Origin of the sequence: Rhizobium sp. Root491, from assembly GCF_001427205.1 — a bacterium.
In the GTDB taxonomy this organism is placed as follows: Bacteria; Pseudomonadota; Alphaproteobacteria; order Rhizobiales; family Rhizobiaceae; genus Agrobacterium; species Agrobacterium tumefaciens.
Genome location: NZ_LMFF01000002.1, coordinates 56,599 through 113,316, shown reverse-complemented (window position 1 = coordinate 113,316; position 56,718 = coordinate 56,599). Strand labels below are relative to the sequence as shown.

Below are 56,718 nucleotides of genomic sequence, written 5' to 3'. Positions count from 1 at the left end.
AAGCACATTCCCGGCTGAAGTGCCGTGGCATTTCCTGCAACGATATAGGGTTCTTCGTGAATATCCAGCCCAAGCCCATGGCCGGTGCGATGCGGTAGACCCGGAACCTGATAATCCGGCCCAAAACCGGCCGCCTTCAGGCTGTCGCGCGCGGCCTTGTCCACGTCCGAGCAGGCAGCACCGACCCGGGCCGCGTCAAAGGCAGCAGCCTGCGCGTCCCGCTCGGCGTTCCAGAGAAAACGCTGCCGTTCCGTCGGCTGGCCGAACACATAGGTGCGGGTGATATCCGAACGATAGCCATGAAGGATGCCGCCGAGATCGACCAGCACCATGTCGCCGTCAACAAGCGTCTGCGCATAGGGCACGCCATGCGGATAAGCCGTCGCCTCGCCGAACTGAACCGCCACGAAAAGCGGCTTCATGCCAAGCGCAACATGTGCGGCGTTAACGAAGTCAGCCACTTCCGTGGTGGATATGCCGGGACGCAGCCCCTCGAACACGGCCTTCTGCACGCCGTAGCTCGCATCCATCGCCGCCTGGATGATGGCAATCTCGGCTGCGGATTTGACCTGCCGCTGTGCGACAATCATCGGCTGGGCGGAAATGATGCGGCCTTCCAGACGCTGCATCAGGGCCGATGCGAAAACGAAAGGAGTGGCAGGATCGATCGCGACAAGGTGGCCGGGACAGCCGAGCGCTTCGATGCGCTTTGCCATCAGGTCAAAAGGACTTTCATCCTCTTCCCAGACGGCAACTTCGCCCTCGATACGGATCATCGTCCGTAGTTTCGGCTCCTCAAATGCCGGACTGACATAGACCGGCTTGCCTTCTGCCGGCACCAGGGCGCCGTGAATGCGCTCCGAAAGACCAAGCGACAGGCCAGTATAATAGGTCAGCGACGATGATGCATCGAGCCAGACCGCCTTGATATTTTGCTGGATTAGCTGCGCTTGCAGGCCGCGCAACCGCAACCCGAGCTCGTCTTCAGCGATCGATGAAACCGCGATCGGCTGAAACCGCTTCAGCGCCTCTTGAAAGTCTGCCATTCTCTCCCCGCCGCTTTCAGGCGCACAGACACAAGCGTGTCGGCAACTCCCAAGCGTTCTTTTGCCAATGCTTAAACACAGGCCGGGGCCTAAGCAATGGGCCAGGACGATGCACCGCCACAAAACTGTGCATATTCATCTAGACATAACGAAATCGTGATCGACACGCGCCCGATTTCGACAATCATCGCCTTGACGGGAAAATCAGAAATCCCCCGAAAACTTAAGGGGAAAAGCGGGGTATCGGTCATCCGGGCGCAGACGGCGCGCAGAAACCTCACCGCAAGATGCATTGGAAAAAGAAGCCCAGAAAAGGAAAAAGCCTGCCGCGGGAGGAGGTGCGGCAGGCTTCAAACTTGATCGGTGATTGGGAGGAGGAGTACCACCGATCCGCATCGAGCGACACTGGGAGGAGGAGTGCGTCGCTTCGATGTTTTGAATATAGCGGTATCCGCGATTTTTAACAGAGCAAGTCTCGCAATGCAGCATTGCATTTTTGCATAGCTCGAAAATTCCTGCTTTGTTTTTTAGCACTCCCGCAGAAGACGTTGGAAATCAACTTTCCCGATGCACTTGAAAACCGGCAAAGGACTGGTTGACCGGCATGAGTTCGAGGCTGTTGATGTTGATATGTTTGGGCTGCGAGGCGACCCAATGGATCGTATTGGCGATATCCTCGGCCGTGATCGGATTGACGCCCTTGTAAAGATTGTCCGAGGCATCCTGATTGCCGCCGGTGCGAACAAGCGTGAATTCCGTTTCGCACATGCCCGGTTCGATCGAGGTGACGCGCACGCCCTTGCCATGCAGGTCGGAGCGCAGACCTAGCGAGAATTGCCGCAGGAAGGCTTTCGTTCCGGCATAGACATTGCCGCCCGCATAGGGCCAGTGCGCAGCTACCGAGGAAAGGTTGATGACAATGCCCTTGCGGTCGATCAACGTGGGCAAAAGATGGTGGGTGATGTTCAAAAGACCGGTGATGTTGGTGTTCACCATGGTCTGCCAGTCTTTCAGCGGCACCTGCGGTGCAGGTGCGGTGCCGAGCGCAAGCCCCGCATTGTTGACGAGAATATCGATGTCCCGGAAACCTTCCGGCAAAGCCGCAAGTGCCTTTTTAGTGGCATCTTCGTCGGTAACATCGAAGGCAGCGCCGTGAAAGGCGGAGCCGAGTTCTTGCGCCAGGGCCTCCAGCCGTTCCGCCCGCCGACCTGTGCCAATGACCTTCCAGCCTTCCTTGACGAAGCGCCGCGCCGTGGCCTGTCCGAAGCCGGACGTGGCGCCGGTGATGAGGATGGTACCGCTCATGATGATGTCTCCAGTAAATTCGTTCTGTCGGGATCAGTCTGTGTCAGTAATTTTTCAGCGGCGGCCGCCAGACAGCGCTTATACGCCTCGAGATCCGTATAAAGGGCCTCTGCCGTCGCGTTGCCAACGATGACGACGCCGCCACGCCGCAAAATTCCGCCGTGCAGCATGAGATTGTCGACCATGTCGAAATTCTCGATCGACAAACCGTCCGGGCCGCGATAGCGCCCTGTTTCATCGATTGCGGCAACACCGTTATATTGCGCCTTGATGCGGGTGAAGTGATTGGCCGCGACATTGGTGTAGGCGAAAACCGGCTTGCCCAGCGCGCACATGAACCCCAGTTCGTAGCTCGTTCCCGTATCGGCGGCGATGCCGCGAAACGGCGTGAGATTGGCGATGACCGCATCCGCTTCCAGCATCATCCGCTCGTCTATGGCATTGATGTTGCAGCCGTGGCCGATTTTCGTGTCCGCGGGCGGAATTTCCAAATCGCCCGGCGAAAGCGGCGTAAACCCGGCCTCGCGTGCAAGCGAGGCCTTGAGGTCGAGCATTTCACGGGCATTCGGGAGGAAGACCTCCGGCCCGGCGAGATAGATTTTCTTTGTCATAGGAAATTTCATACAATTTGGAGAAACAGGATTTCCGCAAACCTAACCCGGAGACTTTCGCAAACGCAAGTACCAAGGGGACATGCGCCAAGGCGCGTCGGAGCGACCTACAAAACGGTATCGTCAAACCTGTCTTTCCGTTATAGCCGGAGCAACGAACTGGACATTCCCGGAGCAAGACAATGGCAGCAACCATCCGTTATCACGAAGGCGATATTTCCGCCGCAGATGCCGCACGCTACCTTGGCGCCATCGCAATCGATACGGAAACACTGGGGCTGGTGCCACGCCGCGACCGTCTCTGTGTCGTTCAGCTTTCTCCTGGAGACGGTACGGCGGATGTCATCCGCATCGCCGCCGGCCAGAAGGAGGCTCCAAACCTCACCCATATGCTTGCAGACCCTGCCCGGCAGAAGATTTTTCACTATGGCCGTTTCGATATCGCCGTTCTGTTCCACACGTTCGGTGTGACGACGACGCCGGTTTTCTGCACCAAGATCGCCTCCCGCCTGACCCGCACCTATACCGACCGGCACGGGCTGAAGGACAATCTGAAGGAAATGCTTGAGGTCGACATCTCCAAGGCGCAGCAATCGTCCGACTGGGCAGCAGAAAAACTGTCACCCGCACAGCTCGAATATGCTGCATCCGATGTGCTGCATTTGCATGCGCTGCGCGACAAGCTGACACACCGCCTCGTGCGTGATGGTCGCCTCGATCATGCCGATGCCTGTTTCGCGTTTCTGCCGACCCGTGCCAAGCTCGATCTTCTGGGCTGGGACGAAACGGATATCTTCGCCCATAGCTGAGCGGTTTCACGCTTCGTTTAAGGACTGATTTACCGAAACTGCCTATTCTCGGCCGCAACTTTGGGTGGCCGGGGACTTCCAGATGATTACACCGTTGCAGCAGACGGCAAGCATTGCAGTCAGCGACCTCATGCGGTCGATGGTGGAAACCATTGAGGAACGCCATCGCGAAGAGCAGGAAAAAGCGAACGGTACCAAAAAAGACGAGACGATAAAGACCCAGCCGCAGCCGGACCAAAGCCATCGCGTTGCCAATGAAAAGATAAGCGCCTATCTGTTCGGCGCCATGAAGCCTGATGGCGATGCCTTCGCCTCGCTTGTCTCCCGTTTCTCGTCTGCGCTTGGCATCACCCAGGAAAACAATGAATCGAACGCCGCTTTCGCACAAAGGCTTCAGGACGCGCTGACCCTGACCGACGGCTTTGAAAAAACCGATGCGGCAGGAAAAGCCACGACGATTTCGCTGAAATCCTTCGGCGTTTCGGAAGCGCAGGTCGTGGAAGTCCTGAATAACGGCGTAACTGCCAAGACCGCGCCCATGGCAGCACTTGCCGCACGCATTGCCCAAAATGCCGGCCTGAGCGGCAAGGAAGAAGATTTCGGCGTGCAGATGTCGAAAGCAATCATGGCAGTGCGCGCCACCGCACCCAAAAATGTCAATGATCTCGAAGAATCGACTGGCCTCAAGGAACTTGGTATTTCCGCGCAGCAGATGATCGCCGCAATCGCAAACCCATTTGGCGATGCGGCACGCGCCGTGAAGAATGCGCTGAACGATCAGGCGCAGGGCACCCAATTCATGACACGGGAAACCATGAAGGTCATCCAGCGCCTGGAAGACGTTGCCGATCCGAAAACCAAGGAAGAATTGCAGGCCGAACGCGGCAAAAACCGCATGGGCGAAATCAACGATGCCGAAGTTGCGGCGGAGCGGGAAGAGGATATCCAGACCCGAGACGCACAGGGCAAGCTGGAGGATGTGCAAAAACTTCAGGACGTCGTGAAGGAACACATAGACGCTGCCGCCGAAGAAAAAGCGCAAGGCACTGACGGGCAAGGCCCGGTCGATATTTCATCGGAAATCGCCCTTATCTCCGTGCTCGCGGCAACGCCATCAAGCGAAACGGCCCAGGCTGAAAATGACAACGAACCCGCAGAGACAGACGCCGCAACCAAGACGGAAGCCGATCAGAAAGACGACGCCGAAAAACTGCTTGATGTTCAGGCAGTCGTCGATAACGCCCGCAGCGCCATTTTGCCGATCTCGATAGACGACAATGGAATTTATGCACTGCTGAAGAAGAAGGCGGCATGATCTCGCCGCTACCGATAGTCACTTGAGCGAAACATGATGTGAGTTCAAACATGTCTCAAATTTCCGGCATATCCGGCAGCGCCGGCCTCGATGCCGAACCAAATGCGGCGCAAGCGCTGCTCTCCATCGCCGCTCCGCCGCTGGCGCCGAATGACGACAATTTCGTTGCCGCAAGCGAGGAAGACAACCTCATCGCCCCCGTGGAAAATCGCCCCGAGAGAGGTTTTCCCAAGGCAAGCTGGCTCGACGCGATGCCACCGGAAGCCTTTGAGGCAGCGGATAGCGAACCGGACCATATTTCATCGGTCAATTCCGACGATAACGGGCTTTACCGCATGTTCATCAGCGTCTCTCCCTGATTGCCATATCGACACGATTTTTATGGTTAGCGAATTCTTAATATCTACGGCCCAGACTCAGGGTTGATGATTCTGTGTGCATCGCGAAGAGCTGGCATTCCTGCCAGCGACGCACACGGCGCTCCCGCATGAGCGGGCGAGATGACACCTGTACATCACCGGCGCGGCAATCTTTCAACATAGGCCAAATGCGGATCAGAGAGCCAGGGACTGGCCCTTTCGCAGCCAGCGGCGGTAATCGATAGGAACGGAGCGCAGCATGTTACCGCCTGTACCGAAAATTCCGGCAGCCGATGCCGCCTATGGAGCCGCAGCCTCGCAGACGCAGCGCGGGGAGCCGAAGGAGGCCGTGCAGCCGCAGGCAAGCAATCTTGCTCCCGACAATGGCAGCAGTCTTTTCGCCAAAGCCGCAGTCACCTCTCTCGCCAGCGAATATCAGCTTTCCCGCAGCACCGCCGTTCTGGCGGAGGCGCTTGGCAAGCTGATGAACCTCCCAAGGCGCGACGGCGAAGCCATTCAAACCTATGTGATGCGTCTGACGGATGCGCTGCGCGCCCTGCCCGCACCGCAGCGCCTGGCGCTGGAACAACAGGTCAGCAAAGTCCTGCAGGGGTTGAGCCTTTCGATGCTCGCAGAAATCCTGAAACAGCCAACCGGGCCGGATGCCGCAAGGCTTGCGCTGCTGATCGAACTTTCCCGCTACAAGGGAACGGATCTTGCGGCGAAGGCGGTGGTGTCCTCTTATCAGCAGAACAATTCGGCCAATCCGGTGACCGCGCAGCCAGTGCAAGCGAGACAGCAGAACGGCCCGAGCCAGAGTGCTGACGGCCGCCCAAACCCGGCAACGACCACCACAACAACAGCACAACCGGCAACCGCCGCCGCGCCCGGCCGGCTGTTGCCTATGCTCATCGGCCCGCTTGCCCAAAGCGCCGCCGCAATAAAAGCCATGGTTGCGGCGCAGGCAGCGCCGCAAGGCCCGCAGGCCAATCTTCCCGCCCCACCTGCCGACATGTCCGACTCTCCGCACGATTCGGCAAAACCGGAAGGGAAAGCCGCCGAAAGCACCGTACGCTCGCCTCAGCCGCAAACGGGCAGCACAACAAAAGAAGCTTCGACAGATGCCCGCCCGGCAAATCCGCCACGGGCTGAGAACGCCGAGATGCGCCCTGCACTTCAGCATCGGGACACGATGAAGCTGGAGCCGAGGGAAATCCGCACTACCTTGAACCCGCCATCCGGCCAGTCCACGGCTGGCGCCAAGGATATGGAAAACTTGCTCCTTGCTGCAGTGGCCGGCAAACTTCCCGCCAAGGCCACCACCGCTGCCCAGCTTTCCGCCACGCCACCGGGCGCCGTACCGCAACCACTCGAAGAGCAGCCTGCCGAAAAAACTGCCCTCGCAGCGCCCATCCACCCGACCGGGGAGGAAACGGAGACGATTACCAACCGGCCAGAAGCCCAGCCCATGCCCCGCGCCGCTCTCGACCCGGAAGCAAGAATGGCGATGCTGGAACAAACGGCCTCGCAATCGCTGATCGCTGCAGCTCTGGCAAAAGACGGCACGCCGTTACCGCTCGTCGCATACCCACCGGCGGAAGAGGACCACGAATCGGAAACGCCGCATCGCGGGCGTGGTCCATTTTCCGAGGATGAAGCGAATGGCGAGGCGGAGGGCGAAAATCCCGACGGTCAAGACGAGATGGAAGAGCGGGTGGCCGCCAATGACGAGATTGGGGATGGGGAAAATCCGCGGACAGCGGCTTTCGACGACAGTGCGGAAAATTATTACCTCAAGATGAGTGGCATGCACTGAATTCCGCGCCGCCCATTGGCCTGTGCCACGAACACTGTAGCCAACAAAAAACCCGCCGGAAAATTCCGGCGGGTTCTTTATATCAAACGATCTCTAGCGATTATTCGCTGCGGTTCTTCAGAGCCGCACCGAGGATGTCGCCGAGCGAAGCGCCAGAGTCGGACGAACCGAACTGTGCGACGGCTTCCTTCTCTTCAGCGATTTCCAGAGCCTTGATCGAAAGCATGACCTTGCGGTCCTTCTTCGAGAAGTTGACGACGCGAGCGTCGAAAACCTGGCCAACTGCGAAACGCTCCGGACGCTGATCGTCACGATCGCGTGCGAGGTCGTTGCGGCGGATGAAGGAGGTGATGTCCTCGTGGTTGACGAGCTTCACTTCCACGCCACCGTCGTTAACGGCGATGACTTCGCACGAAACGACTGCGTTCTTGCGCAGGTCGCCGGACGTTGCGGCTTCACCGACAGCATCCTTGCCGAGCTGCTTGATGCCGAGCGAGATGCGTTCCTTCTCGACGTCAACATCGAGAACGACGGCCTTGACCACGTCACCCTTGTTGAACTCTTCGATGACCTGTTCGCCCGGACGGTTCCAGTCGAGATCCGACAGGTGAACCATGCCGTCGACATCGCCTTCGAGGCCGATGAACAGGCCGAATTCGGTCTTGTTCTTGACTTCGCCTTCGACTTCAGTGCCGGCCGGATGGCTGAAGGCAAATGCCTGCCACGGGTTTTCCAGCGTCTGCTTGAGGCCGAGCGAGATACGGCGCTTGGACGGATCGACTTCGAGAACGACAACGTCAACTTCCTGGCTCGTGGACAGGATCTTGCCGGGATGTACGTTCTTCTTGGTCCAGGACATTTCGGAAATGTGGATCAGGCCTTCGATGCCCGGCTCCAGCTCTACGAATGCACCGTAGTCGGTGATGTTCGTGACCGTACCGGAGATCTTCTTGCCAACCGGGTACTTGGCGGAGATGCCATCCCACGGATCGGACTCGAGCTGCTTCATGCCGAGCGAGATACGGTGGGTTTCCTGGTTGATGCGGATGATCTGAACCTTGACCTGCTGGCCAATGTTGAGGATTTCCGAAGGATGGTTGACGCGGCGCCATGCCATGTCGGTAACGTGCAGCAGGCCGTCGATGCCGCCGAGGTCAACGAACGCACCGTAATCGGTGATGTTCTTGACGACGCCGTCAACAACCTGGCCTTCTTCGAGGTTCTGAACGATTTCAGAACGCTGCTCGGCGCGGGACTCTTCGAGAACCGTGCGGCGCGAGACAACGATGTTGCCGCGACGCTTGTCCATCTTGAGGATTTCGAAGGGCTGCGGGTTGTGCATCAGCGGGGTAACGTCGCGGATCGGACGGATGTCGACCTGCGAACGCGGAAGGAAGGCAACGGCGCCGTCCAGATCGACGGTGAAACCACCCTTGACCTGGTTGAAGATAACGCCTTCGACGCGCTCGCCAGCTTCGAACTTGGCTTCGAGCTTGACCCAGCTTTCTTCGCGGCGAGCCTTCTCGCGCGACAGAACGGCTTCGCCGAGTGCGTTTTCGATGCGCTCGACGTAAACTTCGACTTCGTCGCCGACCTTCAGCGTGCCGTCCTTGGACTTCGCGCCGAATTCCTTCAACGGTACGCGGCCTTCAACCTTGAGGCCAACGTCGACGATGGCAACGTCCTTCTCGATTGCCGTCACGATACCCTTGGCAACATAGCCTTCGGCAAGATCGTTAGAGGCAAAGGATTCTTCGAGAAGCGCTGCGAAATCTTCGCGCGTGGGGGTAGATACTGACATGAAATCTCCTGATTGCATCCGCGCGAGAGCGAATACAAAAGCGCCGGTGGGCTAGCGTTGTTGATACCCGAACCCATGCCCGCCTTTTCAAAAGGCTTCCCGGCGCAAGGACATGTCTTCAGGCAATTCCGGACTAAACGCGGACCGATTCAAGCGGTTCCGCGAAAAACCTGTTTCTTCAGGGCGGCGTCGATAATCATCCGCGCGGCCTGAAACGCCGCCTCTATACTCATTTCCGACGTATCTAGCAAGTGCGCGTCTTCAGCCGGTTTCAACGGGCTGTCGGCTCGGCCCATGTCGCGCTCGTCGCGTTTCTTCACCTCGGCGAAAATGGCGTCGTAGTCTGCAACGCTGCCGTTGGCGACAATTTCATCATAACGCCTGCGCGCCCGCACGTCCGGCGAAGCGGTGACGTAGAGTTTCACCGGCGCATCAGGGCACACCACCGTGCCGATGTCGCGGCCATCCAGAACCGTGCCCGGTTCCTTTGCCGCAAACCGCTGCTGCGCTGTCACGAGCGCGCGCCTCACCGGCGTCATCACCGCAATCCTGGACGCCGCCTCGCCGATATCGTGCCTTGAAAGCACCGCGCGGTCGAGGCCGGCAAGGTCGAGTTGCAGCGCCACCTTTTCAGCGACTTTCTCGTCATCGAGCGACAGGCCGGCGTCAAGAAGTGCCTTGGCCGTGGCTCTGTAGGTCAGCCCGGTGTCGAGATGATGGAAACCATAGGTCTCCGCAATCTTGCGTGACAAGGTCCCTTTGCCCGCCGCAGCTGGCCCATCTATGGCAATCGTAAAGGTCATGAAGCTTTCTGCCTGTGCGTCCATCATTAATACAGTAGAGTGCGTCGGCCTCCAATCTTTATGAGCAGCCTGACATACAAGTCGCATCATGGGAGGGCGGCCTCCAAAGTTTGTCTTTGACACGAAAGACCGCAACGATTAAGGGGACCGGCTAGAAATTTTACCGTCTATGCCGGTTTTACGGCGTACACACCGAAACTCATTCGACAATTTGAGGCTTAGACAGTGGCAAAAGCGGACCTTGGTACCAAGCGCACAGACCCCGATACCGGCAAGAAGTTCTACGATCTGAACCGCGACCCGGTCGTTTCTCCCTATAGCGGCAAGTCCTGGCCGCTCTCTTTCTTTGAAGAAAGCACCGCTCAGGCAAAGCTCGAGCAGGCTGAAGAAGAAGAAGTCGCGGAAGTCGATGCCGAAAACACGGAAGTCGAACTCGTATCGCTGGAAGACGCCGACGGCGACAACAGCGGCGACGATATCCCGGACCTGGGCGACGATGACGACGACGTGGAAATCGGCGACGACGACGACACCTTCCTTGAAGCCGACGAAGACGACGATGACGACGACATGTCCGGCATCATCGGCGTACCGGGCGACGACGAAGAAGCTTGATCTTATTGGATAAACCAGCCCGGCGACAAAAAAATGAAGCCGGGCTGTTTTTTGTGCTTGCACTCTTCGATTAGCCGAAGTAGTAAGCCGCCACCGAACGGAACAACAGCCGCTTCGGTTCCCGGAACCGGACGAAATGCCGGAACCCTTATGGGGCTATAGCTCAGCTGGGAGAGCGCTTGCATGGCATGCAAGAGGTCAGCGGTTCGATCCCGCTTAGCTCCACCAAACCTTCTAAAATACAAATTTCTATCGTCCAGCACGGGCGTTCGTGCGGCATTGTCTGTTCTTCGCGTTGACTATTGCAAGAGCGCCCGCACATCCTGCCCGTTGATCCGACATTCCACCGACGGAACGCCGCCGCCTTCTTCCAGCACCCGGCATTCCAGATATTTGCCGCGCAGGCGGTTCTCCAGCGCCTTGAAGGCGTTCAGGCCGCAGGCATAACGGCGGCCGTCAGGTCCGGCGCAAACCCGGTTGCGGTCGATGTCTTCCACGCCGGCGAGGCGGAACTCCTGTCCTTTGAAGGTGAAGCGATTGTTGGACGCAACGCGCAGGCGCTGATCCGCATATATTTTCAGGGGGTATGGATCGGGCGGGGTCGGAATACGCTCATAATTCTGATGGCGGGGATCGACCCTGACCGGAGAGGTCGTCCACAGCGTTTCCGTGTTTGCGGAGAGGCCAGTCGCTGGATATGCCGCCTCGCCATTCATGAGCGAGGCGATGCGGATGCCGGCTATACCAAGCCCCGTGACCAGCACGATCTGAAACAGCAAAATGAAAACCTGCCGAACCATGTCACCGCACATCAAAACAATCGACAAGAAATAGATCGGCGTTTTTCAAGACAGACCGAACGCGATAAATATTACATCAATAAAATCTTGCGCGAGGTGATGTCTCGCACCGTGCCCATCGCCATGATTGGAATGCGGTCACCATCAAGGATAACCCTGCCCGTTGTCCGCAGCCAGCGAAAATCGCCGGATTTGAGTTCGATGCGGTATTGCTGATCATAGAACACGCCGTTCGTCAGCGAGTTGTAAACCGCCTTGGCCACGCGCGCGCGCGAGCCGCTTTCGATCTGATCTATGAAATCCTCCACGGGAATGCCGCGGGCGGCTTTCTCTTCGGAAAATTCGCGCAGGCGAGCCGCCACAGCATCCAGATAAACCAGATTCTGTCCCACGTTCCAGGTGTAATAACCCACAAGTGTTTCTTCGAGATATATATCCTCTAACATCGGCCTTCTACATTATGGATGCTTTTGACGCGGGTCTTAACATAAAGGACGATACGCGACTAACCACAAGCACTTATTCTTTTGTCTGATCGCTACGTAAAGTTTTACATGCGCGGCGGCATCCGCGTTTCCCCGCCCGCTTGTTGGCGAACAGGCATTCCTGTGCCAAAGAAGGTCGATACCGACGCCATCTACCAGAGGAGCCGCCGTGACCATAGGGCTTGCCCACGCCGAACTCATCGCCGTCGTCACCGCCATCACCACGGACGAGCCGCGGGTAATGACCGTGCGGGCGGGCGCGGCACTTCCATCAGGGCCGTTTGAATTCGGACACAGGACGCTTCAGAGCGGGTTGAGAGAGTGGATACACGAACAGACACATCATCCCGTCGGCTATCTCGAACAACTCTACACCTTCGCCGACCGGGACCGCAACAATGACATTCTTGGCGGAAGAACCATATCGATCGGTTATCTCGGGCTGGTTCGCGAACAGGAGCCGCCCGGCAATGGCCGCCCTATCTGGCATGGCTGGTACGAGTATTTTCCTTGGGAAGACCATCGGCAGGGCCGGCCGGCGGTTCTGGACACAATCATCGAGAAGCTGCGCTGCTGGGCGGATTCCGACCCTGCCTGCAAAGGCCAGCGCCATTTACGCGCCGACTTCACCTTCGGCCTTGATGGCGGCGGCTGGAACGAGGAACTGACACTTCAGCGCTACGAATTGCTCTATGAGGCCGGACTGGTCGAAGAAGCCCAGAGTGAGCCTCGGATCAATTTCGGCAGACCGATGTTTGCCGATCACCGTCGCATTCTTGCCACCGGCATCGCGCGCCTCCGGGCTAAGATTAAATACCGGCCTGTAGTTTTCGAACTGATGGCCGACGCTTTCACCCTGCTGCAATTGCAGCGCGCGGTGGAGGCGCTCGCCGGTCTGACGCTGCACAAGCAGAACTTCCGCCGGCTGATAGAACAGCAACAGCTGGTGGAAGAAACTGGCGACATGGCGACCGAAACCGGCGGACGCCCTGCAAAGCTCTTCCGATTCCGCCAGACCGTTGTGGATGAACGCGCCCTTTCCGGAACCAAACTGCCACTCTCCCGCAATTGACATATGCTCACAATGAGTATATCTGTTTGCCGTAGATATACTCAAATAGAGTATAAATGGGAGAGTGCCGTGAACGAACAGATATCTGCCGCAAGCCTTTACGACCGCGTCAGCCGCGTCATTCCCAAGGCGGAATGGATGGGTTTTCAGGATGATGTGGAGGCGATCCTCGATCTGAAGCGCAGGCGCAACGCCGTCATCCTCGCCCATAATTACCAGACGCCGGAAATCTTCCACGGCGTTGCCGATATCGTTGGCGACAGCCTCGCCCTTGCGCGCAAGGCAATGGAAGTAGAAGCGGATGTGATCGTTCTCGCCGGCGTGCATTTCATGGCCGAGACGGCAAAGCTGCTAAATCCGGGAAAAACCGTGCTTATTCCGGATATGGCCGCCGGCTGCTCGCTCGCCGATTCCATCACGCCCGAAGACATCGCACTTCTACGCAAGGCCTATCCCGGCGTTCCTGTCGTCACTTACGTGAACACGTCGGCGGCGGTGAAGGCGGCTTCCGACATATGCTGCACCTCCGGCAATGCCCGCCAGGTGGTGGAATCGCTCGGCGTGCCGCGCGTGCTGATGCTGCCGGACGAATATCTGGCGAAGAATGTAGCGCGGGAGACCAATGTCGAACTCATCGCATGGCGCGGCCATTGCGAGGTGCATGAGCTTTTCACCGTCGACGACATCAGGGAATTGCGCGAAAGCCATCCCGGCATCACCGTTCTCGCGCATCCCGAATGTCCGCCCGATGTCGTTGAGGCCGCAGATTTTTCCGGCTCGACCGCTGTCATGTCGGACTACGTCGGCCGGGAAAGACCGGCCCGCGTGGTGCTTTTGACGGAATGCTCGATGAGCGACAATGTCGCCGTGCATCATCCCGATGTTGAATTCATCCGCCCCTGCAACCTCTGCCCGCACATGAAGCGCATCACGCTCGGCAATATCCGCACAGCGCTTGAAGAAAACCGCCACGAGGTGACAATCGATCCGGCTGTTGCGGTCGCCGCCCGCCGCGCGGTGGAAAGGATGCTGGCGGTATGAGTGAGGCTCTGTCGCAATATGCAGGCAGGACGGTCATCGTCGGCAGCGGTATTGCCGGCCTGATGGCAGCATTGACGCTCGCACCGCAACCGGTCCTGCTTCTGACCCGCGGCGCGCTCGGTGGCGAAACGTCCAGCGCCTGGGCGCAGGGCGGCATTGCTGCAAGCCTTGGCGCTGACGACAGCACTGCACTGCATCTTGCCGATACGCTCGCCGCAGGCGACGGCCTCTGTGACGCGGCTATGGCAGCAGATATCGTCTCCACCGCCCCCGCAGTCATCGATGCCCTGGAACTAGCCGGAGTTCGTTTCGACCGCGATGCACAAGGCAGGCTCGTTTTCGGGCTGGAAGCCGCCCATGGCCGCCGGCGCATCCTGCATGCCGAAGGTGATGGCTCGGGCGCGGCCATTGTGAGGGCTCTTGCAGCCGCCGTTCTCAACACGCCGTCCATCGCAGTCCTGGAAGGTGCGGAGGTGCGCCGGCTGCTGACAGAAGGCGGGGCCATAGCCGGTCTCATCTGCGCCGGGCAAAAGGGCAGCTTTGTTCTGCCGGCCACAAACGTCATTCTTGCGACCGGTGGCCTCGGCGGGCTGTATGAGGCCACCACCAATCCCACCGGCAATTTCGGACAGGGGATCATGCTCGCCGCGCGCGCCGGAGCCATCCTCACTGATATGGAATTCGTCCAGTTCCACCCAACGGCGCTTTCCTCTCCCCGGCGGCCGCTGGCTCTGGTCAGCGAGGCGGTGAGGGGCGAAGGTGCCGTTCTTCTCAATGAAAGCGGCGAGCGTTTCATGGCGACCGTTCCGGGTGCAGAACTTGCCTCCCGCGATATTGTCGCCCGCGCCATCGACCGGGAAATCCTGCGCGGCGGCAAAGTCTTTCTCGATGCCCGCAAGGCGATCGGCAGCGGTTTTTCGGCGCGTTTCCCGTCAATCGACCTGCTATGCCGCGAGGCTGGTATAGACCCCGCCCGCGAACTCGTGCCCGTCCGTCCCGCCGTGCACTACCACATGGGCGGCGTCGCCACGGATGGTAATGGCCGTAGTTCCGTGCCGGGCCTATGGGTTGCGGGCGAAACCGCCTGCACCGGTCTTCACGGGGCCAATCGGCTGGCCAGCAACTCCCTGCTGGAGGCGGCTGCCATGGGCATGCGTGCGGCAAAAGATATTGCCGCCCGACCGGCATCAAAACGGGTGACAGCTGTCACGCCATTCGCAACGCCTGTTCTTTCGGCAGCAGACCCGTCTATCGTCAGGCCCATCGTCTCCCGCCATCTCGGCATCGCCAGGCATGAAGCGGGGTTGATCAGCGCGATCAGCGAACTTCTCCCACTGGCCGAACAGAACGGCCCGGCATCCGATCCCGCCATCGTCGGGCTCGCAATCGCCGTCTTCGCCGCCTTGCGAAGAGAATCGCGCGGGGCCCATTTCCGTAACGATTTCCCGGAAAAGGACGCGACCGCCACAAGGCGCAGGCTTTGCCTGTCCGATGTCATCGCCATTGCCCATGACCTCTCATCGTCCAATCTTTTTTCTTCCAGCATTGCGCGGAGCGCCTGACATGACCCTCACCCCTCTGCCACGCATTATCGTGGAGCCGCTTGTCCGCAACGCCCTTCTGGAAGACCTGGGTCTGGCGGGCGACATCACGTCCGCCGCAGTCATCCCCGCTGATCATCGCTCAGTCGTCGTCATGGCGGCGCGTGAACCGGGTGTCATCGCAGGTCTTGATGCCGCAGAACTGGCTTTCCAGTTGGTGGACCCGACAATCGTGATGAGGCGGCAGGTGCAGGATGGCGCGGCGGTCGCTCCGGGCGATATTATCGCGACGATCGAGGGTCCCTCGCGCGGTCTTTTGACGGCGGAGCGCACCGCCCTTAATTTTCTCGGCCATCTCTCAGGCATCGCGTCCGTCACCGCTACAATTGCTGCCGCCATCTCCGGCACCAGAGCCTCGGTTGCCTGCACCCGCAAAACGACGCCGGGCCTCAGGGCGCTGGAAAAATATGCCGTGCGCGCCGGCGGCGGCATGAACCACCGTTTTGCCCTTTATGATGCTGTTCTCATCAAGGACAACCACATCGCCGTAGCCGGCGGCGTGCGTGACGCTATCCGCAGCGCCAAGGCGGGTGTCGGACATCTGGTCAAGATCGAGGTCGAGGTCGATACGCTCTTGCAATTGCGCGAAGCGATGGAGGAAGGGGTCGATGCGGTTCTACTCGACAACATGCCGCCGGAACAGCTGCGCGAGGCGGTGCAGATCGTCGCCGGACGCGCCATAACCGAGGCCTCCGGACGCATCACCCCTCAAACCGCAGCAGCCATTGCAACAACCGGCATCGATCTCATCTCCGTCGGCTGGCTGACCCACAGCGCGCCGGTTCTGGATATCGGGCTGGACTTTCAAAGCCAAAGCTGACGAAAGCAAGGAGACCGGAACAAAATCCTCGATTGACCGTTAATTCCCTGCCTGGGGTCAAGAGGCGGGGGGATCAGTGCGCGCAAAAGCCTGTCCATATGCCTGCGGACCTCTCTCACAAAGGAAAGGCCTGTTATGGAAGACGCACAAATCGGCTGGATTGCAGCAATCATCATCGGCGGCGTAGCCGGTTGGCTTGCCGAACAGTTCATGAAAAGCAACATGGGTCTTTTCATGAACATAATTCTCGGCATCGTTGGCGCCATCGTCGCCAATTTCCTGCTTGGGCTTGTGGGCATTTCGCTCGGAGGCTGGATTGGATACCTTATCGCCGGTTTCATCGGCGCATGCATTCTCATTGCCATCGGGCGCGCATTTCGCCGATAGAGGGAGGACACAATGAGCTTTTTCGACAAGATCAAGAACGCGATTTTTGGCAAGGCAGAGGCTGCACCGCAGACTTCGGCGCCAGCTGGCGCGCCCACGACAGGCGCAAGCCCGGCCGCTCCGGCTCAGCCAGCAGCACCAGCACCGACAGCCGCTGCTCCGGCATCCACCGGCAGCGTCGATGTCGCCTCCATTCTGGACGCGGCGGTCAAGCAGAACGGGCAGAAACTCGACTGGAAACATTCGATCGTCGATCTTCTGAAAGCGCTCGATCTGGACAGCAGCCTAACCGCTCGCAAGGAACTGGCAAGCGAACTCGGCTATACCGGTGATACCTCGGACTCAGCCACAATGAACATCTGGTTGCACAAGGCTGTCATCAAGAAGCTGTCTGAAAACGGCGGCAAGGTTCCGGCAGAACTTCTGCATTGAACCAGTGACCGGGAGAACCGCGATGGACGACTATTCAAACTTGCGAGAGCAGATCGGCCAGGACCTCGACACCCTGCACAGGACAGAGAATCCGAAATCGATTTTCGAGATTGCCGACGACTATCTTCTGGGAAACCCAAATCTGAAGAGAGCGCTGGTCGAAGACATCATCAAGGAAGAAGCGGACAAGCGCGGCATCGCGATCCACTGAAACCGCGCGTGTCAATCGCGGCGATTTCTACAAGAAGGGCGGCATCCAGATAGGACGCCGCCCTTTTTTGCCCCGTGCCCCGAAGCGTTATTTTTCCGGCTTGGCCCCGGCCTTTCTGGCGTTTTCTTCCATCAGCTCATACCACATGGCGTTCATGACGGCGAAAATAGCGGCGAGAGGCAGGCCGAGCAGCCAGGCGAAATACCACATGTTCGATCTCCTTGTATTTGTTCGATATTAATAAGCGTGGCCGCTGTCTTCACGGATCGCCTTTTCATCCACCTTGCCCCACAGCACGCGATAGACCCATGAGGTGTAAGCGACGATGATGGGGATGAAAATGAGGGCGACGACCAGCATGATGAACAGCGTCATATGGCTCGACGATGCGTCCCAGACCGTCAGGCTCGATTTCGGATCGATCGAAGAGGGCAGGATGAAGGGAAACATCGTCAGACCGACCGTCGAGATGATGCCGAATATGGCAAGCGAACTGGAAAGCAGCGCCAGCACCTCACGCCCGCCCCTTAACAACAGGAAGGCGACGAGCGGGAAGGCAAGACCGAGCGCCGGTGCCAGCATCATCCATGGATGGGCCGCGTAATTCGCAAACCAGACGCCGCTTGCAACCTCGACCGTCTTTGACAACGGATTGGACGGACCGTCGGTCACGACTTCCGAGGTGAAGCGATACCCGTCGATACCGAGCCACAACAATACGCCACCAAGCGCAAAGAGAACTGTGGTGGCAAGTGCTGCAATGCTGCCGAAACTGCGGGCACGCGCAGCGACCGGCCCTTCGGTCTTCAGCACCAGCCAGGCCGCACCATGCATCACCAGCATGCAAACGGAAACGAGGCCGCAAAGGATTGCGTAAGGGTTGAGAAGCTCGAACAAAGTCGTGCCGTCGTAAAAAATCCTGAGGTCATCGTTGAAGCGGAAGGGTACGCCCTGCAGCACATTGCCGATCGCCACACCGAAAATCAGGGCGGGAACAAAGCCACCGACAAACAGCGCCCAATCCCAGGTATTGCGCCATGTCGTACTCTCGCGCTTGGAGCGGTATTTGAACCCCACCGGCCGCAGGATCAGCGCAAATAGTGTGGCGAACATCGCCAGGTAAAAACCTGAAAACGACACCGCATAAAGCGGCGGCCACGCGGCGAAGATGGCGCCGCCACCAAGGATGAGCCAGACCTGATTGCCTTCCCATACCGGGCCGATGGAATTGATGACGACACGCCGCTCGAGATCCGTTTTCGCGACGAAAGGCAGCAGCGCGCCCGTGCCAAGATCGAAACCGCCGGTCACGGCAAAACCGATCAGCACCACGCCAAGCAGCAGCCACCAGATGACGCGGAGGACTTCGTAGTCGATGAGTTGATGCAATATCATGATCGTTTACTCCGCAGCGACGAGTTTTTCAGGAACGAGCGGCGCTTCCGGCTCGTGATCCGGATCCGGCCCCTTGCGGATCGCCTTCAGCATCAGCCCCATTTCGACGATGAACAGCACCGTATAGATGGCGATGAAGCAGAGAAGCGTAATCAGAACCGTTGAAGCGCTGAGGCTGGAGACGGCGGCGGCCGTCGGCAGCACGCCTTCGATGATCCATGGCTGACGGCCGAATTCCGCGACCACCCAGCCCATTTCCGCAGCAATCCACGGCAGCGGAATGGCGAAGACGGCCACCTTCAGCAAGAACGGATAGTGATCCAGCCGGCGGCGGGCGGAGAGATAAAAGAAGGTTGCCGTCAACAGGATGAAGAATATGCCGAGACCGACCATGATGCGGAACGCCCAGAACAGCGTCGGCACATGCGGGATGGTATCGGCGGCGGCCTTGGCAATCTGCTCCTCCGTCGCCTGGCGCGGATCGTCGACATAACGTTTCAGCAACAGGGCGTAACCAAGCTCGTGGCCGAGCTCCGCAAAGGTGCCACGCACCTCTTCGGGCAGTTCCGCGCCCTTGCCGGTGGCACGTATCTGCATCAGCGCATCATAGGCCTTGATGCCATCGCGGATGCGGGTCTTTGCGAGTTCCACCAGATCGTTGATACCGGGGATTTCCGTGTCCAGCGAGCGCGTGCCGATAAGGCCCATCACCCACGGAATTTTCACGGCGAAATGCGTCTCCCGGGCTTCCTGATCAGGAAAACCGATGGCAGTAAAGGGGGCGGGTGCTGGTTCCGTTTCCCACATGGCTTCGATCGAGGCGAGCTTCATCTTCTGGTGTTCGGTCGAAAGATAACCGCTTTCATCACCCAGCACGACGACCGACAGTGCAGCAGCCAGGCCGAAAGAAGCTGCAACCGTCATAGACCGCTTGGCGAGATCGACATGGCGGCCTTTCAGCACGTACCAGGCGGAAACGCCGAGCACGAAGATGGAGGCAGTGACATAACCCGCAGAAACCGTGTGCACGAACTTCGCCTGGGCGACCGGGTTCATCAGCACCGCGAAGAAATCCGTCACCTCCATGCGCATGGTCTGGGGGTTGAAAGCCGATCCCGTCGGGTTCTGCATCCAGCCATTGGCGATCAATATCCACAACGCCGAGAAGTTCGAGCCGATCGCCACGCACCATGTTGCGATGAGATGGCCGAGCTTGGACAGCTTGTCCCAGCCGAAAAAGAACAGACCGACAAAGGTGGCTTCCAGAAAGAAAGCCATCATCCCTTCGATCGCCAGCGGCGCACCGAAGATATCGCCGACATAGTGGCTGTAATAACTCCAGTTCATGCCGAACTGGAATTCCATGACGATGCCGGTGGAAACACCAAGCACGAAGTTGATGCCGAACAATGTACCCCAGAATTTCGTCATCTGCCGCCAGATGGTGCGGCCGGTCATGACATAGACCGTTTCCATGATGGCGATCACCACGGACAGTCCGATCGTCAGGGGAACGAATAGAAAGTGATATAAAGCGGTAACAGCGAATTGCAGGCGCGATAGCGCCACGATGTCGAGTTCCATGTTTTTACCCCACCTTTCAGGAAAGGCCGGCCTTCTGTTACGAAACGGCGCCGGCCCTGAAAAAATCACTCAGTCCGGACGCAATGTTTGCAGCATTACGTCGTATTCCGGGGTGCCGCTTTGACATTGATCAAGTTGGCGCCCCTCTCTCAGCACGATGATGCGATCGGCAAATTCCGCCTCACGGCGATTGTGGGTTATCATCACGACAGTCTTGCCTTCCGCCCTCGCAAACAGCCGGCCGAGCACGTCACGGGCGGTTTCGCCGTCCAGCCCTTCCGTCACCTCGTCGAGAAGCCAGAGTGGTTTGTCGCGTAGAAGGAAACGGGCAAGGGCGAGCCGTCGTGACTGACCGCCGGATAGACCCTGCCCCGCCTCGCCAAGTCTCGTATCCAGCCCTGCGGCGAGGGTTTTGACATGCTCGCCAAGGCCTGCCGATTGAAGGGCATCCCACAGTTCACGCTCGGTCGCGGCAGGTTTTGCCAGCCTCAGATTATCAGCGATGCTGTCTCGAAAAAGCTGACTTCTCTGCGTCATGAGCGAGCAAGGCAAAGCGCTGACCCTGCCCGCCGCCGGTTGCACTTCACCAGCCAGAAGCTGGATGAGGCTGGTCTTGCCCGCACCGCTCGGCCCGATAATCGCAATCGTCTCTCCGGCGGCGATTGCAAGGTTGATATTCGTCAGGACAGGATTTTCGTTCCCATCCCGCTCCAGCCGCACACCATCCAGCTCAGCCACCAGGCCCATGGCAGGCACGCGCGGACAGTTGGCGGCTGCTTCAGCGGAAAGACGCGGCGCAATGCGTCTTGCCGAAAAAAGCGTGCGCCCGAGTTCCATTGCTCCACGGCGCAGCGCCGTGAAGGGCTCCAGCGCGGCGAAACAGACAAGCAGGCCGAGGGCGGCAGTCGGCGCGGTCACAACGTCCTGCTCCGCAAGCCAGGCCATGCCGAGGAGAGCCGCACTCAAAAGAACCGCCGCTGAGATGCCGAATGAAAAACCGGCATTGGTTTCGATCCGGTTCAAGCGGTCATCGCAGGCGAGCAGATAATTGTCGGCCCGTTCAATCGCCGCAACCTGCGCGGAGAGACGGGCAGTCGTGAGCAATTCCACCTGTCCGTTGACCAAGTCCGCCGTGCGGGCACGAAGCGCTTCAAGCCCGATTGCCCGGCGACGCGCAAATTTTTCCGCCGTCAACGCCGAGCGCACTGAAATGCCAAGACCCGCCGCAATGAGGAAGAGGGCCGCCAGAACGCCCGCAAGCGGATTGAGGAGGGCAAGACCGATGCCTGTTGCGATTGCGGCGAGGATTGCGACGGCGGCGGGTACCAGCACGCGCAGATAAAGCGAATCCAGCGCATCGATATCCGCAGTCAGCCGGTTCAGCAGGCGGGCGGGCCTCGCCTCCAGATGTTTCGCCGCCTGCGGTGCGGCAAAGCCACGAAACAGCTTTTCGCGAAGCGCTGCAAGCACGGACAGCGTCGCCTCATGGGTGGTCATGCGTTCGCCATAACGGGCAGCGGTGCGTGACAACGCCAGCAGACGGATGGCCGCCGATGGCGCAAAGACGTCGAAAGCATAGGCCGTCGCGGGGACCAGACCGGCAATCGCGGTCGCAGTAATGAACCAGCCGGAAACGCCGAGAAGGCCTATACCCGCCAGCACCGTGGTTGCTGCCAGAACCGCGCCAACGAGCAGCATGCCGCGACGCGCCGACCAGAACAGGGAAATAACAGGTTTCAATATCGCAAAACGCGCGATCATGACTGCCCCCTCGAATGGATCGTCGTCATATCCACGACCCTGTCCATGCGCGCGGCGAGCACAGGATCATGGGTTGCGACGATCAATGTCCTGCCTTTTGCGAGTTGCAGCAGGTTTTCGGTGACGAGCGCAGCCGTCTCCCGGTCAAGATGCGCTGTCGGTTCATCGACCAGCACAAGCTGCGTCGCCGGATCGGCGAAAGCACGCGCAATGGCGAGGCGCACCGCCTCCCCGCCCGAAATACCGTAGCCGCCGTCTCCTATAGGCAGATGCCGGCGTGCTTTCGACAATGCATCCAGCCCGGTGCAGCGCAGCGTCTCATCAACCATACCTTCGCTGACACCGGCGCGGCCAAAGCGAATGTTCGCCTTCAGGGAACCGGCAAAAAAGAACGGCTTCTGGCTGACCCAGCCGATTGTCTTGCGCAGTCCATCGGCAGTCGCATGACCAAGCGTTACGCCCCCGATCCCTATTGTACCGCCGTCAGCCTCGGCCAAGCCGGCAATCAAGGAGAGTACAGTGGATTTACCACAACCGGAAGGCCCAAGAATCGCAACTGTCTCGCCTGACTGGACCGTAAGATTTAGATTCCGAATGGCAGGCGGAGCATTCGGATAGGCGAAGGAGAGATTAGCCAACTCCACCAGACCGGGCGTCGGAAAAGGGGCCATTGCGACCTCCTTACCCTCACCCACGATGGCTTTGCCAGCCCGCGTCAATGTGTCGAGCGCGCCCAGCGCCGCCTCGCCGGCTGCGCGGTCGTGCCAGACGGCGGACAACTCCCGCAGCGGTTCGAAAAAGGCAGGCGCCAGAAGCAGGATGAACAGCCCCTCGGCAAGTGTCAGCTTCTCGCCCCACGCGCCGAAATCGAGAAAACCGAGCAGATGGAAACCGATATAAACGGCTGTCATGGCAACGCCGAGGGCAGCGAAAAGCTCCAGCACCGCCGAGGACAGAAAGGCGATCCGCAGGACAGCCATCGTCCGCTTCTTGAGGTTCTCTGCGTCCGTCCGCAGGCGTCCAGCGGTCAGATCAACGGCTTCCAGTGCGCGGATCGTTTCCAGGCCACGCAGGCGATCGAGCAGGAAAGCATTCATGTTGCCGGTCTCGGCCAGCTGCTTTTCACTGGCAGCCTTCGCCTGCCAGCCGATCAGCGCCATGAAAAGCGGGATAGTGGGCATGGAAAGCAACAGAACAAGCGCCGCAATCCAGGTAAATGGCAGGATTGCCAGCACGAAAACCAAGGGGACAATGGTAGCTTTCATCCGCGCAGGCTGGAACCTGGAAAGATAAGGTACCAGCGCTTCGGCTGCCTCTGCGATAACGCTTGCCGCCTCGCCGGAGGCCGTACGCGCCAGATCAAGCGGCGACACCTCCGCAACGGCATGAAGCGCTTGCAGCCGCCGCCGCGAAAGGGCGGCACGCGCGGCGCGAAACGACAGTCTCGCAGCAACTTTTTCCAGCCATGCCTTGAGGAGACCGAGAATGAGAACAGCCACGGCCGCCGGCAGGATCGCCGTCATCGGCGCACCGTCGGCAATATTTCCGACCGAAAATGCAAGCAAACCCGCCTGGGGCAACCAGAGCAGAGCCGGCAGGACATGCAGCAGGGCGACCGATCTTCCTACCGCGGGTGCCTTCGCGAGTTCCGCCGTACCGACACCCTTGTCATTGGCGGATTTACCGAAGAAGCGCCGCCGTGCCTTGTCGGGAGAGACCGCCGCTGGAACTGGACAGTCTGCATCATCGCCATTGGCGGATTGCCGGATTTCTGCGGACATGCTCACGGACGATCTCCTCACCTGTCCTTCTTGGCACGGGGTCTGGCAAGAGAGACGATCTTGTCCTTGGCCTCCAGAAGCTTCGTGACCTTCGAGCCGAGTGCCAGAAGCGAAGCCAACCGCTCCGTCTCCAGCTTCTTCACATCGTCATACCAGCCGGTGAGCTGCTCGATCAGCGTTTTCATCTCATCGATGCGCTTCTGCGCATGCCGCTCCTCTTCGTTTTCCGGCTTCTCCATCAGGATTTCACGAAGCACGCTGAGTGTCGGGTCGATCTCGCGCTTCTTGCGCTCTTCGGCAAGGGTGCGCAGAATTTGCCACACATCCTCCGGCGTCGTGAAAAAATCGCGCCGGTCGCCGGGGAAATGCTTGAGAATTGCAAGGTTCCACGCCTGAAGCTCCTTCAGGCTCATCGACACATTGGAACGGGAAATGCCGAGCGACTCGACAATGTCGTCCGCGCAGAGCGGCTTCGGCGAGATGTAAAGCAAAGCATAGACCTGGCCGACCGTGCGGTTGATGCCCCAGCGGCTGCCCATCTCGCCGAAATGCAGCACGAAGGACTGAACGAGCGGAGAAAGATTGGTGGGCATTTCTTTGCTTCCTGTATTTTCAGTAATTTCTGAAATTTCGATAAAGCAAAAAATGGCAATCGGCAAATCACCTTTTTGACCTGCGTCAAAATGTGCAAATCAGAAGAGGCAGCGACTGCCGGGGATCAGGGCTGCGCCCTCTGGTACACTTTCCCGGCCCGCGATGCACGAAATGATATCGATAACATCAAAGACGTCTTGTTGTAGATGGAAGCGCGCGCATGAAAAATCGGCGGCGGATTAATCCACCGCCGATCAAGACGTCGACAAACCGGCGTGCGCAACAGGCGCTTACGAAAAAGCGATCTGCACCTTCATGGCGCGGCTGCGGTCGGAGGCAAATTCGAAGGCCGAGATGGCGTCATCGAGGTCCACCGTCTGGGTGATGAACGGCTTGACGTCGATCAGGCCTTTGCGCATCAGTTCGACGCCCGTCGCGAATTCCTCGTGGAACCGGAAAGAGCCGCGCAGATCGAGTTCCTTGGCAGTAATCGCCATCATCGGCAGGCTCATATCGCCACCAAGGCCAAGCTGGACGATGATGCCGCGCGGACGCAACGCCGTAATCCCGCCCGCCAGTGCAACGGCGGCACCGGAGCATTCATAGAGAACGTCGAAGGTTCCCTTGTTCGCGCCGTACGCCGCCAGCGCATCAGGCTCATCCTTGCTGTTTATGACGCGGTCCGCGCCCGCTTCCCGCGCCTTGGCAAGCGTGAAGTCCGAAAGATCGGTCGCGACGATTTCAGCGGCACCGGCACGGCGGGCAGACAGGATGGAGAGAATGCCGATGGGGCCGCAGCCGGTGACGAGCACGCGTTTTCCGAGCAAATCGCCGGCGCGGCGGGTGGCATGCAGCGTTACCGCCAGCGGTTCCGCCATAGCTGCCTCACCGGCACTCAAACCGTCGGCCGGAACGCATTGCAGGGCATCCGCGATGAGAACCTCGCGGAAAGCGCCCTGAATATGCGGAAACGGCATGGCGCTGCCATAAAAGCGCATGTTGAGGCACTGATTGTGCAGGCCTTCCTGGCAAAAGCGGCAGGTCCTGCACGGACGGGACGGCGAAACCGCGACCAGACCGCCAACCTTCAGCCCTTCGACGCCCTCGCCCAGCTCCTCAACAATGGCGGAGACCTCATGTCCCAGCACCATTGGTTCGCGAAGCCGTACCGCGCCGAAACCACCGTGATTGTAATAGTGAAGATCGCTGCCGCAAATCCCGCCCCGAGCCAGACGAAGACGCACTTCTCCTGCCCCCGGCGCCTCCTCCGGCCTCTCCTCGATGCGTACATCCTTTGCCCCGTGGGCGACAATCGCTCTCATAAATATCTCCCGTTCGATATCGCGCCTTAAACGGCGCAACAAAATAATCCCTATCCCAATCATTGCCGCCGCCCTGCAGCCTCCCCGCGCGCATGTTGCGTACCGGAAACAGGCGTTTAAGCCTTGACATCCACGTCTGAAAGGGATGAATGTTATCGATAACATAAACCGGCATGAAAGCAATGTCGAGAGACTGGAGGAAACAGTGGGCCTTAATTTGTTCGATCTTTCCGGCCGCCGCGCCCTGATCACCGGCTCGTCGCAGGGCATCGGCTTTGCGCTGGCGCAGGGCCTGGTGGAGGCGGGAGCCGAAGTGGTGCTGAACGGCCGCGACGAGGCAAAGCTGAAAGCAGCCGCCGCAGGCATCAAGGGTGCCAAGACGCTCGCCTTCGATGCCACCGATCATGATGCGGTGCGCAAGGCCATCGACGGTTTCGAGGCGGAAGTCGGCCCCATCGATATTCTGGTCAACAATGCCGGCATGCAGCACCGCACACCGCTGGAGGATTTTCCGGCCGACGCCTTCGAGCGCCTGTTACAGACAAACATCGCCTCGGTGTTCCACGCAGGGCAAGCCGTCGCGCGTCATATGATCAGCCGTGGACGTGGCAAGATCATCAACATCGCCAGCGTCCAGACCGCTCTTGCCCGCCCCGGTATCGCGCCGTACACCGCCACCAAGGGCGCCGTCGGCAATCTGACGAAGGGCATGGCGACGGACTGGGCCAAATATGGCCTGCAGTGCAACGCCATTGCGCCGGGCTATTTCGACACGCCGCTCAACGCGGCGCTGGTGGCCGACGAGACGTTTTCAGCATGGCTTGAAAAACGCACGCCCGCCGGCCGCTGGGGCAAAGTCGAAGAGCTTGTCGGCGCCTGCATTTTCCTGTCGTCCGATGCCTCGTCTTTCGTGAACGGACATATTCTTTACGTCGACGGCGGCATTACCGCCTCGCTTTGAAGAAGCCGTAACCACGACGCTTTGGGAGGAGACCGTGAGCACCATGACCGAGAAGAACAAAATCGCCCTCATTGGCGCTGGCGCGATGGGCGGCGCGATCGGTACGCGGCTGATCGAGACCGGCAATCACCTGACGGTTTTCGATCTGGACGCGGAAAAGGTGGCGGCTTTGACCAGCCTTGGTGCGCATAGCGCCGAGACGGCGGCGCAAGCGGCTTCGGTCTCCGATGTCGTGATCCTCAGCCTCAATTCGCCGAAAATCGTCCGCGCCGCCGTTTTCGGCAAAGATGGCGTGGCGGCGGGGGCCAGGCCCGGCACGCTGATCATCGACATGTCCTCCATCGATCCGGAAGCGACAAAAGAACTGGCGGCGGATGCGGCTGAAAAAGGGCTGCGCTGGGTGGACAGCCCGCTTTCCGGCGGCGCGCCGAAGGCACTCGTCGGGCAACTGACCCTGATGGCCGGCGGCACGGAAAAGGATGTGGCCGATGCCCATCGCGTGCTGCGGCACGTGGCCAGCAACTACACCCATATGGGTCCAAGCGGCGCAGGCCAGACGACGAAGCTCATCAATCAGGTTCTTTGCGGGCTGAACTTCCTTGCCGTAGCGGAAGCAACGCAGCTTGCGCTGGATGCCGGCGTCGATGCCGCCAAAATTCCGCAGGCGCTGAAAGGCGGCCGCGCCGACAGCGCAATTCTTCAGGAATATATGCCACGTTACGTGGCGAAGGATTACCGCCGGACTGGCCGCATCGACAATATGGTCAAGGACCTGAACGGCGCGCAGGATCTGGCTCGACGCACCAACACGGCCATGCCGCTGACGGCGGTTTGCGCCGAGGTGCACCGCATGCTGACAGCGGCGGGACTTGGCGGCGAGGATCAGGCCGCCCTAATGGAATTTTTCACCGGCGCGAAACGCACCTTCACGGAATGATTTGCGCCATGGCCAGGGCAATAACACCTTAGAGGCCGAGCTGACGCGAGGTCATTAAGGTGTGCCACCGTCATGGCCATTGCGAAATGTCTCCGCAGCGAAGATGATCGGGCGAATCGGCGGCGCAATCGGCCCGACGGCCGCAGACGCTTGCATGAAGGACAATTTCCCGATGACCACTTCCGCAACAGGCACGGGGATTGCCAGCCTGACCGTTTCCGGAAACGGCTTCAGCGCCGAGATCGCTTATGAGGGCGCGACCCTTCTGAGCTGGCGGCCACGACTTGCCGATGGCAATGAAAAAAACCTTGTCGACGGCTATTCGTCGCTTCAGGAATTGCAGTCGCAGAACGGCGTGAGAAACGGCATTCTCGCCCCGTTCACCAATCGCATTCCTCAGGGCCAATTTAAATTTGGCGGGGAGATGCACCGTATCGAGCCGGTGCTTGCCCACGAGGACCTCGTCTTCCACGGATTTGCCCGTGCCCTGCCCTTCGCCCTCGACCGGTCTTTCGAGGAAAACGACGCGCACATTATCGTCTTTCGTGCCGAGATATTGCCGGCCGAATTCAAGGGCTATCCCTACCATCTCGCCATCGAGGTGGAATACCGGTTTGCCGGCCATGCGGTTACCATCGATATACGCGGCATCAATGGCGACGACCGGCCTTTGCCCTTTGCGGCCGGCTGGCATCCCTATTTCCGTCTGCCCGGCATATCCTCCATCGACGATCTCCTTCTCACCCTACCGTCGCGAACAGCGATCAAAACGGACGAGAATTTGATACCACTCACCGACAGTGAGACGGGCATTCTCAAACGGGACGATGCAGCGTTTCTTTCTGCCGCGCCGCTCGCAGGCCATGTGCTGGATGTCTGCTTTACCGATCTGATCCCATCCGCAAACGGGCTTTACGAGACTAGGGTCGAAAACCGGAACGATGGTTCGAGCCTGACCGTTTGGCAGGAGCGCGGCCACATGCATGTCTTTACCGGCGATACGCTTGCCCGCGACAGGCGAAAATCCATCGCGCTCGAACCTGTGGAAACACCGACAAACGCCTTCAACCAGCCGCAACTTGAAGCGGACATCACCCTTCAACCGGGCGAGACCCGAAGTTTCCGCTTTGGTTTCCGTTTTGAAGCCGAGAGCTGAAAAAAGACCAAATATTGCGATCAGATATGCGTCGTCGGGAGTGAAGACGACAGCTTCACCGTCTCCATGGAGATATAGGCGGACATGTCGTAAAGCTCGACCCGCCGGAGGATCTGTTTGTAGATGGTGTCGTAATATTCGACATTTGGCAGCACGAGTTTCAGAATATAATCGAAATTGCCGGTCAGCCGGTGCACCTCGACGATCTCCGGTATGGTGCTGACGGCGGCATGGAACCGGTCCAGCCAGTCCTCCGCATGCAGGCCGGTTCTCACAAGCAGGAAAACCGTGGTCGGCAGGTTGATTTTCCGCCGGTCGAGCAGCGCCATCGTGCCGGTCACATATCCTTCCGCACGCAGACGCGTGATACGGCGGGAACAGGCGGAAAGCGATAATGACACCTCATCCGCGATATCGGCGAGAGGTGTTTCTGCATTCTCCTGGAGAATCGCAAGGATTCGGCGGTCACGGTCGTCAATCATTGCTCAAGAATGCATCAGTTAACGTAGTGGCGCAAGAAATTTGCGAGCTGAGCATAATGCACGCCCAGAATTTGCAATCTGCCTTCTAAATCCCTGAAAAAACGCATGCCGTTTTCATCGCGGCAATGGCATTCTTGTCATCAATCAAACTTTTATAAGGGAACGCCTATGAAACGGATCGGTCTGATCGGCGGCATGAGCTGGGAATCCACCGCAACCTATTATCGCATGATCAACGAGGCCGTTCGTGACAGCCGCGGTGGGCTCGTATCCGCCGATATCGTCATGCATTCGCTCGATTTTTCCGAGGTTGTCGCCCTTCAGAAGGCTAACCGCTGGGATGAGGCCGGCGCGCTTTTGGGCGCTGCGGGTGCGCGTCTTGCCAATGCGGGTGCCGATTGTGTGCTGATCTGCACCAACACCATGCACCTCGTTGCGGAAACCGTTGAAAAAATGTCGGGCGTCACTCTCATCGACATCATTGACGAAACTGCCACCGCATTGAAGGCGGATGGACGCCGCAAGCCGCTTCTGCTCGCCACACGCTACACGATGGAACATGGCTTCTACACCGACCGCATGCGCCGCCACGGCGTCGATGTGGTCGTGCCGGATGAGGAAGACAGGGCCGCCATCCACGACATCATTTTTGGCGAATTGTGCCAGGGCGAGATCAAGTCGTGCTCGCGCGAGCGCTACATGTCGGTCATCGAGAAAGCCCGTGCGCTCGGCGTCGATTCCGTCATTCTCGGCTGCACCGAAATTTCCCTGCTGATCGATCCCGATGCCCTGCCTTTGCCGGGCTACGATTCGACCGCCATTCACGCCCAGGCCGCTGTCGGCTTCGCGCTCGAAAACAAGGCCCTGAACAGAGCTGCATGAATGTGCCGCCTTTTTGCCTATTCCGGTAAACCGGTCTGGCTCGACAGTCTTCTGATCGAGCCGGAAGCATCGCTGGTCAGCCAGTCCATGGCCGCAAGGGAAGCTAAAACCGTCGTCAACGGCGACGGTTGCGGTCTTGGCTGGTATGGCGAGCGCGGAACGCCCGGCGTTTTTCGCGACACCAGACCCGCCTGGTCCGACGCCAATCTGGCCGCCCTTTGCCACCAGCTCCGCTCGGGCATGTTCATGGCCCACGTCCGCTCCGCCACATCAGGCGAAGTATCCCGTGCCAATTGCCACCCCTTTGCGCATGGTCAATATCTGTTCATGCATAACGGCCAGATCGGCGGCTACGAGCAGATCAGGCGCGACATTGATTCCCTCATACCCGATGATATTTATTCCGCCCGGCGCGGCACCGGCGACAGCGAAGCCATCTTCCTGATTGCCGCCGGCCACGGCCTTGATGCGGACCCGGTTCGGGCCATTTCCACCGCGCTGCGCCTCTGCCTGGAAAAGATGATCGCGGCGGGTGTTTCTTCCGCGTTGCGGTTCAGCGCCGTGTTGATGGATGGCGATTGCCTGCACGCCTTCCGCTGGTCAAGCGACGACAAGCCGCCAACGCTTTACTGGCGCGGGCTTGAAGAGGGCATCGCGCTAAGCTCGGAACCCTTTTCCTTCGATTGCACCCCGTGGTGTGCGGTGCCGCCAAATACCCGGGTGACGATCCGCGCCGGCGGTATGACCACTGAACCTTTTTCCCTGCCGTAAACGTCGCATTTCATGACGACCGAGGCCATTTTTTTCAGTTTGGCCGCCACCGGTGGGCGCGGCTGCGGCAGCGTCGTGTTTATTTTCATTGAATTATCTCCGCCGCGAAGGCTAGTGTGTGATCCGATAGACCGAAACAGATTTCAGGACCGGTGAACCATTTCAGAAGTGTTGCAGCCCCTCTCCCTTTCTTGAACGATGCCCTGCATCGCAAGGACCATGCAAACCCGTTCATGAATGACGGACAATGGGCAGGCAATGCCTTTGGCGATCCTCGGGACGCTGAAGAAAAAGTGTTATTTTTCATTACCCTAAGCTGTTCAAATTTCCACAAAAAATGCTGTTGCCACGCCTCCATATCGATGCATAAACTGGCATCAGTAAAGGCAAACCGGATCGACCTCATCAGACCCTCTCCTCCCACCAAGGTGCTGACCGACCAATGATCAATAATCTAAACGCCGCCGATCTTCCCCGTCCCGCCCCGCGCAGTTCCAACCCGGAAATCATGGCAGCGGAAATCATCGAGCGCCTCACCTACCGTATCGGCAAGGACGTAAAAGTTGCCAAGCCGCATGACTGGCTGACCGCGACCATTCTCGTCGTCCGTGACCGCATCATCGACAAGTGGATGGCCTCCACCCGCAAGGCCTATGCCAACAATTCCAAGCGCGTTTATTACCTGTCGCTCGAGTTTCTGATCGGTCGCCTGATGCGCGATGCGATCTCCAATATCGGGCTGATGCACGAAATCAGGGACGCGCTTTCTTCGCTCGGCGTCGATCTCGATGTCATTGCCGGACTGGAACCGGATGCGGCACTTGGCAATGGCGGCCTTGGCCGTCTCGCTGCCTGTTTCATGGAATCGATGGCAACCGTCGATATTCCCGCCTATGGCTACGGCATCCGTTATGTGCACGGCCTTTTCCGCCAGCAGATGGCGGACGGATGGCAGGTGGAATTGCCGGAGACGTGGCTGGCGCACGGCAATCCCTGGGAATTCGAACGTCGCGAAAGCTCGTATGAAATCGGCTTTGGCGGATCGGTGGAAACCATCGGTGGATATGAGGAGCCGCAGCGCTTCGTCTGGAAACCGGCCGAACGCGTCATTGCCATGGCTTACGACACGCCTGTCGTCGGCTGGCGCGGCACCCGCGTCAACACCTTGCGCCTATGGTCGGCGCAGCCTATCGACCCCATTCTGCTTGCCGCCTTCAATGCCGGCGACCACATCGGCGCGCTGCGGGAAAGCAACAAGGCCGAAAGCCTGACGCGCGTTCTCTACCCCGCCGATGCGACCCCGGCCGGCCAGGAATTGCGTCTGCGGCAGGAGTTTTTCTTCTCCTCCGCCTCCCTGCAGGACATTCTGCGCCGTCACCTGCAGCAATATCCGGATTTCACCTCGCTGCCCGACAAGGTTTCGATCCAGCTCAACGACACGCATCCGGCCATTTCCATCTGCGAAATGATGCGCCTGCTATGCGATGTCCACGGCCTTGAATTCGACGAAGCCTGGAAGATCACGCAGGGCACCTTCTCCTACACCAACCACACGCTTTTGCCCGAAGCGCTGGAAAGCTGGCCCGTCCCGCTGCTCGAGCGGCTTTTGCCGAGGCACATGCAGATCGTCTATGCGATCAATGCCAATACGCTGGTATACGCCCGCAAGGAAAAGAAGATGCCGGATCAGCAGATCCGGTCCATCTCGCTGATCGACGAAAACGGTGAGCGGCGCGTGCGCATGGGCAATCTCGCCTTCATCGGCTCGCATTCCATCAACGGTGTCTCGGCACTTCATACCGAACTGATGAAGGAAACGGTCTTTGCCGACCTGCACAGCCTTTATCCCGAGCGCATCAACAACAAGACCAACGGCATCACCCCGCGCCGCTGGCTGATGCAGTGCAACCCCGGCCTGACCGGATTGATCCGGGAAGCGATCGGCGACGATTTCCTCGACGATGCGGAAAAGCTGACAGCGCTCGACCGCTTCGCCGACGATGCCGGTTTCCGCGAAAAATTTGCCGAAGTGAAGCGTCTGAACAAGGTGCGGCTTGCCAATACGGTGGCGCAACGCATGGGCATCCGTGTCGATCCCTCGGCCATGTTCGACATCCAGATCAAGCGCATCCATGAATATAAGCGCCAGCTTCTGAACCTTATCGAAACGGTGGCGCTTTACGACCAGATCCGTTCTCACCCGGAACTGGATTGGGTACCGCGCGTTAAGTTCTTCGCAGGCAAGGCAGCGCCGAGTTATCACAACGCGAAGCTGATCATAAAACTTGCCAACGATATTGCCCGGGTCATCAACAACGATCCGGCCGTGCGCGGGCTTCTGAAAGTGGTGTTTATTCCGAACTACAACGTCTCGCTTGCGGAAATCATGGTTCCGGCCGCCGATCTGTCCGAACAGATCTCGACGGCTGGCATGGAAGCCTCGGGCACCGGCAACATGAAGTTTGCGCTGAACGGCGCGCTCACCATCGGCACGCTGGATGGTGCGAACGTCGAAATGCTCGAACATGTCGGCGAGGATAACATCGTCATCTTCGGCATGACGGCGGAAGAGGTGTCGAAAGCGCGCGCCGAGGGCCACAACCCCCGCGCGATTATTGAACAGTCGGTGGAACTGTCGCAGGCGCTGTCATCCATCGCCTCCGGCGTATTCTCACCCGACGACCGCTCCCGCTTTGCCGGGCTGATCGACGGCATTTACAACAGCGACTGGTTCATGGTCGCGGCCGACTTCGACGCCTACGCCGAAGCGCAGCGCAAGGTGGATGCGATCTGGAGCGATCCGGAAAGCTGGTATGCGAAAACAGTCCGTAACACGGCGCGTATGGGCTGGTTCTCGTCCGACAGGACGATCCGGCAATACGCCGCCGATATCTGGAGAGCCTGATGAAAAAACCGCTCAATTCGGCCGAAGAGAAAAAGACTGGCGAAATCACGAAGGCTGAAATCGAGGCGATCAAGAGCGGTTTGCATTCCAACCCCTTTGCACTTCTCGGCGTTCACGAAACGCCGGGAGGTTTTTCTGCACGGTGTTTCATTCCGGGGGCTGAAGAAGTATCTGTCCTCACACTGGACGGATCTTTCGTCGGCGAACTGAAGCAGCTCGATCCGGAGGGTTTTTTCGAAGGCCCGGTCGATCTCACCTCGCGTCAGCCGGTGCGTTATCGCGCCTGTCGCGACGATGCGGAATGGGCAGTGACCGACCCCTACAGCTTTGGTCCGGTTCTTGGACCGATGGACGATTATTTCGTCCGCGAGGGATCGCATCTGCGACTGTTCGACAAGATGGGCGCTCATCCGCTCAAGCTTGAAGGCGTCGAAGGTTTCCACTTCGCCGTCTGGGCTCCCAATGCGCGGCGCGTCTCCGTCGTCGGCGATTTCAACAATTGGGATGGCCGACGACATGTGATGCGCTTCCGCAAGGATACCGGCATCTGGGAAATTTTCGCACCTGACGTCTATGCCGGCTGCGCCTATAAATTCGAGATTCTCGGCGCAAACGGCGAGCTTATGCCGCTGAAGGCCGACCCCTATGCACGGCGTGGTGAACTTCGGCCGAAGAACGCCTCCGTCACCGCACCAGAACTGGCGCAGAAATGGGAAGATCAGGCCCACCGGGAACATTGGGCGCAAGTGGACCAGCGCCGGCAGCCGATCAGCATTTACGAGGTGCACGCCGGTTCCTGGCGGCGTCGCGAGGACGGCACCTTCCTCAGCTGGGACGAAATGGCCACCCAGCTCATTCCCTATTGCACGGATATGGGCTTCACCCATATCGAGTTTCTGCCGATCACCGAACATCCCTACGATCCGTCCTGGGGTTACCAGACGACCGGGCTTTATGCCCCGACCGCCCGTTTCGGCGATCCGGAAGGTTTCGCCCGCTTCGTCAACGGCGCCCACAAGGTCGGCATCGGCGTGATCCTCGACTGGGTTCCTGCGCATTTTCCAACCGACGAGCACGGCCTGGGCCTGTTTGACGGGACAGCGCTTTACGAACATGCCGACCCGCGTCAGGGTTTTCATCCCGACTGGAACACGGCCATCTACAATTTCGGGCGCATCGAGGTATTGTCCTACCTCGTCAACAACGCGCTTTATTGGGCCGAAAAATTCCATCTCGATGGATTGCGCGTCGATGCCGTCGCCTCGATGCTCTATCTCGATTATTCCCGCAAGGAAGGCGAGTGGATCCCCAACGAATATGGCGGGCGCGAGAACCTGGAATCCGTCCGCTTCCTGCAGAAAATGAACTCGCTCGTCTACGGCACCCATCCGGGCGTCATGACCATTGCTGAAGAATCTACCTCCTGGCCGAAAGTGTCGCAGCCGGTTCACGAGGGCGGCCTCGGTTTCGGCTTCAAATGGAATATGGGTTTCATGCACGACACGCTGAGCTATTTCTCACGTGAGCCGGTGCACCGCAAGTTCCACCATCAGGAACTGACATTCGGCCTTCTTTATGCCTTCACCGAAAATTTCGTGCTGCCGCTTTCCCATGACGAAGTAGTGCACGGCAAGGGATCGTTGATCGCCAAGATGTCCGGCGACGACTGGCAGAAATTTGCCAATCTCCGGTCCTATTACGGCTTCATGTGGGGTTATCCCGGCAAGAAGCTGCTGTTCATGGGGCAGGAGTTCGCCCAGTGGAGCGAATGGAGCGAAAAGGGATCGCTCGACTGGAACCTTCGCCAATATCCGATGCATGAGGGTATGCGCCGCCTCGTGCGCGATCTCAACCTCACCTACCGTTCGAAAGCCGCTCTGCACGCCCGTGACTGCGAACCCGAAGGTTTCCAGTGGCTGGTGGTCGATGATCACGAAAACTCGGTCTTCGCCTGGCTGCGCTCGGCGCCCGGCGAAAAACCGGTTGCGGTTATCTGCAATCTGACCCCGGTCTACCGGGAAAACTATTATGTGCCGCTTCCTGTTGCGGGGCGGTGGCGGGAGATTCTCAACACCGATGCCGAAATTTATGGCGGCAGCGGCAAGGGAAATGGCGGACGCGTTCAGGCGGTCAATGCCGGTGGGGAGATAGGGGCGATGCTCGTCCTGCCGCCCTTGGCAACGATCATGCTCGAACCGGAAAACTGACAGACAGAACGGGAGGACAACCATGTCGGAAAAAAGAGTTCAGCCCCTGGCGCGTGATGCAATGGCCTATGTTCTCGCGGGCGGTAGAGGAAGCCGTTTGAAGGAATTGACGGACCGCCGGGCAAAACCAGCGGTTTATTTTGGCGGTAAGGCCCGCATCATCGATTTTGCACTTTCGAACGCGCTGAATTCCGGCATTCGCCGCATCGGCGTCGCCACGCAATACAAGGCTCACTCCCTCATCCGCCACCTGCAACGCGGCTGGGACTTCTTCCGTCCAGAGCGTAACGAAAGCTTTGACATTCTGCCGGCCTCGCAGCGCGTGTCCGAAACGCAATGGTACGAAGGCACCGCCGACGCCGTTTACCAGAACATCGACATTATCGAGCCCTATGCGCCCGAATATATGGTCATTCTGGCCGGCGACCATATTTACAAGATGGACTACGAATACATGCTGCAACAGCATGTCGATTCCGGCGCGGATGTAACGATCGGTTGCCTTGAAGTGCCACGCAAGGAAGCGTCGGGCTTCGGCGTGATGCATGTGAACGAAAAAGACGAGATCATCGACTTCATCGAAAAGCCGGCCGATCCGCCCGGCATTCCCGGCAATGAGAATTTCGCGCTTGCCTCGATGGGGATCTACGTCTTCCATACGAAATTCCTGATGGAAGCGCTGCGTCGCGATGCCGCCGACCCAACCTCCAGCCGCGACTTCGGCAAGGACATCATTCCCTATATTGTCCAGCACGGCAAAGCCGTCGCCCACCGTTTCGCGGACTCCTGCGTGCGTTCGGATTTCGAGCACGGACCATACTGGCGCGATGTCGGAACCATCGATGCCTATTGGCAGGCCAATATCGACCTGACGGATGTGGTGCCTGACCTCGATATCTATGACAAGTCCTGGCCGATCTGGACCTATGCGGAAATCACTCCGCCGGCGAAATTCGTGCATGACGATGAGGACCGCCGCGGTTCTGCCGTGTCGTCGGTTGTGTCAGGCGATTGCATCATTTCCGGCGCCGCCCTCAACCGTAGCCTTCTGTTCACAGGCGTGCGCGCCAATTCATACTCCCGCCTTGAGAATGCCGTAGTACTGCCGAGTGTAAAGATCGGGCGCCACGCCCAGCTCAGCAACGTCGTCATCGACCATGGAGTGGTCATTCCGGAAGGACTGATTGTAGGAGAAGACCCCGAACTGGATGCCAAACGTTTCCGGCGCACGGAAAACGGCATTTGCCTTATCACCCAATCGATGATCGACAAGCTGGACCTGTAGAGCCCATGAATGTCCTTTCGGTTTCATCCGAAATTTATCCCCTGATCAAGACCGGAGGGCTCGCCGACGTTACCGGCGCCCTCCCCATCGCGCTCGAAGCCTATGGCGTGAGAACGCGCACATTGATACCCGGATATCCGGCGGTGAAAGCCGCCGTGACGGACCCCGTCAAATGTTTTGAGTTCACCGATCTGCTTGGCGAAAAGGCCGATCTGCTCGAAGTCCAACATGAGGGGCTAGACCTTCTGATCCTTGACGCGCCCGCCTATTACGAGCGTTCCGGCGGCCCCTATCTCGGCCAGACCGGCAAGGATTATCCTGATAACTGGAAGCGCTTTGCGGCGCTCTCGCTGGCAGCGGCACGAATCGGCGCCGGTGTGCTTCCCGGCTGGCGGCCGGATATGGTGCACGCCCATGACTGGCAGGCAGCGATGACCCCGGTCTATATGCGTTATGCCGAAACGCCGGAGATTCCGAGCCTTCTCACCATCCACAACATTGCTTTTCAGGGTCAGTTCGGGGCCAATATCTTCAGCAAGCTCGAATTGCCCGCCCACGCCTTCGGCATGGAAGGCATCGAATATTATAACGATGTCAGCTTCCTCAAGGGCGGCTTGCAGACGGCAACCGCACTCAGCACGGTCAGCCCATCCTATGCGGAAGAAATCCTGACCGCGGAATTCGGCATGGGGCTGCAAGGGGTGATCGGCAGCCGCGCCCATGTGCTGCACGGTATCGTCAACGGCATTGACGCCGATGTCTGGAACCCGGCCACCGACCATCTGATCCACGACAACTATTCCGTCACCAATCTCAAGAACCGCGCGCTGAACAAGAAGGCCGTCGCAGAACATTTCCGCATCGACCAGGATGACAGTCCGCTCTTCTGCGTCATCTCCCGGCTGACTTGGCAAAAGGGCATCGATCTCATGGCGGAAGCCGTGGACGAAATCGTTTCCCTCGGCGGCCGTCTGGTCGTGCTGGGCGCCGGCGATGTGGCATTGGAAGGCGCGCTTCTGGCGGCGGCATCCCGCCACCATGGCCGCGTCGGTGTCGCCATCGGTTATAATGAGCCGCTGTCGCATCTGATGCAGGCGGGTTGCGATGCGATCATCATCCCCTCGCGCTTCGAGCCCTGCGGCCTTACCCAGCTTTACGCGCTGCGTTATGGCTGCGTTCCCGTGGTTGCCCGAACCGGCGGCCTTGCCGATACGGTGATCGACGCCAACCATGCCGCCATCGCCAATAAATCGGCGACCGGTGTACAATTCTCACCCGTCACGCTCGACGGTCTGAAACAGGCGATCCGCCGAACCATCCGTTATTACAACGACCCGAAACTATGGACACAAATGCAGAAACTCGGAATGAAATCCGATGTTTCCTGGGAAAAAAGCGCTGCGCTCTATGCCGCGCTTTACAGCCAGCTTATTTCGAGAGGCCATTGAAACAATGATCAAGACCGTTCAGACGACACCCTTTCAGGATCAGAAGCCGGGCACATCCGGCCTGCGCAAGAAGGTACCCGTCTTCGCCCAGGAAAATTATGCCGAAAACTTCATCCAGTCGATCTTCGACTCGCTTGAGGGCTTTCAGGGCCAGACGCTGGTGATCGGCGGCGATGGCCGTTATTACAACCGCGAAGTCATCCAGAAGGCGATCAAGATGGCGGCCGCCGCCGGTTTCGGCAAGGTGCTGGTCGGTCAGGGCGGCATTCTCTCCACTCCCGCCGCCTCCAATATCATCCGCAAATACAAAGCCTTCGGCGGCATCGTGCTTTCCGCCAGCCATAATCCCGGCGGCCCGAACGAAGATTTCGGCATCAAATACAATATCGGCAATGGCGGCCCAGCGCCGGAAAAGATCACCGACGCGATCTATGCCCGCTCGAAGGTCATCGATAGCTACAAGATTTCCGACGCTGCAGACGTCGATCTCGACAAGGTGGGCAGCTTCAAGGTGGATGAACTGACGGTCGACGTCATCGATCCGGTCGCCGATTATGCCGCTTTGATGGAAGAACTGTTCGATTTTGCCGCCATTCGCGCCCTGATTGCCGGCGGCTTCAAGGTTGTCGTCGATTCAATGAGTGCCGTCACCGGCCCCTATGCCGTGGAAATCATCGAAAAGCGTCTCGGCGCGCCGAAGGGCTCGGTCCGCAACGCAACGCCCCTGCCCGATTTCGGCGGCCACCACCCTGACCCGAACCTGGTGCACGCCAAGGAGCTTTACGACGATGTCATGAGCCCGGAAGGTCCCGATTTCGGCGCGGCGTCGGATGGCGACGGCGACCGCAACATGGTGGTCGGCAAGGGCATGTTTGTCACCCCGTCCGACAGCCTGGCGATCATCGCCGCCAATGCGCGGCTCGCGCCCGGTTATGCCGCCGGCATTTCCGGCATCGCCCGTTCCATGCCGACAAGTGCCGCAGCCGACCGCGTCGCCGAAAAGCTTGGGCTTGGCATGTACGAGACGCCAACCGGCTGGAAATTTTTCGGCAACCTCATGGATGCCGGCAAGGTTACAATCTGCGGTGAGGAAAGCTTCGGCACCGGCTCCAACCACGTGCGCGAAAAGGATGGCCTGTGGGCCGTGCTCTACTGGCTGAACATTGTCGCCGCCCGCAAGGAAAGCGTGAAGGACATCGTTACCAAGCACTGGGCCGAATATGGCCGCAACTATTATTCCCGCCACGATTATGAGGAAGTGGATTCGGACGCAGCAAACACGCTGGTGGCCATCCTGCGCGAAAAACTCGCAACACTTCCAGGCACCAGCTACGGCAATCTTAAGGTCGCAGCTGCTGATGATTTCGCCTATCTCGACCCGGTCGACCAGTCCGTCAGCAAGAACCAGGGTATCCGCATCCTGTTCGAAGGTGGTTCGCGCATCGTGCTGCGCCTTTCCGGCACGGGCACTGCGGGCGCAACGCTCAGACTTTACGTCGAGCGCTATGAGCCGGATGCGGCCCGTCACGGCATCGAAACGCAGGCGGCGCTTGCCGACCTTATTTCCGTTGCCGATACGATCGCCGGCATCAAGGCCCATACCGGCCGCAACGAACCGACCGTCATCACGTAAGGTTTTGCATTGCACGCACCGTTTCCGGCAACGGGCATAGCGAAAAACTTGGCAGGCGGCCATGAGGCCGCCTGAGGTTACTGACTAACCTCCCCGCCAGACTCGATATCATCATCTTCCGGAGAGAGAGACCATGCAGAAACCAGCCGTTTTCCCCAAAGGCATAACCCAGACGGAAAACGGAACGGAATTTGCGGTCTATTCCCGGCACGCCTCACAAATCGACCTTTGCCTTTTTGATGCGACGGGCGAAAAAGAGACGGCGCGTTTGCCAATGAGGCGCGATGAGAATGACATTCACCGGCTGACAGTTGCCGAGACCGGCCCCGGTGCGCGATATGGCTACCGCGCCGACGGCATTTATGCCCCCGAACATGGCTTGTGGTTCGACCCCGCAAAACTGCTGCTCGACCCCTATGCCACGGAGATAGACCGGCCATTCCGGCATGATGCCGCGCTTTTGGCCTATGGCGAAGACACGGGCGCGATCATGCCAAAGGCGATCCTGTCGCAATATGAGCAGGTCAGGCGCCAGCCGCCACGCTTTGCCGAAGGCGGGCTGATTTACGAACTCGCGGTTAAATCCTTCACCAAATTGCATCCTGCCGTGCCGGAAGAGCTGAGAGGCACGGTGGCAGCGCTGGCTCATCCTGCCATTATCGCGCATTTGAAAAAAATCGGTGTCGATGCGGTGGAGCTGATGCCGATCACCGCCTGGATCGACGAGCGCCACCTGCCGCCGCTTGGCCTTTCGAATGCATGGGGATACAACCCCGTTGGCTTCATGGCGCTCGATCCGCGCCTCTGCCCCGGCGGAGTGCGGGAGCTGCGCGACACGGTTGCAGCCCTGCACGCGCAAGGCATTGGCGTCATTCTCGATCTGGTCTTCAACCATACGGGTGAAAGCGACAGCGAAGGCTCCATCCTGTCTTTGCGCGGACTGGACAATCTCACCGCTTTCCGTCACCCGGAAGGAAAGCCGGGCGTGCTGGTCAATGACACCGGCACCGGCAACACGGTGGCCTGCGATCATCCCTATGTGCGCCAGCTCATTATCGATTCCCTGAGGCATTTCGTTCTCAATGCCGGTATCGATGGCTTCCGTTTCGATCTCGCGCCCATATTGGGACGAACGGCTAGTGGCTTCGACATGGCCAGCGAAACGCTTGCCGCCATGCACTCTGACCCGGTACTATACGACCGCGTGCTGATCGCCGAACCATGGGATATCGGCCCCGGCGGCTATCAGCTCGGCAATTTTCCGGAGAGCTTTCTGGAATGGAACGACCGCGCCCGCGACGACATGCGCCGGTTCTGGCGCGGCGATGCGGGAACGACCGGGGCGCTGGCCAATGCGCTTTCCGGCTCTTCGCCGATCTTTTCCCGCCATGGACGTTCGAAAAGCCGCAGCGTCAATTTCCTTGCCGCCCATGACGGTTTCACCCTGTTCGATCTCGTCAGCCACGAACACAAGCACAATGAGAAAAACGGCGAGAACAATAGCGACGGGCATAATGAAAATCATTCCTGGAACAATGGTTTGGAGGGATTGACGGACGATCCTGCCGTCATGGCCGCCCGCCACGCGGATGTGAAAGCGCTGCTTTCCACGCTCTTCGTCAGTCGCGGCACGTTGATGCTGACCGCCGGCGATGAGGGTGGCCGCAGCCAGTATGGCAATAACAATGCCTATTGTCAGGACAACGAGATAACGTGGGTCGACTGGTTGTCGCTCTCCCAGGAGCTGACTGACCACACGGCATTTCTTGCAGCACTTCGCAAACGCTTCGGCGTGTTTTCGCAAACCGAGTTTTTCTCCGGCAACGGCGATGTGGCATGGCTTGCCCCCGGCGGAGAACCGATGACGGTCGCGGAATGGGAAAGGCCGGACATGCCGGCTTTCGCCATGGTGCTTGCCACGCCGGACCACGAGACCGAAAACGACGCGGAGCTTGCCGTGCTCATCAACCGCAGCCATGAGATCGTGCCCTTCACCCTGCCGGGCGATGACTGGCAAGCGATGGGCACGGATTTCGGCAATCCGGCCTTCCTGCCTGCCCGCTCGGTGGTGTTTTATCTGCGCGGTTGATCGCTTGGCCCCGGCACCTTTATAAGTTCCGAAAGGCAATCGAGAAGAGGTAACATGGCAAAGGAAATAGCGCTGGCGGAAATGAAAAATTTCGTCGGCACGGAGCTGGGCGTTTCCGACTGGATCACCGTCGACCAGACAATGATCGACGCCTTCGCAAAAGCGACGCTGGACGAACAGTTCATCCACACCGACCCGGAACGCGCCAAGGCGGAAAGCCCCTTTGGCGGCACCATCGCGCATGGGTTCCTGACGCTCTCGCTGCTTTCGGCTCTGAATTACGATGCCCTGCCCCGCATTCGCGAAACGACCATGGGCATCAACTACGGCTTTGACGCCGTCCGCTTCGTCACGCCGGTCAAAAGCGGAGCACGGGTGCGTGGCCGTTTCACTTTGGCTGAGGCGCGGTTTCGCGGCGCCGCCATGCTGGTGACGACCTATGATGTTACGGTGGAGATAGAAAACGAGAAAAAACCGGCGCTCACTGCCCGCTGGACAACCATCACCCAGTTCAACCCCGAGGACAGGCCGCAAGACGCCTGATGGCGAAGTAAATCCCAATTTGAGATCGGAGTGTCTGTGAGATTCGCATATTTGATAGAACCTCCGTTCAACTACAGGAACGAATGCGGCGATGTGACCGGGTGCGATGTGGAGTTGGCGCGAGTCATTCTAGCCATGATCGGTATTCATGACATTGAATTCATCGAAGCCGAATTCTCGCAATTGTTGCCTGGGCTGAACGAAAACCTTTGGGATATGACTACTGGCCTCTTCGATACCGCTGAACGCAGAAAGATCGTGACGTTCAGCCATCCCATCTGGGCGTTGCCTGATGGACTGTTGGTGAGGAAGGGCAACCTCAGAGATCTGGACGGATACGCATCGGCAGCAAAAAATCCGGAATGTACGCTGGTCGCGATCCGTGATCAGATCCAACATCGCGCAATTATGGAAGCGGGCGTGCCCGATGACCGCATTCTCATTTGCGAGACCTACGACGAGGCCGCTCAGGCCGTATTGGATGGGCGTGCCGACGCCTATGCCAGCGTGGCCATGGCCCATCTCGGTTTTATGCAGCAAAATCCAGAGCTCGATTTGGAAGTTGTCTCCGTTTTACCGAAAGAGAGACCAGCAGCCTCAGGCGCATTTGCTTTCCGCCAATCCGACCGGGAACTCCAGAGCGCGGTCGATGCGGCGCTCCTTTGTTATATCGGATCAGACGAGCACCGTGTGCTGATGCGCAATTTTGGTTTTGATGATCAAGCCCTCGTCAACCGCGAGGCCAGTCTGGCAAAGTAACGCCAGACTGCGCAAAGGAGACGGCCCAATGCATGATGAAGCCGTAAGAGACGCGTTTCTCGCACAGGCAAGAGCCTGCGACAGCCTCGGTTCGCCCTTTACCGCACGGCTTTGCCGCGCGGTGGCGGCGCGGCTGGATCGCCAGACGGACGTTGGCGAGATGATTTTGTCCTGGCCTGGCGATGTCGGCCCGTCCGGCGATTCCGTCCCACTGCGGCTTGCCGGTGCCCTGCATGCGCTTGTCATCGAGGACAAGATCACTCCTCTTGTCGATATAGCACCCGAAGACGAGAATGCGCTCTGGCAGGCTTGCGCAAGTGCCTTGCGCTTCCATTCGGGCTTCATCCTCGAAAGACTGAAATCGCCGCCGCAGACCAACGAAGTCCGCCGTTCCGCTGTGCTGCTGCCGGGTTTTCTTTCCATTGCGGAGCTTTTTGGCAAGCCGATGGTCCTTTCAGAGGTCGGCGCCAGCGCCGGTCTGAACCTGCAATTTGACCGCTACCAGTATCGTCTTGGCGATCTTGCCTGGGGCAGGCAATCCGAAGTGTCCATGTCGCCGGAATGGCGCGGAGACACCCCGCCCGACAAGCGGATAGAGGTCATCGAGCGCGCCGGCTGCGATCTTAACCCACTCGATCCGTCGTCTGCCGAGGACCGGTTGCGGCTGATGTCATATGTCTGGGCCGATCAGACCGACAGGCTGGAGCGCACGGCGGCCGCCCTGCGTATTGCGGTGGAGAACGGCTTGCACGTTGAAAAGGCTGACGCAATTGACTGGCTGCAACGCCGCCTTGCCGCGCAACATTCGGGCGCTGCCCATGTGGTCTACCATTCTGTCGCCTGGCAATATCTTCCCGATGCGCTGAAAGAGGCCGGCGAAACGCTGATCGCCGAGGCTGGAAGCCGTGCCACCCCTGAGGCTCCGCTTGCCCGCCTGCAGATGGAGGCAGATACGACGCCGGGAAGCGCCGCAATCACCCTGCAAATCTGGCCGACCGGTAAGAAACAGGAAATCGGCCGCGCCGATTTCCATGGGCGATGGGTGGAATGGCAGGGGTGGAAAAGCTAGACCGCCACATCCTGCGCCGCTTCCTGCAACAGGCCGCCGACATATTCGGCGAAGGAGCGCCAGCACTCTACCCGGAACGTATCGTCAGCCACGCGCAGCAGCACCACTTCCGCCTTGCCGAAAACCGTTCGCGAGCAGGCGCCGATCGGGAACTGTGCGATAGACAGATCCTGCGGGCAACCGGCGTTCAGGGCTACCTCCGCGCCGGGGCCGGAAACGATGACAGCCGTGTTGCGGTGGGAAACGTCGGTCGCCGAAAACAGGCCGGGAACGGTGGCGAGCGCCGCCATCAGGTCGCTTTCGCCCTGATCGATCACCAGCCATTCGTCCGGACCAAGCCAGAGAGCGGAGCGCAAACCCGATGTGACAGAGCTTTTCGGGCTGTTGGGCAATAACAGGCCGAGTGCATCCGAGAGGGCCGGCAGTGCGCTTTCCCTTGCGCGCAGCGACAGCCGCGACGCCGAGGCGGCGGGCTTCAGCGAGACGAAGGGCGAACCACCGTGGAAATCCTCGAGTACGGATTTGCGTTTTGCGTGAAGTGTGTCAGCCATTGAGACGGGCTCCTTCCTTGTCGAGGAAGACCATGTCGGTCACTTCGACGGCAATTGTTTTATCGGCAAGCGGGATGTAGAGCGTTTCGCCTATGCGCGCCCTGCCATCCGCCACCAGCGCAAAGGCGATGGAGTGGCCGAGATTTTCCGACCAGTAGGCGGAAGTGACATGGCCGAGCATGGTCATGGGTTTCGGCTGGTTTGGATCAGCAACGATCTGGCCACCCTCTTCGGGAACAGTCAGCCGGTCCTTCGTCTTGAGGCCCACAAGCTGCTTTCGACCGGAGCGCATGAGATCCGGGCGTTTCAGACCGCGAATACCGACGAAATCCGTCTTCTTCTTGGAAACGGCCCAGGCAAGCCCGGCATCGTCAGGCGTCACGGTGCCGTCGGTATCCTGTCCGACGATGATGTAACCCTTTTCGGCACGCAGGATGTGCATGGTCTCGGTGCCATAAAGGCATCCGCCCACCGCTTCGGCCCGTTCACGGATCGCGGTCCAGACGGCAGCGCCGTAATCGGCCGGAACGTTGATTTCGAAACCAAGCTCACCCGTGAATGATACACGGAAGAGACGCGTGGGCACACCGCAGAAGGTGCCTTCCGCGACCGCCATATGCGGGAAGGCTTCGGGCGAAATATCTATACCCTCGACGAAAGGCGCGATCACCTCGCGCGCTTTCGGTCCCTGCACCGCAATCACCGCCCATTGTTCGGTCGCCGATGTCAGCCAGACATTCAGCTCGGGGAATTCGGTCTGGAGATAATCCTCCATGTGCTGGAGAACGCGCGGTGCGCCGCCCGTCGTCGTCGTCACATGGAAACGGTCCTCGGAAAGACGACCGACAACACCGTCATCGTAAACGAAACCGTCCTCGCGCGTCATGATGCCATAGCGGCAACGGCCGGGTTTCAGTGTGTCCCAGGCATTTGTGTAGATGAGGTTCAGGAACTTAGCCGCATCGGGGCCGACCACCTCGATCTTGCCGAGCGTGGAGGCATCGAACACGCCGACGCTTGTCCGCACCGTCTTGCATTCGCGGTTGAGCGCCTCGTGCATATCCTCACCGCCGCGCGGGAAGAACCATGCGCGCTTCCAGTTGCCGACATCCTCGAAAAGGGCGCCTGCCGCAGCCTCTTCGTCATGCATCGGCGTCTTTCGGGTCGGGTCGAACAGCGCACCGCGCGAATGGTTGATGAGCGTGCCGAAGGTGACCGGCGTATAGGGTTGGCGGAAAGTGGTGAGACCGACCTTCGGCAGATCCCGCCCAAGCGCTTCCGAGGCAATGGCAAGGCCATGCATGTTGGACATCTTGCCCTGATCGGACGCCATGCCATTGGTGGTGAAGCGCTTGATATGCTCGACCGAATGCATGCCTTCACGCACGGCCAGGCGAATATCCTTGGCGCAGACATCGTGCTGGAAATCGATGAAGGCCTTGACGCCGGTGCCTTCGCCTGCCCCTTCCGCAGCGCCGATCATGCCGCCGGTCCAGGCGCGCGCATTCTCACCGGAGAATTCCGCTGCACCGCCACCTGCGGCAGCAGCCTCGGCGATCAATGCGGCGAGATCGTCCGTGCCGTTGCAGGCGCCGACTGACACACAATTCTGCACATGGATGTCAGGCAGGAACCGCTGGTTTGCCGCGTCAAACTTCAGCTTGCCGCGCGATTGCGAGAAGAGATGCACCGAAGGCGTCCAGCCCGCCGAAACGACGAGCGCGTCGATGGCGATCTTGCGCTTGTTAGAGCCGCCATTGCGGCCAACGCTCATGGAAGAAACGCGCAGCCGCCCTGACGTATCGTAAACACTGTGACCCGCCAGTACCTCGATGCCCAGCGCCCGCGCCTCGTCCAGCAGCCGCCGATCGGGGTTCTCGCGGCAATCCACGATAGCGGCGATCTTCACACCCGCTTTCCTGAGATCGAATGCCGTCTCATAGGCAGAATCATGGGCTGTGTAGACACCGACATTATTGCCGACGGTCACGCCGTAATGGTTGAGATAGATGCGCGCAGCAGAAGCCAGCATGATGCCGGGACGATCATTATTGGCAAAGACCATGTGCCGCTCGATCGCGCCTGCCGCCAGAACGACCTTCTTGGAGCGGACCTGCCACAGTCTTTCACGTGGCTGGTGTTTGGCCGGCGTGGCGAGGTGATCGGTCACACGCTCGGCCAGCGCCACGAAATTGTGGTTGTAATAACCGAACGCTGTCGTGCGGGTCAGAACACGCACATTGGGCAGCGATTTCAGTTCAGTCAAAACTTTTTGCGCCCAGTCATATCCGGACAGGCCGTCGATGACCGCACCGGTATCAAAACGCAGCGCGCCGCCAACTTCGGCATTCTCATCAACCAGAATGACGCTGGCGCCAGTTTTTGCAGCGGTGAGCGCCGCTGTCAGCCCGGCCACACCGCCACCGGCCACCAGCACGTCGCAATGGGCATAGCGGCCGGAATAATGATCCGCATCCGGCTCGGTCGGCGCCTTGCCGAGACCGGCTGCGCGACGGATGATCGGTTCATAAATCTTGTGCCACGCGGCCTTCGGCCACATGAACGTCTTATAGTAGAAACCAGCCGCAAACATCGGCGACAGGAAATCGTTGATCGCACTGATATCGAAGGACAGCGACGGAAAGCGGTTCTGCGAGGCGATGATGGCGCCGTCGAATACATCCTGCACCGTGGCGCGCACATTCGGCTGCTTGCGCAGGCTGTCACGCGACACGTCGATCAGCGCATTCGGCTCCTCCGGGCCGGCGGAAAGGAAACCGCGCGGCCGGTGATATTTGAACGAACGGCCAATCAGATGCACGCCATTCGCCAGAAGTGCGGATGCAACGGTGTCGCCTTCCAGCGCCTGATAGATCTTGCCGTCGAAGGTGAAGCGTGCCGTTCTGGCAGGTGTCAGGCGACCGGCGCCCTTGATACGATAATCGCCGCTCATTGCGCAGCTCCCTTTTGGGCGGAAAGAACCGCGTCGGCATCCGGTTTCGGCTCGCCTGCCTTGTAGGTCATCAGGAATTTGTCGCTGACGGAATCGCGCGCGGCGTTGAAAAAGCGGCCGCAACCGTGAATGTGGCGCCAGCGCTCGAAAACGAGACCTTTGTCATTGTCGCGAATGAAGAAATATTCGGCAAAGGCCTCGTCCGAAATATCGGCAATGTTTTCCGGCCGGGCGATATGGGCTTCGCCCGCCCAGCGAAATTCGAGTTCGGAACGGTCTTCCCGGCAATAAGGGCAATGGATCAGAAGCATCGTGGCTCCACCTTCAAAGAGAACTTTCCGGAAGCATGCTTCCGGCGGGTTGGTCACACAGCCGCTTTCCCATCGCAACGAAGGGGGAAAGCCGCTTCAAGAGCTGCTCGAAATTATCGAATGGTTTCAGCGCCGAGGCCCGACCCATATTGATGATGGCAACCGCCATCATGTCGGTGTCGATCGCGAAGGGCTGGTCCTGCGCACCATTTTCCTTCTCGCCGACGAAATAGACCAGCTTGTCCGCGAGACTCGGGGCGCAGAGCAAAAGGCCTTTTTCCGCCACGAAAGGCCAGTCGCGTTCACCCTGCATTCTCTGGATTTTCTGGCTACGAAAATCCCCCATCTCGGGGATGAGATTGCCCGCCGGCACGACCGCCGCCGCAACACCCATGTTTGCCGAAAGCATAACCGCCGCCAGCATCAGTGCGCCACGGCGGCGGCAGCGGCCTCGTCGATGAGGCGTCCGGTGCGGAAACGATCGAGCGTCAGCCCCGCCGCCAGACGGTGCGGTTCGCCGCGCGCGATGAGATGCGCAAACAGATTGGCCGAGCCCGGTGTCGCCTTGAAACCGCCCGTGCCCCAACCGCAATTGACAAAGAGATTTGGCACCGGCGTCACACTCTGAATGGCGGAGCGATCGGGTGTATTGTCGGTAATGCCGCCCCATTGGCGCATCATCTTGACGCGGCGGAAAATCGGGAACAGCTCGCAGATGGCGTCAAGCGTATGCGTGATGATCTGCAGGCCGCCAGTCTGGGAGTAGGAATTATACTGGTCGGTGCCAGCACCGATGACCAGCTCGCCCTTGTCCGACTGGGAGATATAGGCATGCACCGTATTGGACATGACGACACAGGGGAAGATCGGCTTCAGCGGCTCTGATACCAACGCCTGTAACGGGTTGGAATGCAGAGGCACACGCACATCCGCCATTTTCATCAGAACGGAGGAGTGGCCGGCGGCGGAAACGCCGATTTTCTTTGCGCCAATGAAACCGCGATTGGTCTCGACGCCCGTGACCGCGCCATCAGGTCCGCGCCTGATGGCCGTGACTTCGCAATTCTGGATAATGTGCACGCCGCGATCGGAAGCCGCACGCGCATATCCCCAGGCCACCGCATCGTGACGCGCCGTGCCGCCGCGCCGCTGGAGGGCAGCACCGTTGATCGGATAACGCGCATTGCCGGAAATCTCGAGTGGCGGGCAATAGGCCTTGGCTTGTTCCGGCGTCAGCCATTCATTGTCGATGCCATAGAGACGGTTGGCATTGATATGGCGCTTGAAGGACTGCTGGTCGTGAATATTGTGCGACAGCATCATAACGCCGCGCGCCGAATACATGACGTTGTAATTGAGATCCTGGCTCAGGCCTTCCCATAATTTCAGGGAATGCTCGTAGATATCCATGCTCTCTTCATAGAGATAATTGGAGCGGATGATGGTGGTGTTGCGGCCGGTATTGCCACCGCCTAGCCAGCCCTTTTCCAGCACCGCTATATTGGTAATGCCGTGTTCCTTGGCAAGATAATAGGCGGCCCCAAGACCGTGGCCGCCGCCACCGATGATGATGACGTCATATTCCTTGCGCGGCTCGGGCGACGCCCATTGCGCATCCCACCCCTTATGACCCCGCAACGCCTCGCGCGCCACGGCAAAAACGGAATATTTGCGCATTCGCAGTCTGCTCCTCAAGAACCGGCCAGAAGCCGAAAGCATAGCTCCGGCACATATTATACACATGGCAAATCGGCATCGGAGGCAATATCCATTTTGCGACGCCGCAATGCTTTTGTTTCGACATTGCAGGCAGAATGCCGGGATAGCTGGATTTTGGCTGTTGAATATGCGGTACCGTATGGACTTGCTGCAAATGTTCTGATATTGCACGTCACCAATCGCTAGGCTCGACGGCCGAACGAACGATTTTATTTGCGTGCGAATGCCTTTATTCTCACAGCAAGACAACCAAACAAAAGGAACGGGTTTCACGTGCAGGTACTAGTCCGCGACAATAACGTTGATCAGGCGCTTCGCGCTCTCAAGAAAAAGATGCAGCGCGAAGGCATTTTCCGTGAAATGAAAATGCGCGATTATTACGAAAAGCCTTCCCAGAAGCGCGCCCGCGAAAAGGCTGAAGCTGTTCGTCGCGTTCGCAAGCTGGCACGCAAGCGCGCACAGCGCGAAGGTCTGGTTGCAGCTCCGCGCGCAGGCCGTTAATAGGCCGTCTTTTGGACGTTTTTGAATGCTTGTTGGGCGGGGGCGATCAATTCGCCGCCGCTCTTTGTGTTTGTGGCCGGAGAATGATCTTGAGACCGGCCTGCGAGGGAACCCCCACCGAATGACCGCTGTTGATGCCTGTGTTGTGAAAAACTCCGATGCCTCCACGCGCCGGGTGCTCCTGAAAAACAACAAGAGATTCCGTGTTTCCCTTGTCGTCTGTACCGTCCTTGCCGGTCTTTCCGGCTGCGCTACGTCCAACCAGACTGACGATGTCTTCAGGATCGACCGTGCCCAGGGCTCGCAGGAAAACATTGCCTCGCTCACCTCGGTCATCAACGCCAATCCTCAGGATCCGGAAGGCTATAACGTCCGTGGCTCCGCTTACGGCCGCGCCGGCGATTCGCGCCGCGCTATCGAGGATTTCAACAAGGCGCTGCAACTGAACCCGCGCTTTTATCAGGCCTATGCCAACCGCGCGCTCGTGTATCGCAATTCCGGCCAGCAGCAGCAGGCCTTGCAGGATTACAACGCCGCTTTACAGATCAATGCGAGCTATGACGTAGCCCTGATCGGCCGTGGCAATCTTTACCGCCAGTCCGGCCGCGTCAACGAAGCTTTCAACGACTTCTCCCGCGCCATCGAACTCGAAACCACCGATGGCCGCGCGTGGCACAATCGTGGCCTGATCTACCAGCTGCGCAACCAGCATGCCCAGGCCATCGAGGACTTCTCCAAGGCCATCTCGCTGTCCTCAACCTCGCCGGAACCCTATAACGGCCGTGGCCTTTCCTATGTCGCGCTGAACGACGACGAAAACGCTTTCGCCGATTTCAACCACGCCATTTCGCTTGATGGCAACGTCGCAGAATCATGGGCCAACCAGGCACTGGTCTATGAGCGCCGCGGCGAGATGGCGAAAGCCGCAAAGTCCTATTCACATGCGGCACGGCTTGATCCGAAATATAAGCCGGCGCTCGACGGCATTGCCCGCACGCGCGGTGCCGGCGCATCCTGATCAAAAACAGATACGAACAGAAAAGCCGGCGGTGCGACACCTGCCGGCTTTTTTATGCGAAACTTTTAAAGCCTCAATGGCTGTCGCGGCGCGCCTCGGGCGTGGCATCCCCCGCCCACAACTCCGCCTGCACCGCATTTTGAAACTCCATGACCTCGCGCCGCATGGCGGCGTCCTCATAGCCGAGGCCCGTCAGATAGGCGGCCAGTTCACGGCATTCCCTGCGCCAGAAATCATTCGCCTCCACACCATGCAGCCGGTCGAGCATGGTTGCGCACCGTTTTACGTTGGCAATACGGTTCTTTGCCGGAAAGGCGATTACTTCCGAATTCGTCGTCACGCGGGCACCTTGCTCTTCGAGGAATCAATACCGACTTTTTAAAGGCTGGATGGTTAACGAAGTCTGCTACGCAGGAGAGAAGGCCGCTAACGCCTTGCAGGGAAGGGTTCTGCAGCCTGTCAGACGCAAGAATCTGCGCTGCCGGAGGACACCGATTCGGGCAAATCGCCGATTACCAAGGAATTTACCAATCAAGATTACCGAAATTTCATGCCGTGGGAGATAGAAGAAGTATATGTGTGTTGAAACAACACCGGTCTCATCGTATATTATTGCAAAGAAAAAAAATGCCGCAGCGCAGCCAAAAACGGAGAAATCGTTCTCGGGAGGAGAGCACCATGTATGCACCTCGTGTATTTTTCAGCATGATTGGTGCATTGCTTGCCTTTGCGGTCGCTACATATTTCATCCACGGGTCGTTCTACACGGCATTCATCCAGACCCTCATCTGCGCCGTCATTCTGCAAACCGGTTATTTTATTGCACTTCTGGTTCTGGTCGCCCGGGAGAAACGCCGGATGCGCGAAACCTTCGCGCTTGATCGCAGCGCCGAGATCATGACGCCGGACACGGTAAGCAGCGCCCCGCCACATGGCGCGAAACTGACCGATATGTGACCTCTCACGCACATTCTTTTATTGCGCCGCAAAAAAATCACTTGCATCCACACCCCTGACACTTTCTGCTGACCAAATCCTGACGGTTCGTCACAGCAGAAGGACAACACATGGTGAGCGGTTCACAGCCCATTTGCGTCATCATCGCTGCGAAAAATGCATCTGATACGATAGATATCGCCATCCGCTCCGCCCTTGTGGAGCCGGAGGTCGCCGAAGTCATGGTGATCGACGATGGCTCCACCGATACGACCAGCGATGTCGCACATGCGGCGGATGACGGCACCGGCCGTTTGCGGGTCGTGCGATTCGACGTCAATCGTGGCCCTTCGGCCGCCCGCAACCATGCGATCTCGATTTCATCCGCACCGCTCATCAGCATTCTCGATGCGGACGACTTTTTTTTCAGAGGCCGTTTTGCCGCCATGCTGGAAAATGACGACTGGGATCTGGTGGCCGACAATATCGCCTTCATCCAGCAATCGGTTCCGGGCGCGTCGTCCATGCAGCCGGCCCGCTTCGAACCACAGGCCCGGTTTCTGTCGCTGACGGAGTTCGTGGAAGGCAATATTTCCAGACCCGGCGTGGAACGCGGGGAAACCGGCTTTCTGAAACCGGTGATCCGCCGCGCCTTTCTGGACAAACATGCGTTGCGGTACGACGAGCGCCTGCGTCTCGGCGAAGACTACGAACTTTATACCCGCGCGCTTGCCGCGGGTGCCCGTTACAAGGTCATCCGTCATTGCGGTTACGGGGCGATTGTCCGCGGCAATTCGTTGAGCGGCCGTCACAGCACGGAAGATCTTCGCCGTTTATACGAAGCGGACAAGGACATTCTCACCAGCTGCAAGCTGTCGGCCAGCGAGACGGCGATCCTGCTCGAGCACGAAAAACACATCCGCGCGAAATTCGAGCTTCGCCATTTTCTCGATGCGAAAAAGCAGAAAGGGATGGGCGGCGCGTTGAGCCACGCTCTTGCGCGCCTGCCTGCCCTGCCGGCCATCACGCGCGGCATCTGGACCGACAAGACCGCCCGTTTTCGCAAACCGGCGCCGGTTCGGGATATTCGTTATCTGCTGGACGGCACGCCGGTTTCCTGAGGGAAAACCTCCAGCCGCGAGGATGATGGCAAGTTCGATGTTCTCTCATTCGTCGTGCCGGACTAGATCCGGCATCCAGTCATGGCGCGTCTGCGCCATGAAGAGAGTCTTTTGCGATCAAGGACTTGAGCGCGCTGGACCCCGGATCTAGTCCGGGGTGACTGTGTCCGGAATTGCTGAGGCAACCCGCCTTCAGAGATAATCGCGTTTGACCGTTTCCAGAACAGCGGAAAAACGCTCCTTGCGTTCCTCCAGCCTGCCATCCGGGCTGAGACGCGGTTCGGCACGGCTTGCCTGCCAGAGCGCCAGCGTGGAAGGTGCTGCCAGCACTTGCTTGGCCAGTTTGCGCAGCGACAGGGATTGGCTTGCCTGCGGCCGCACCAGCACATCGCCCTCATGCGCCGGACCGGATCCAGCCTCGGCAATGACGGGGGCTGGCGGCGGCGGGAAGCTCATACCCCAGAAACGCGACCCCTTTTTCGCCGCCTCGGCGCGGGTGGAAACTGGCACGTAACGCGGCTGATACTCCACACCGACCGTGCCTGCCCAATCGCTCCACTTGAAACTGTTGATCGAGGGAGATGTGCTCACCGCCACCCATGGCACGCGGAACGCATCGGCAAGAATGGCGCCATGCATGGATTCGGCCACGATAAATTCAGATTGGGCGATGGCGCGGATGACCGACATCGCCTCGCCGCGCGGGTCGAGATAGGTCAGTCCCGCCGGTTCGCAAACCGTTTCCCACATGCCGAATTCCGCCGATTCCCAATGGGGAACGAAGGTTTTCTTGTAGAGTTTCGGCAGGCCTTGGAACTCCGGCATCTCGGTCACCATCACGGCGGGATCGACAATGCCCTTTTCGGGAGAAAGTCCCAATTTGGCTGCGGTTTTTTCGCCGCGCACGCAGCGAATGTCCCAAAATCCGGTGCTTGTATCCGGCACCGCGCCGTAGCCATAACCGCTGCCGATCACAAGCTTGCGCTGCTTTGCGGGCAACAATGTATCATTGAGAACCGTGCCGACACCGACGAGCATCACATCGTCATGCACGTCCCGCAGCCCGGGCAGCAGAAAGTCCCACAGCCACAGATTGAGATCGTCGCCAAAATTTCCGTGATGCGATTCCCAGTGGTAAGGTTTCATGAAGTCACTCCTGGGTGAAAAACATATAAATTCTTGCAGGCAAGAATTCGATCATCTTGTCCGCACTATTTTGCCTGCGCCGAGCTCAAAAGCTGCTCGCAGGAGTGCCGGATCGCGCATCGCCCACTTCAGCAGCAGTCCGAATTCGGGCACCTTGCGCCGTTTCAGATTGCCCGCCTGGCTCCAGAGCGCCTGTTTGCGCGCCGTATTTTTATAGGAAGCGATCGAGGCCACATCGTCCGGCCGCCGCGAAAATCGCCCCTCCAGCGTATCGAGCGCAACCCAGGTATTGAACTGCTGGCGCAGGAATTCCGGCGAGGTATTGTCGATGCTGTGGAAGATATTGACGCCCATTCCGCGCATGGCACCGGCATCGTCACACAGAAGCGTGCGCTTGGATGCGAGGATGGAATCGCAGAAAAACAGCACATCTTCCGCCGCAAGCCGGAGCGCCGGATCGAAGCGTATCTTTTCAAAAAGCGGGCGGCCGATCACCATGCAGGAGAGATGCAGGAAGCTCCAGTTGCGCAGCATCACGCTCGCCAGATCCGGCAGCTCGATCACCAGAGGCCGCTCGGAAAGCCTTGCGGCGCCCTCGTTCTTCTCCAGCTCGGAAATGGCGAAATGATAATAAAATTCGTCACTTGCCTGCATGGATGCCCAATAGCACTCACCGCCAAATGTCTTCAGCGCGAAGGCCGCATTCTGGAGATGATCGGGCGTCCAGATGTCGTCCGAGTCAAGAAATGCGACGTAATCGCTGCCAGCAGGAACATGGTCGAGACCGGTATTGCGCGCACCACCCGGCCCGCCATTGGTCTGCTTAATGACGAGAATCCGCTCTTTCTGCGCTTGCGAAAGTTCTGCAAGCTCATTGTCTATCGGATACGGCGATTCGTCATCGACGATGACAAGATCGAAATCCTGGTAAGTCTGCGCAAAAACCGATGCGAGCGCACGTCCAAGAATTCCGTGCTGCTTTTGGTAATAGGGAATGACGACAGTAAATCTTGCCATTGTTTCGCCCCTTGCGTTGATCAAGAAGTGTCGGGCCCGATCCTAAAAGCGGCCCCGATGGTATCGGCAACTCCCCACCGGCGTTCCTCCCCGCCGGCCTCCAGAAACAGGATGCTTGTATGCCCCCAGCTCCAAATGTAAAGACCATCACCACGAATGTCGGCTGGAGCGTCTTGTCTAAGACAGGGACATTCGGGCTTAAATTTGTCACCGTTCCCATTCTTGCACGACTGCTGACACCGGAAGAATTTGGTGTGGTTGCAGTCGGCTTAACGGTTGTACAATTCCTGACCATGATAGCCGGAGCGGGGCTGACCTCGGCGCTGATCGTCGAGAAAGAAGAGGATATGGATACAATCCATACCGTTTTCTGGGCAAATCTAGCGATTTCCTGCACCATGGCCGCCGCGCTCTACATTTTCGCGGAGTTCTTCGGTGAGCTTCTGGGTGCGGTGGAAAGTGCCTATCTGCTGCGTATCATGGCCTTTCTCATTCCGTTGCAACTTGCGGGTGATGTCGCCTATTCACTGCTTGCCCGGCGCATGAACTTCA

General features: G+C 58.9%; 54 protein-coding genes and 1 tRNA gene (2 of these 55 cut by a window edge). 32 read left to right on the top strand and 23 right to left on the bottom strand.

Annotation, left to right across the window (positions count from 1 at the left end):
• The 3 genes from ASD46_RS07335 to ASD46_RS07325 all read right to left on the bottom strand — a co-directional run.
• Positions 1–1,046, bottom strand: partial view of a M24 family metallopeptidase gene (locus tag ASD46_RS07335; protein ID WP_038494675.1) — the 5' portion only. The gene continues 142 nt to the left of window position 1, outside the view; 1,046 of the gene's 1,188 nt are visible here — the first part of the coding sequence; the start codon lies at positions 1,044–1,046; its stop codon lies off the left edge, out of view.
• Between the two features lie 555 nt (positions 1,047–1,601).
• Positions 1,602–2,351: an SDR family oxidoreductase gene (locus ASD46_RS07330; RefSeq protein WP_004431929.1), complete on the bottom strand. Its 750-nt coding sequence runs from the start codon at positions 2,349–2,351 to the stop codon at positions 1,602–1,604.
• Entirely contained in the window at positions 2,348–2,962 is a 615-nt protein-coding gene (locus tag ASD46_RS07325) for a nucleoside 2-deoxyribosyltransferase (RefSeq protein WP_025595211.1), read from the bottom strand. Before ASD46_RS07325 ends, ASD46_RS07330 begins: the two co-directional genes overlap by 4 nt.
• Before the next feature lie 182 nt (positions 2,963–3,144).
• Here ASD46_RS07325 and ASD46_RS07320 point away from each other — a divergent pair, with 182 nt between their 5' ends.
• The 4 genes from ASD46_RS07320 to ASD46_RS07305 all read left to right on the top strand — a co-directional run bounded on the left by ASD46_RS07320 (position 3,145) and on the right by ASD46_RS07305 (position 7,261).
• Entirely contained in the window at positions 3,145–3,771 is a 627-nt protein-coding gene (locus ASD46_RS07320) for a ribonuclease D (protein WP_004431923.1), read from the top strand.
• A gap of 82 nt (positions 3,772–3,853) precedes the next feature.
• Positions 3,854–5,086 carry a hypothetical protein gene (locus ASD46_RS07315; protein WP_004431915.1) on the top strand — a complete coding sequence of 411 codons (1,233 nt, stop codon included), beginning with the start codon at positions 3,854–3,856 and terminating at the stop codon, positions 5,084–5,086.
• A gap of 50 nt (positions 5,087–5,136) precedes the next feature.
• Entirely contained in the window at positions 5,137–5,445 is a 309-nt protein-coding gene (locus tag ASD46_RS07310; protein WP_004431913.1) for a hypothetical protein, read from the top strand.
• A 259-nt stretch (positions 5,446–5,704) separates the two neighbouring features.
• Positions 5,705–7,261: a hypothetical protein gene (locus ASD46_RS07305; RefSeq protein WP_035199937.1), complete on the top strand. Its 1,557-nt coding sequence runs from the start codon at positions 5,705–5,707 to the stop codon at positions 7,259–7,261.
• A 100-nt stretch (positions 7,262–7,361) separates the two neighbouring features.
• Here ASD46_RS07305 and rpsA read toward each other — a convergent pair whose 3' ends face one another.
• Positions 7,362–9,062 (bottom strand): 30S ribosomal protein S1, encoded by a 1,701-nt coding sequence (rpsA, locus tag ASD46_RS07300; RefSeq protein ID WP_004431908.1) that lies wholly within the window; start codon positions 9,060–9,062, stop codon positions 7,362–7,364.
• A 149-nt stretch (positions 9,063–9,211) separates the two neighbouring features.
• Positions 9,212–9,892, bottom strand: coding sequence for a (d)CMP kinase (cmk, locus tag ASD46_RS07295; protein ID WP_004431904.1), 681 nt, complete (start codon positions 9,890–9,892; stop codon positions 9,212–9,214).
• Between the two features lie 198 nt (positions 9,893–10,090).
• Between cmk and ASD46_RS07290 the strand changes: the two genes are divergently transcribed.
• Both ASD46_RS07290 and ASD46_RS07285 read left to right on the top strand, forming a co-directional pair.
• Entirely contained in the window at positions 10,091–10,480 is a 390-nt protein-coding gene (locus tag ASD46_RS07290; protein ID WP_004431900.1) for a TIGR02300 family protein, read from the top strand.
• Between the two features lie 152 nt (positions 10,481–10,632).
• Positions 10,633–10,708: transfer RNA gene (locus tag ASD46_RS07285), tRNA-Ala, on the top strand.
• Between the two features lie 71 nt (positions 10,709–10,779).
• On the opposite strand, the gene ASD46_RS07280 is transcribed toward ASD46_RS07285, so the two are convergent.
• Complete coding sequence (locus ASD46_RS07280) at positions 10,780–11,280, bottom strand: hypothetical protein (protein WP_025595216.1); 501 nt, start codon at positions 11,278–11,280, stop codon at positions 10,780–10,782.
• 71 nt (positions 11,281–11,351) lie between these two features.
• A complete protein-coding gene (locus tag ASD46_RS07275; protein ID WP_004431894.1) occupies positions 11,352–11,726 on the bottom strand; it encodes a PAS domain-containing protein in 375 nt (124 codons plus the stop codon).
• Positions 11,727–11,934: 208 nt separating this feature from the next.
• Here ASD46_RS07275 and ASD46_RS07270 point away from each other — a divergent pair, with 208 nt between their 5' ends.
• The 7 genes from ASD46_RS07270 (at position 11,935) to ASD46_RS07240 (ending at position 17,329) form a co-directional block, all read left to right on the top strand.
• On the top strand, positions 11,935–12,837 hold the full coding sequence (locus tag ASD46_RS07270) for an NUDIX hydrolase (RefSeq protein ID WP_004431893.1): 903 nt from the start codon (positions 11,935–11,937) through the stop codon (positions 12,835–12,837).
• 69 nt (positions 12,838–12,906) lie between these two features.
• Positions 12,907–13,878, top strand: a complete 972-nt coding sequence (nadA, locus tag ASD46_RS07265; protein WP_004431880.1) for a quinolinate synthase NadA — start codon at positions 12,907–12,909, stop codon at positions 13,876–13,878.
• Positions 13,875–15,440: an L-aspartate oxidase gene (locus tag ASD46_RS07260; RefSeq protein WP_035199936.1), complete on the top strand. Its 1,566-nt coding sequence runs from the start codon at positions 13,875–13,877 to the stop codon at positions 15,438–15,440. The genes nadA and ASD46_RS07260 overlap by 4 nt, the downstream gene beginning before the upstream one ends.
• Before the next feature lies 1 nt (position 15,441).
• The gene (gene nadC / locus ASD46_RS07255) at positions 15,442–16,299 is read left to right on the top strand and encodes a carboxylating nicotinate-nucleotide diphosphorylase (RefSeq protein WP_004431875.1); all 858 of its coding nucleotides are present in this window, start codon (positions 15,442–15,444) and stop codon (positions 16,297–16,299) included.
• Between the two features lie 135 nt (positions 16,300–16,434).
• Positions 16,435–16,686 carry a GlsB/YeaQ/YmgE family stress response membrane protein gene (locus ASD46_RS07250; RefSeq protein WP_004431872.1) on the top strand — a complete coding sequence of 84 codons (252 nt, stop codon included), beginning with the start codon at positions 16,435–16,437 and terminating at the stop codon, positions 16,684–16,686.
• 12 nt (positions 16,687–16,698) lie between these two features.
• Complete coding sequence (locus ASD46_RS07245) at positions 16,699–17,118, top strand: DUF3597 domain-containing protein (RefSeq protein WP_004431862.1); 420 nt, start codon at positions 16,699–16,701, stop codon at positions 17,116–17,118.
• 22 nt (positions 17,119–17,140) lie between these two features.
• The gene (locus ASD46_RS07240; RefSeq protein WP_004431853.1) at positions 17,141–17,329 is read left to right on the top strand and encodes a hypothetical protein; all 189 of its coding nucleotides are present in this window, start codon (positions 17,141–17,143) and stop codon (positions 17,327–17,329) included.
• An 87-nt stretch (positions 17,330–17,416) separates the two neighbouring features.
• On the opposite strand, the gene cydX is transcribed toward ASD46_RS07240, so the two are convergent.
• The 7 genes from cydX to ASD46_RS07205 form a co-directional block, all read right to left on the bottom strand.
• Complete coding sequence (gene cydX / locus ASD46_RS07235; RefSeq protein ID WP_004431852.1) at positions 17,417–17,539, bottom strand: cytochrome bd-I oxidase subunit CydX; 123 nt, start codon at positions 17,537–17,539, stop codon at positions 17,417–17,419.
• A gap of 27 nt (positions 17,540–17,566) precedes the next feature.
• Positions 17,567–18,724 carry a cytochrome d ubiquinol oxidase subunit II gene (gene cydB, locus ASD46_RS07230; protein WP_004431850.1) on the bottom strand — a complete coding sequence of 386 codons (1,158 nt, stop codon included), beginning with the start codon at positions 18,722–18,724 and terminating at the stop codon, positions 17,567–17,569.
• Between the two features lie 6 nt (positions 18,725–18,730).
• Positions 18,731–20,308, bottom strand: a complete 1,578-nt coding sequence (locus tag ASD46_RS07225) for a cytochrome ubiquinol oxidase subunit I (protein ID WP_004431849.1) — start codon at positions 20,306–20,308, stop codon at positions 18,731–18,733.
• 69 nt (positions 20,309–20,377) lie between these two features.
• Positions 20,378–22,069: a thiol reductant ABC exporter subunit CydC gene (gene cydC / locus ASD46_RS07220; protein ID WP_035199932.1), complete on the bottom strand. Its 1,692-nt coding sequence runs from the start codon at positions 22,067–22,069 to the stop codon at positions 20,378–20,380.
• Positions 22,066–23,850 carry a thiol reductant ABC exporter subunit CydD gene (gene cydD, locus ASD46_RS07215; RefSeq protein WP_035199930.1) on the bottom strand — a complete coding sequence of 595 codons (1,785 nt, stop codon included), beginning with the start codon at positions 23,848–23,850 and terminating at the stop codon, positions 22,066–22,068. The genes cydC and cydD overlap by 4 nt, the downstream gene beginning before the upstream one ends.
• Before the next feature lie 17 nt (positions 23,851–23,867).
• Positions 23,868–24,443 carry a GbsR/MarR family transcriptional regulator gene (locus ASD46_RS07210; RefSeq protein ID WP_013762080.1) on the bottom strand — a complete coding sequence of 192 codons (576 nt, stop codon included), beginning with the start codon at positions 24,441–24,443 and terminating at the stop codon, positions 23,868–23,870.
• A 291-nt stretch (positions 24,444–24,734) separates the two neighbouring features.
• Positions 24,735–25,766, bottom strand: a complete 1,032-nt coding sequence (locus ASD46_RS07205; protein WP_004431840.1) for an L-idonate 5-dehydrogenase — start codon at positions 25,764–25,766, stop codon at positions 24,735–24,737.
• 205 nt (positions 25,767–25,971) lie between these two features.
• On the opposite strand from ASD46_RS07205, the gene ASD46_RS07200 reads away from it, so the two are divergent.
• The 3 genes from ASD46_RS07200 (at position 25,972) to ASD46_RS07190 (ending at position 28,820) form a co-directional block, all read left to right on the top strand.
• Positions 25,972–26,727: an SDR family oxidoreductase gene (locus tag ASD46_RS07200; RefSeq protein ID WP_025595224.1), complete on the top strand. Its 756-nt coding sequence runs from the start codon at positions 25,972–25,974 to the stop codon at positions 26,725–26,727.
• A gap of 43 nt (positions 26,728–26,770) precedes the next feature.
• Complete coding sequence (locus ASD46_RS07195) at positions 26,771–27,664, top strand: NAD(P)-dependent oxidoreductase (protein WP_004431829.1); 894 nt, start codon at positions 26,771–26,773, stop codon at positions 27,662–27,664.
• Positions 27,665–27,836: 172 nt separating this feature from the next.
• Complete coding sequence (locus ASD46_RS07190) at positions 27,837–28,820, top strand: aldose 1-epimerase (protein WP_060641928.1); 984 nt, start codon at positions 27,837–27,839, stop codon at positions 28,818–28,820.
• Positions 28,821–28,840: 20 nt separating this feature from the next.
• Here ASD46_RS07190 and ASD46_RS07185 read toward each other — a convergent pair whose 3' ends face one another.
• The gene (locus ASD46_RS07185; RefSeq protein WP_003498392.1) at positions 28,841–29,302 is read right to left on the bottom strand and encodes an Lrp/AsnC family transcriptional regulator; all 462 of its coding nucleotides are present in this window, start codon (positions 29,300–29,302) and stop codon (positions 28,841–28,843) included.
• A gap of 168 nt (positions 29,303–29,470) precedes the next feature.
• Here ASD46_RS07185 and ASD46_RS07180 point away from each other — a divergent pair, with 168 nt between their 5' ends.
• The 11 genes from ASD46_RS07180 to ASD46_RS07130 all read left to right on the top strand — a co-directional run bounded on the left by ASD46_RS07180 (position 29,471) and on the right by ASD46_RS07130 (position 44,893).
• Positions 29,471–30,184, top strand: coding sequence for an aspartate/glutamate racemase family protein (locus ASD46_RS07180; protein WP_004431822.1), 714 nt, complete (start codon positions 29,471–29,473; stop codon positions 30,182–30,184).
• Positions 30,185–30,955 carry a class II glutamine amidotransferase gene (locus ASD46_RS07175; protein WP_004431819.1) on the top strand — a complete coding sequence of 257 codons (771 nt, stop codon included), beginning with the start codon at positions 30,185–30,187 and terminating at the stop codon, positions 30,953–30,955.
• A gap of 442 nt (positions 30,956–31,397) precedes the next feature.
• Entirely contained in the window at positions 31,398–33,860 is a 2,463-nt protein-coding gene (locus tag ASD46_RS07170) for a glycogen/starch/alpha-glucan phosphorylase (RefSeq protein WP_004431815.1), read from the top strand.
• Positions 33,860–36,067 (top strand): 1,4-alpha-glucan branching protein GlgB, encoded by a 2,208-nt coding sequence (glgB, locus tag ASD46_RS07165; RefSeq protein ID WP_004431812.1) that lies wholly within the window; start codon positions 33,860–33,862, stop codon positions 36,065–36,067. Before ASD46_RS07170 ends, glgB begins: the two co-directional genes overlap by 1 nt.
• A gap of 22 nt (positions 36,068–36,089) precedes the next feature.
• Positions 36,090–37,352, top strand: coding sequence for a glucose-1-phosphate adenylyltransferase (gene glgC / locus ASD46_RS07160; protein WP_004431809.1), 1,263 nt, complete (start codon positions 36,090–36,092; stop codon positions 37,350–37,352).
• Positions 37,353–37,357: 5 nt separating this feature from the next.
• Positions 37,358–38,800 carry a glycogen synthase GlgA gene (gene glgA, locus ASD46_RS07155; protein ID WP_060641916.1) on the top strand — a complete coding sequence of 481 codons (1,443 nt, stop codon included), beginning with the start codon at positions 37,358–37,360 and terminating at the stop codon, positions 38,798–38,800.
• 4 nt (positions 38,801–38,804) lie between these two features.
• Entirely contained in the window at positions 38,805–40,433 is a 1,629-nt protein-coding gene (locus tag ASD46_RS07150) for an alpha-D-glucose phosphate-specific phosphoglucomutase (RefSeq protein ID WP_013762072.1), read from the top strand.
• A gap of 133 nt (positions 40,434–40,566) precedes the next feature.
• Positions 40,567–42,522: a glycogen debranching protein GlgX gene (gene glgX / locus ASD46_RS07145; RefSeq protein WP_060641915.1), complete on the top strand. Its 1,956-nt coding sequence runs from the start codon at positions 40,567–40,569 to the stop codon at positions 42,520–42,522.
• A 54-nt stretch (positions 42,523–42,576) separates the two neighbouring features.
• A complete protein-coding gene (locus ASD46_RS07140) occupies positions 42,577–43,065 on the top strand; it encodes a MaoC family dehydratase (protein ID WP_004431798.1) in 489 nt (162 codons plus the stop codon).
• 30 nt (positions 43,066–43,095) lie between these two features.
• Positions 43,096–43,824 (top strand): transporter substrate-binding domain-containing protein, encoded by a 729-nt coding sequence (locus ASD46_RS07135; protein WP_309509976.1) that lies wholly within the window; start codon positions 43,096–43,098, stop codon positions 43,822–43,824.
• A 28-nt stretch (positions 43,825–43,852) separates the two neighbouring features.
• A complete protein-coding gene (locus ASD46_RS07130; protein WP_035199923.1) occupies positions 43,853–44,893 on the top strand; it encodes a DUF2332 domain-containing protein in 1,041 nt (346 codons plus the stop codon).
• Here ASD46_RS07130 and ASD46_RS07125 read toward each other — a convergent pair.
• Genes ASD46_RS07125 through ASD46_RS07105 form a run of 5 tightly spaced genes read right to left on the bottom strand, consistent with a single transcriptional unit; the run spans position 44,890 to position 50,385 of the window.
• The gene (locus tag ASD46_RS07125) at positions 44,890–45,444 is read right to left on the bottom strand and encodes a sarcosine oxidase subunit gamma (RefSeq protein WP_004431791.1); all 555 of its coding nucleotides are present in this window, start codon (positions 45,442–45,444) and stop codon (positions 44,890–44,892) included. The genes ASD46_RS07130 and ASD46_RS07125 overlap by 4 nt on opposite strands.
• Entirely contained in the window at positions 45,437–48,397 is a 2,961-nt protein-coding gene (locus ASD46_RS07120; protein ID WP_060641914.1) for a sarcosine oxidase subunit alpha, read from the bottom strand. Before ASD46_RS07120 ends, ASD46_RS07125 begins: the two co-directional genes overlap by 8 nt.
• On the bottom strand, positions 48,394–48,708 hold the full coding sequence (locus tag ASD46_RS07115; protein ID WP_004431787.1) for a sarcosine oxidase subunit delta: 315 nt from the start codon (positions 48,706–48,708) through the stop codon (positions 48,394–48,396). The genes ASD46_RS07120 and ASD46_RS07115 overlap by 4 nt, the downstream gene beginning before the upstream one ends.
• A gap of 13 nt (positions 48,709–48,721) precedes the next feature.
• Complete coding sequence (locus tag ASD46_RS07110) at positions 48,722–49,132, bottom strand: hypothetical protein (protein WP_013762065.1); 411 nt, start codon at positions 49,130–49,132, stop codon at positions 48,722–48,724.
• Positions 49,132–50,385 (bottom strand): sarcosine oxidase subunit beta family protein, encoded by a 1,254-nt coding sequence (locus ASD46_RS07105; RefSeq protein WP_004431781.1) that lies wholly within the window; start codon positions 50,383–50,385, stop codon positions 49,132–49,134. Before ASD46_RS07105 ends, ASD46_RS07110 begins: the two co-directional genes overlap by 1 nt.
• Positions 50,386–50,700: 315 nt before the next feature.
• On the opposite strand from ASD46_RS07105, the gene rpsU reads away from it, so the two are divergent.
• Positions 50,701–50,928, top strand: a complete 228-nt coding sequence (gene rpsU / locus ASD46_RS07100; RefSeq protein WP_003498359.1) for a 30S ribosomal protein S21 — start codon at positions 50,701–50,703, stop codon at positions 50,926–50,928.
• Positions 50,929–51,049: 121 nt separating this feature from the next.
• The gene (locus ASD46_RS07095) at positions 51,050–51,946 is read left to right on the top strand and encodes a tetratricopeptide repeat protein (protein WP_004431770.1); all 897 of its coding nucleotides are present in this window, start codon (positions 51,050–51,052) and stop codon (positions 51,944–51,946) included.
• Between the two features lie 73 nt (positions 51,947–52,019).
• Here ASD46_RS07095 and ASD46_RS07090 read toward each other — a convergent pair whose 3' ends face one another.
• Complete coding sequence (locus ASD46_RS07090) at positions 52,020–52,286, bottom strand: DUF6074 family protein (protein WP_004431768.1); 267 nt, start codon at positions 52,284–52,286, stop codon at positions 52,020–52,022.
• Positions 52,287–52,624: 338 nt separating this feature from the next.
• Between ASD46_RS07090 and ASD46_RS07085 the strand changes: the two genes are divergently transcribed.
• Positions 52,625–52,903, top strand: coding sequence for an exopolysaccharide production repressor protein (locus ASD46_RS07085; RefSeq protein ID WP_019566541.1), 279 nt, complete (start codon positions 52,625–52,627; stop codon positions 52,901–52,903).
• Positions 52,904–53,013: 110 nt separating this feature from the next.
• A complete protein-coding gene (locus ASD46_RS07080; protein WP_060641913.1) occupies positions 53,014–54,003 on the top strand; it encodes a glycosyltransferase family 2 protein in 990 nt (329 codons plus the stop codon).
• A gap of 192 nt (positions 54,004–54,195) precedes the next feature.
• Here the strand turns inward: ASD46_RS07080 and ASD46_RS07075 are convergent, their stop codons facing one another.
• Positions 54,196–55,149: a polysaccharide pyruvyl transferase family protein gene (locus ASD46_RS07075; protein ID WP_060641912.1), complete on the bottom strand. Its 954-nt coding sequence runs from the start codon at positions 55,147–55,149 to the stop codon at positions 54,196–54,198.
• 51 nt (positions 55,150–55,200) lie between these two features.
• Complete coding sequence (locus ASD46_RS07070) at positions 55,201–56,166, bottom strand: glycosyltransferase family 2 protein (protein ID WP_060641911.1); 966 nt, start codon at positions 56,164–56,166, stop codon at positions 55,201–55,203.
• Between the two features lie 119 nt (positions 56,167–56,285).
• Between ASD46_RS07070 and ASD46_RS07065 the strand changes: the two genes are divergently transcribed.
• Positions 56,286–56,718, top strand: partial view of a lipopolysaccharide biosynthesis protein gene (locus tag ASD46_RS07065; RefSeq protein WP_013762058.1) — the 5' portion only. The gene runs 1,046 nt beyond the window's last position; the window shows 433 of its 1,479 coding nt (coding positions 1–433); its start codon is at positions 56,286–56,288; its stop codon lies beyond the right edge, outside the window.

What these genes read in the sequence shown, in the direction of transcription:
- nadC (WP_004431875.1), top strand. Translation starts at nt 15,442, where the DNA reads ATGACCCTCACCCCTCTGCCACGCATTATCGTGGAGCCGCTTGTCCGC.
- ASD46_RS07075 (WP_060641912.1), bottom strand. Translation starts at nt 55,149, where the DNA reads ATGAAACCTTACCACTGGGAATCGCATCACGGAAATTTTGGCGACGAT.
- ASD46_RS07240 (WP_004431853.1), top strand. Translation starts at nt 17,141, where the DNA reads ATGGACGACTATTCAAACTTGCGAGAGCAGATCGGCCAGGACCTCGAC.
- ASD46_RS07085 (WP_019566541.1), top strand. Translation starts at nt 52,625, where the DNA reads ATGTATGCACCTCGTGTATTTTTCAGCATGATTGGTGCATTGCTTGCC.
- ASD46_RS07250 (WP_004431872.1), top strand. Translation starts at nt 16,435, where the DNA reads ATGGAAGACGCACAAATCGGCTGGATTGCAGCAATCATCATCGGCGGC.
- ASD46_RS07115 (WP_004431787.1), bottom strand. Translation starts at nt 48,708, where the DNA reads ATGCTTCTGATCCATTGCCCTTATTGCCGGGAAGACCGTTCCGAACTC.
- cydB (WP_004431850.1), bottom strand. Translation starts at nt 18,724, where the DNA reads ATGATATTGCATCAACTCATCGACTACGAAGTCCTCCGCGTCATCTGG.
- ASD46_RS07190 (WP_060641928.1), top strand. Translation starts at nt 27,837, where the DNA reads ATGACCACTTCCGCAACAGGCACGGGGATTGCCAGCCTGACCGTTTCC.
- ASD46_RS07330 (WP_004431929.1), bottom strand. Translation starts at nt 2,351, where the DNA reads ATGAGCGGTACCATCCTCATCACCGGCGCCACGTCCGGCTTCGGACAG.
- ASD46_RS07245 (WP_004431862.1), top strand. Translation starts at nt 16,699, where the DNA reads ATGAGCTTTTTCGACAAGATCAAGAACGCGATTTTTGGCAAGGCAGAG.
- ASD46_RS07195 (WP_004431829.1), top strand. Translation starts at nt 26,771, where the DNA reads ATGACCGAGAAGAACAAAATCGCCCTCATTGGCGCTGGCGCGATGGGC.
- ASD46_RS07185 (WP_003498392.1), bottom strand. Translation starts at nt 29,302, where the DNA reads ATGATTGACGACCGTGACCGCCGAATCCTTGCGATTCTCCAGGAGAAT.
- glgA (WP_060641916.1), top strand. Translation starts at nt 37,358, where the DNA reads ATGAATGTCCTTTCGGTTTCATCCGAAATTTATCCCCTGATCAAGACC.
- glgX (WP_060641915.1), top strand. Translation starts at nt 40,567, where the DNA reads ATGCAGAAACCAGCCGTTTTCCCCAAAGGCATAACCCAGACGGAAAAC.
- ASD46_RS07210 (WP_013762080.1), bottom strand. Translation starts at nt 24,443, where the DNA reads ATGCCCACCAATCTTTCTCCGCTCGTTCAGTCCTTCGTGCTGCATTTC.
- ASD46_RS07280 (WP_025595216.1), bottom strand. Translation starts at nt 11,280, where the DNA reads ATGGTTCGGCAGGTTTTCATTTTGCTGTTTCAGATCGTGCTGGTCACG.
- cmk (WP_004431904.1), bottom strand. Translation starts at nt 9,892, where the DNA reads ATGATGGACGCACAGGCAGAAAGCTTCATGACCTTTACGATTGCCATA.
- ASD46_RS07275 (WP_004431894.1), bottom strand. Translation starts at nt 11,726, where the DNA reads ATGTTAGAGGATATATATCTCGAAGAAACACTTGTGGGTTATTACACC.
- cydX (WP_004431852.1), bottom strand. Translation starts at nt 17,539, where the DNA reads ATGTGGTATTTCGCCTGGCTGCTCGGCCTGCCTCTCGCCGCTATTTTC.
- cydD (WP_035199930.1), bottom strand. Translation starts at nt 23,850, where the DNA reads ATGTCCGCAGAAATCCGGCAATCCGCCAATGGCGATGATGCAGACTGT.
- ASD46_RS07225 (WP_004431849.1), bottom strand. Translation starts at nt 20,308, where the DNA reads ATGGAACTCGACATCGTGGCGCTATCGCGCCTGCAATTCGCTGTTACC.
- ASD46_RS07315 (WP_004431915.1), top strand. Translation starts at nt 3,854, where the DNA reads ATGATTACACCGTTGCAGCAGACGGCAAGCATTGCAGTCAGCGACCTC.
- ASD46_RS07175 (WP_004431819.1), top strand. Translation starts at nt 30,185, where the DNA reads ATGTGCCGCCTTTTTGCCTATTCCGGTAAACCGGTCTGGCTCGACAGT.
- ASD46_RS07080 (WP_060641913.1), top strand. Translation starts at nt 53,014, where the DNA reads ATGGTGAGCGGTTCACAGCCCATTTGCGTCATCATCGCTGCGAAAAAT.
- ASD46_RS07320 (WP_004431923.1), top strand. Translation starts at nt 3,145, where the DNA reads ATGGCAGCAACCATCCGTTATCACGAAGGCGATATTTCCGCCGCAGAT.
- ASD46_RS07070 (WP_060641911.1), bottom strand. Translation starts at nt 56,166, where the DNA reads ATGGCAAGATTTACTGTCGTCATTCCCTATTACCAAAAGCAGCACGGA.
- ASD46_RS07125 (WP_004431791.1), bottom strand. Translation starts at nt 45,444, where the DNA reads ATGGCTGACACACTTCACGCAAAACGCAAATCCGTACTCGAGGATTTC.
- ASD46_RS07170 (WP_004431815.1), top strand. Translation starts at nt 31,398, where the DNA reads ATGATCAATAATCTAAACGCCGCCGATCTTCCCCGTCCCGCCCCGCGC.
- ASD46_RS07310 (WP_004431913.1), top strand. Translation starts at nt 5,137, where the DNA reads ATGTCTCAAATTTCCGGCATATCCGGCAGCGCCGGCCTCGATGCCGAA.
- ASD46_RS07205 (WP_004431840.1), bottom strand. Translation starts at nt 25,766, where the DNA reads ATGAGAGCGATTGTCGCCCACGGGGCAAAGGATGTACGCATCGAGGAG.
- glgB (WP_004431812.1), top strand. Translation starts at nt 33,860, where the DNA reads ATGAAAAAACCGCTCAATTCGGCCGAAGAGAAAAAGACTGGCGAAATC.
- ASD46_RS07095 (WP_004431770.1), top strand. Translation starts at nt 51,050, where the DNA reads ATGACCGCTGTTGATGCCTGTGTTGTGAAAAACTCCGATGCCTCCACG.
- ASD46_RS07305 (WP_035199937.1), top strand. Translation starts at nt 5,705, where the DNA reads ATGTTACCGCCTGTACCGAAAATTCCGGCAGCCGATGCCGCCTATGGA.
- rpsA (WP_004431908.1), bottom strand. Translation starts at nt 9,062, where the DNA reads ATGTCAGTATCTACCCCCACGCGCGAAGATTTCGCAGCGCTTCTCGAA.
- ASD46_RS07120 (WP_060641914.1), bottom strand. Translation starts at nt 48,397, where the DNA reads ATGAGCGGCGATTATCGTATCAAGGGCGCCGGTCGCCTGACACCTGCC.
- ASD46_RS07260 (WP_035199936.1), top strand. Translation starts at nt 13,875, where the DNA reads ATGAGTGAGGCTCTGTCGCAATATGCAGGCAGGACGGTCATCGTCGGC.
- ASD46_RS07110 (WP_013762065.1), bottom strand. Translation starts at nt 49,132, where the DNA reads ATGCTGGCGGCGGTTATGCTTTCGGCAAACATGGGTGTTGCGGCGGCG.
- ASD46_RS07105 (WP_004431781.1), bottom strand. Translation starts at nt 50,385, where the DNA reads ATGCGCAAATATTCCGTTTTTGCCGTGGCGCGCGAGGCGTTGCGGGGT.
- ASD46_RS07130 (WP_035199923.1), top strand. Translation starts at nt 43,853, where the DNA reads ATGCATGATGAAGCCGTAAGAGACGCGTTTCTCGCACAGGCAAGAGCC.
- ASD46_RS07140 (WP_004431798.1), top strand. Translation starts at nt 42,577, where the DNA reads ATGGCAAAGGAAATAGCGCTGGCGGAAATGAAAAATTTCGTCGGCACG.
- ASD46_RS07180 (WP_004431822.1), top strand. Translation starts at nt 29,471, where the DNA reads ATGAAACGGATCGGTCTGATCGGCGGCATGAGCTGGGAATCCACCGCA.
- cydC (WP_035199932.1), bottom strand. Translation starts at nt 22,069, where the DNA reads ATGATCGCGCGTTTTGCGATATTGAAACCTGTTATTTCCCTGTTCTGG.
- ASD46_RS07150 (WP_013762072.1), top strand. Translation starts at nt 38,805, where the DNA reads ATGATCAAGACCGTTCAGACGACACCCTTTCAGGATCAGAAGCCGGGC.
- glgC (WP_004431809.1), top strand. Translation starts at nt 36,090, where the DNA reads ATGTCGGAAAAAAGAGTTCAGCCCCTGGCGCGTGATGCAATGGCCTAT.
- ASD46_RS07325 (WP_025595211.1), bottom strand. Translation starts at nt 2,962, where the DNA reads ATGACAAAGAAAATCTATCTCGCCGGGCCGGAGGTCTTCCTCCCGAAT.